Source organism: Paraburkholderia nemoris (genome assembly GCF_905221015.1).
Classification (GTDB): domain Bacteria; phylum Pseudomonadota; class Gammaproteobacteria; order Burkholderiales; family Burkholderiaceae; genus Paraburkholderia; species Paraburkholderia nemoris.
In genome coordinates this window covers 1-57,671 of record NZ_CAJNBO010000010.1, presented here as the reverse complement: position 1 = coordinate 57,671, position 57,671 = coordinate 1, and the positions used below count along the sequence as shown (strand labels likewise).

At 62.0% G+C, this 57,671-nt stretch carries 51 protein-coding genes (1 of these 51 running past the window's edge); 39 read left to right on the top strand and 12 right to left on the bottom strand.

Annotated elements, in window-relative coordinates:
- The 7 genes from KHO33_RS16995 to araD all read left to right on the top strand — a co-directional run.
- Nucleotides 1-126: the end of a dihydrodipicolinate synthase family protein gene (locus KHO33_RS16995; RefSeq protein ID WP_200565301.1), read on the top strand. 816 nt of this gene lie to the left of the window's left edge; 126 of the gene's 942 nt are visible here — the last part of the coding sequence; its start codon lies beyond the left edge, outside the window; its stop codon occupies nt 124-126.
- 107 nt (nt 127-233) lie between these two features.
- Nucleotides 234-1,178, top strand: a complete 945-nt coding sequence (locus KHO33_RS16990; protein WP_200565300.1) for an SMP-30/gluconolactonase/LRE family protein — start codon at nt 234-236, stop codon at nt 1,176-1,178.
- A 285-nt stretch (nt 1,179-1,463) separates the two neighbouring features.
- Nucleotides 1,464-2,633: an extracellular solute-binding protein gene (locus KHO33_RS16985; protein ID WP_054040657.1), complete on the top strand. Its 1,170-nt coding sequence runs from the start codon at nt 1,464-1,466 to the stop codon at nt 2,631-2,633.
- Between the two features lie 20 nt (nt 2,634-2,653).
- On the top strand, nt 2,654-3,733 hold the full coding sequence (locus KHO33_RS16980; protein ID WP_054040712.1) for an ABC transporter ATP-binding protein: 1,080 nt from the start codon (nt 2,654-2,656) through the stop codon (nt 3,731-3,733).
- A complete protein-coding gene (locus tag KHO33_RS16975; RefSeq protein WP_200565299.1) occupies nt 3,730-4,608 on the top strand; it encodes an ABC transporter permease in 879 nt (292 codons plus the stop codon). The genes KHO33_RS16980 and KHO33_RS16975 overlap by 4 nt, the downstream gene beginning before the upstream one ends.
- A 140-nt stretch (nt 4,609-4,748) precedes the next feature.
- Nucleotides 4,749-5,531, top strand: a complete 783-nt coding sequence (locus tag KHO33_RS16970) for an ABC transporter permease (RefSeq protein WP_407946179.1) — start codon at nt 4,749-4,751, stop codon at nt 5,529-5,531.
- Complete coding sequence (gene araD, locus KHO33_RS16965; protein ID WP_200565297.1) at nt 5,528-7,267, top strand: L-arabinonate dehydratase; 1,740 nt, start codon at nt 5,528-5,530, stop codon at nt 7,265-7,267. The genes KHO33_RS16970 and araD overlap by 4 nt, the downstream gene beginning before the upstream one ends.
- A 13-nt stretch (nt 7,268-7,280) precedes the next feature.
- Here the strand turns inward: araD and KHO33_RS16960 are convergent, their stop codons facing one another.
- Together KHO33_RS16960 and KHO33_RS16955 are read right to left on the bottom strand one after the other, a co-directional pair.
- Entirely contained in the window at nt 7,281-7,886 is a 606-nt protein-coding gene (locus tag KHO33_RS16960) for a short chain dehydrogenase (RefSeq protein ID WP_054040653.1), read from the bottom strand.
- A 207-nt stretch (nt 7,887-8,093) separates the two neighbouring features.
- Nucleotides 8,094-8,546: a DUF3005 domain-containing protein gene (locus KHO33_RS16955; protein ID WP_200565427.1), complete on the bottom strand. Its 453-nt coding sequence runs from the start codon at nt 8,544-8,546 to the stop codon at nt 8,094-8,096.
- Nucleotides 8,547-8,870: 324 nt separating this feature from the next.
- Here KHO33_RS16955 and KHO33_RS16950 point away from each other — a divergent pair, with 324 nt between their 5' ends.
- The 3 genes from KHO33_RS16950 to KHO33_RS16940 all read left to right on the top strand — a co-directional run bounded on the left by KHO33_RS16950 (nt 8,871) and on the right by KHO33_RS16940 (nt 11,145).
- Entirely contained in the window at nt 8,871-9,104 is a 234-nt protein-coding gene (locus KHO33_RS16950; protein ID WP_013590843.1) for a hypothetical protein, read from the top strand.
- A gap of 127 nt (nt 9,105-9,231) precedes the next feature.
- The gene (gene epsC, locus KHO33_RS16945; protein ID WP_054040651.1) at nt 9,232-10,167 is read left to right on the top strand and encodes a serine O-acetyltransferase EpsC; all 936 of its coding nucleotides are present in this window, start codon (nt 9,232-9,234) and stop codon (nt 10,165-10,167) included.
- A gap of 153 nt (nt 10,168-10,320) precedes the next feature.
- On the top strand, nt 10,321-11,145 hold the full coding sequence (locus tag KHO33_RS16940; RefSeq protein ID WP_200565296.1) for an AraC family transcriptional regulator: 825 nt from the start codon (nt 10,321-10,323) through the stop codon (nt 11,143-11,145).
- A 313-nt stretch (nt 11,146-11,458) separates the two neighbouring features.
- On the opposite strand, the gene KHO33_RS16935 is transcribed toward KHO33_RS16940, so the two are convergent.
- From KHO33_RS16935 to KHO33_RS16925, 3 genes are all read right to left on the bottom strand, one after another.
- Nucleotides 11,459-11,965 (bottom strand): metal-dependent hydrolase, encoded by a 507-nt coding sequence (locus KHO33_RS16935; protein ID WP_200565295.1) that lies wholly within the window; start codon nt 11,963-11,965, stop codon nt 11,459-11,461.
- 166 nt (nt 11,966-12,131) lie between these two features.
- Nucleotides 12,132-12,482, bottom strand: a complete 351-nt coding sequence (locus KHO33_RS16930) for a sugar ABC transporter ATPase (protein ID WP_200565294.1) — start codon at nt 12,480-12,482, stop codon at nt 12,132-12,134.
- A gap of 295 nt (nt 12,483-12,777) precedes the next feature.
- A complete protein-coding gene (locus KHO33_RS16925) occupies nt 12,778-13,929 on the bottom strand; it encodes a porin (protein WP_054040645.1) in 1,152 nt (383 codons plus the stop codon).
- A 628-nt stretch (nt 13,930-14,557) separates the two neighbouring features.
- Here KHO33_RS16925 and KHO33_RS16920 point away from each other — a divergent pair.
- Entirely contained in the window at nt 14,558-15,130 is a 573-nt protein-coding gene (locus tag KHO33_RS16920; protein ID WP_054040643.1) for a hypothetical protein, read from the top strand.
- A gap of 190 nt (nt 15,131-15,320) precedes the next feature.
- Nucleotides 15,321-17,279 (top strand): PhoX family protein, encoded by a 1,959-nt coding sequence (locus KHO33_RS16915; protein ID WP_200565293.1) that lies wholly within the window; start codon nt 15,321-15,323, stop codon nt 17,277-17,279.
- 30 nt (nt 17,280-17,309) lie between these two features.
- Here the strand turns inward: KHO33_RS16915 and KHO33_RS16910 are convergent, their stop codons facing one another.
- A complete protein-coding gene (locus tag KHO33_RS16910) occupies nt 17,310-17,744 on the bottom strand; it encodes a hypothetical protein (RefSeq protein ID WP_200565426.1) in 435 nt (144 codons plus the stop codon).
- Nucleotides 17,745-17,985: 241 nt separating this feature from the next.
- On the opposite strand from KHO33_RS16910, the gene KHO33_RS16905 reads away from it, so the two are divergent.
- The 6 genes from KHO33_RS16905 to ggt all read left to right on the top strand — a co-directional run bounded on the left by KHO33_RS16905 (nt 17,986) and on the right by ggt (nt 24,951).
- A complete protein-coding gene (locus KHO33_RS16905) occupies nt 17,986-18,681 on the top strand; it encodes a CDP-alcohol phosphatidyltransferase family protein (protein WP_054040636.1) in 696 nt (231 codons plus the stop codon).
- A complete protein-coding gene (locus tag KHO33_RS16900) occupies nt 18,678-19,514 on the top strand; it encodes a HalD/BesD family halogenase (protein ID WP_200565292.1) in 837 nt (278 codons plus the stop codon). Before KHO33_RS16905 ends, KHO33_RS16900 begins: the two co-directional genes overlap by 4 nt.
- Nucleotides 19,511-20,530 (top strand): flippase-like domain-containing protein, encoded by a 1,020-nt coding sequence (locus KHO33_RS16895; RefSeq protein ID WP_200565291.1) that lies wholly within the window; start codon nt 19,511-19,513, stop codon nt 20,528-20,530. Before KHO33_RS16900 ends, KHO33_RS16895 begins: the two co-directional genes overlap by 4 nt.
- Nucleotides 20,531-20,556: 26 nt before the next feature.
- A complete protein-coding gene (locus KHO33_RS16890; RefSeq protein WP_054040634.1) occupies nt 20,557-21,321 on the top strand; it encodes a phosphocholine cytidylyltransferase family protein in 765 nt (254 codons plus the stop codon).
- 259 nt (nt 21,322-21,580) lie between these two features.
- The gene (locus KHO33_RS16885; protein ID WP_200565425.1) at nt 21,581-22,984 is read left to right on the top strand and encodes an MFS transporter; all 1,404 of its coding nucleotides are present in this window, start codon (nt 21,581-21,583) and stop codon (nt 22,982-22,984) included.
- 233 nt (nt 22,985-23,217) lie between these two features.
- Complete coding sequence (ggt, locus tag KHO33_RS16880) at nt 23,218-24,951, top strand: gamma-glutamyltransferase (protein WP_200565290.1); 1,734 nt, start codon at nt 23,218-23,220, stop codon at nt 24,949-24,951.
- 142 nt (nt 24,952-25,093) lie between these two features.
- Here the strand turns inward: ggt and KHO33_RS16875 are convergent, their stop codons facing one another.
- Nucleotides 25,094-26,140 carry a S1C family serine protease gene (locus KHO33_RS16875; RefSeq protein WP_200565289.1) on the bottom strand — a complete coding sequence of 349 codons (1,047 nt, stop codon included), beginning with the start codon at nt 26,138-26,140 and terminating at the stop codon, nt 25,094-25,096.
- A gap of 117 nt (nt 26,141-26,257) precedes the next feature.
- Between KHO33_RS16875 and KHO33_RS16870 the strand changes: the two genes are divergently transcribed.
- Both KHO33_RS16870 and ppk2 read left to right on the top strand, forming a co-directional pair.
- Nucleotides 26,258-26,647: a VOC family protein gene (locus KHO33_RS16870; RefSeq protein WP_200565288.1), complete on the top strand. Its 390-nt coding sequence runs from the start codon at nt 26,258-26,260 to the stop codon at nt 26,645-26,647.
- A gap of 193 nt (nt 26,648-26,840) precedes the next feature.
- Nucleotides 26,841-27,767, top strand: a complete 927-nt coding sequence (gene ppk2 / locus KHO33_RS16865) for a polyphosphate kinase 2 (RefSeq protein ID WP_200565287.1) — start codon at nt 26,841-26,843, stop codon at nt 27,765-27,767.
- A gap of 104 nt (nt 27,768-27,871) precedes the next feature.
- On the opposite strand, the gene KHO33_RS16860 is transcribed toward ppk2, so the two are convergent.
- The gene (locus KHO33_RS16860) at nt 27,872-29,458 is read right to left on the bottom strand and encodes an inorganic phosphate transporter (protein ID WP_054040625.1); all 1,587 of its coding nucleotides are present in this window, start codon (nt 29,456-29,458) and stop codon (nt 27,872-27,874) included.
- A 415-nt stretch (nt 29,459-29,873) separates the two neighbouring features.
- Between KHO33_RS16860 and KHO33_RS16855 the strand changes: the two genes are divergently transcribed.
- Both KHO33_RS16855 and KHO33_RS16850 read left to right on the top strand, forming a co-directional pair.
- Nucleotides 29,874-30,743 (top strand): CHAD domain-containing protein, encoded by an 870-nt coding sequence (locus KHO33_RS16855; protein ID WP_200565286.1) that lies wholly within the window; start codon nt 29,874-29,876, stop codon nt 30,741-30,743.
- A gap of 113 nt (nt 30,744-30,856) precedes the next feature.
- Nucleotides 30,857-32,431, top strand: coding sequence for a sensor domain-containing diguanylate cyclase (locus KHO33_RS16850; RefSeq protein WP_200565285.1), 1,575 nt, complete (start codon nt 30,857-30,859; stop codon nt 32,429-32,431).
- Nucleotides 32,432-32,520: 89 nt separating this feature from the next.
- On the opposite strand, the gene KHO33_RS16845 is transcribed toward KHO33_RS16850, so the two are convergent.
- A complete protein-coding gene (locus KHO33_RS16845; RefSeq protein WP_054040623.1) occupies nt 32,521-33,555 on the bottom strand; it encodes a VTT domain-containing protein in 1,035 nt (344 codons plus the stop codon).
- A gap of 344 nt (nt 33,556-33,899) precedes the next feature.
- Between KHO33_RS16845 and KHO33_RS16840 the strand changes: the two genes are divergently transcribed.
- Nucleotides 33,900-34,805, top strand: a complete 906-nt coding sequence (locus tag KHO33_RS16840) for a DMT family transporter (protein WP_054040622.1) — start codon at nt 33,900-33,902, stop codon at nt 34,803-34,805.
- A gap of 48 nt (nt 34,806-34,853) precedes the next feature.
- Here the strand turns inward: KHO33_RS16840 and folE are convergent, their stop codons facing one another.
- Both folE and KHO33_RS16830 read right to left on the bottom strand, forming a co-directional pair.
- Nucleotides 34,854-35,492, bottom strand: coding sequence for a GTP cyclohydrolase I FolE (gene folE, locus KHO33_RS16835; RefSeq protein WP_054040621.1), 639 nt, complete (start codon nt 35,490-35,492; stop codon nt 34,854-34,856).
- Between the two features lie 124 nt (nt 35,493-35,616).
- Nucleotides 35,617-36,546 carry a LysR family transcriptional regulator gene (locus KHO33_RS16830; protein WP_054040619.1) on the bottom strand — a complete coding sequence of 310 codons (930 nt, stop codon included), beginning with the start codon at nt 36,544-36,546 and terminating at the stop codon, nt 35,617-35,619.
- A gap of 1,192 nt (nt 36,547-37,738) precedes the next feature.
- Here KHO33_RS16830 and KHO33_RS16825 point away from each other — a divergent pair.
- From KHO33_RS16825 to pcaC, 5 genes are all read left to right on the top strand, one after another.
- Nucleotides 37,739-38,443, top strand: coding sequence for a 3-oxoacid CoA-transferase subunit A (locus tag KHO33_RS16825; protein WP_054043283.1), 705 nt, complete (start codon nt 37,739-37,741; stop codon nt 38,441-38,443).
- Nucleotides 38,444-38,453: 10 nt separating this feature from the next.
- A complete protein-coding gene (locus tag KHO33_RS16820) occupies nt 38,454-39,113 on the top strand; it encodes a 3-oxoacid CoA-transferase subunit B (protein WP_093647594.1) in 660 nt (219 codons plus the stop codon).
- 397 nt (nt 39,114-39,510) lie between these two features.
- A complete protein-coding gene (locus tag KHO33_RS16815; RefSeq protein WP_200565284.1) occupies nt 39,511-40,890 on the top strand; it encodes a 3-carboxy-cis,cis-muconate cycloisomerase in 1,380 nt (459 codons plus the stop codon).
- Between the two features lie 5 nt (nt 40,891-40,895).
- The gene (pcaD, locus tag KHO33_RS16810; protein WP_200565283.1) at nt 40,896-41,687 is read left to right on the top strand and encodes a 3-oxoadipate enol-lactonase; all 792 of its coding nucleotides are present in this window, start codon (nt 40,896-40,898) and stop codon (nt 41,685-41,687) included.
- The gene (gene pcaC / locus KHO33_RS16805; protein WP_054043292.1) at nt 41,684-42,079 is read left to right on the top strand and encodes a 4-carboxymuconolactone decarboxylase; all 396 of its coding nucleotides are present in this window, start codon (nt 41,684-41,686) and stop codon (nt 42,077-42,079) included. The genes pcaD and pcaC overlap by 4 nt, the downstream gene beginning before the upstream one ends.
- Nucleotides 42,080-42,198: 119 nt before the next feature.
- Here pcaC and KHO33_RS16800 read toward each other — a convergent pair whose 3' ends face one another.
- Nucleotides 42,199-42,900: a TetR family transcriptional regulator gene (locus tag KHO33_RS16800; RefSeq protein ID WP_054043293.1), complete on the bottom strand. Its 702-nt coding sequence runs from the start codon at nt 42,898-42,900 to the stop codon at nt 42,199-42,201.
- Between the two features lie 402 nt (nt 42,901-43,302).
- Here KHO33_RS16800 and KHO33_RS16795 point away from each other — a divergent pair, with 402 nt between their 5' ends.
- The 11 genes from KHO33_RS16795 (at nt 43,303) to KHO33_RS16745 (ending at nt 57,439) form a co-directional block, all read left to right on the top strand.
- Nucleotides 43,303-44,910: a 6-hydroxynicotinate reductase gene (locus tag KHO33_RS16795; protein WP_200565282.1), complete on the top strand. Its 1,608-nt coding sequence runs from the start codon at nt 43,303-43,305 to the stop codon at nt 44,908-44,910.
- Nucleotides 44,911-44,959: 49 nt separating this feature from the next.
- On the top strand, nt 44,960-45,901 hold the full coding sequence (locus KHO33_RS16790) for a UPF0280 family protein (protein WP_200565281.1): 942 nt from the start codon (nt 44,960-44,962) through the stop codon (nt 45,899-45,901).
- Nucleotides 45,877-46,467 (top strand): amino acid synthesis family protein, encoded by a 591-nt coding sequence (locus KHO33_RS16785; RefSeq protein WP_200565280.1) that lies wholly within the window; start codon nt 45,877-45,879, stop codon nt 46,465-46,467. The genes KHO33_RS16790 and KHO33_RS16785 overlap by 25 nt, the downstream gene beginning before the upstream one ends.
- A gap of 132 nt (nt 46,468-46,599) precedes the next feature.
- Nucleotides 46,600-47,184, top strand: coding sequence for an amino acid synthesis family protein (locus KHO33_RS16780; protein WP_200565279.1), 585 nt, complete (start codon nt 46,600-46,602; stop codon nt 47,182-47,184).
- Between the two features lie 18 nt (nt 47,185-47,202).
- A complete protein-coding gene (locus KHO33_RS16775) occupies nt 47,203-49,143 on the top strand; it encodes an ABC transporter permease (RefSeq protein WP_200565278.1) in 1,941 nt (646 codons plus the stop codon).
- The gene (locus tag KHO33_RS16770) at nt 49,140-49,949 is read left to right on the top strand and encodes an ABC transporter ATP-binding protein (RefSeq protein WP_200565277.1); all 810 of its coding nucleotides are present in this window, start codon (nt 49,140-49,142) and stop codon (nt 49,947-49,949) included. The genes KHO33_RS16775 and KHO33_RS16770 overlap by 4 nt, the downstream gene beginning before the upstream one ends.
- Nucleotides 49,946-50,659 (top strand): ABC transporter ATP-binding protein, encoded by a 714-nt coding sequence (locus KHO33_RS16765; protein ID WP_054043304.1) that lies wholly within the window; start codon nt 49,946-49,948, stop codon nt 50,657-50,659. The genes KHO33_RS16770 and KHO33_RS16765 overlap by 4 nt, the downstream gene beginning before the upstream one ends.
- A gap of 73 nt (nt 50,660-50,732) precedes the next feature.
- Nucleotides 50,733-51,932, top strand: a complete 1,200-nt coding sequence (locus tag KHO33_RS16760; protein WP_054043306.1) for an amidohydrolase family protein — start codon at nt 50,733-50,735, stop codon at nt 51,930-51,932.
- A gap of 31 nt (nt 51,933-51,963) precedes the next feature.
- Nucleotides 51,964-52,470 (top strand): (2Fe-2S)-binding protein, encoded by a 507-nt coding sequence (locus KHO33_RS16755; protein ID WP_054043308.1) that lies wholly within the window; start codon nt 51,964-51,966, stop codon nt 52,468-52,470.
- Nucleotides 52,467-56,078 (top strand): molybdopterin cofactor-binding domain-containing protein, encoded by a 3,612-nt coding sequence (locus tag KHO33_RS16750; RefSeq protein ID WP_200565276.1) that lies wholly within the window; start codon nt 52,467-52,469, stop codon nt 56,076-56,078. Before KHO33_RS16755 ends, KHO33_RS16750 begins: the two co-directional genes overlap by 4 nt.
- 152 nt (nt 56,079-56,230) lie before the next feature.
- Complete coding sequence (locus KHO33_RS16745; protein WP_200565275.1) at nt 56,231-57,439, top strand: ABC transporter substrate-binding protein; 1,209 nt, start codon at nt 56,231-56,233, stop codon at nt 57,437-57,439.
- Nucleotides 57,440-57,671 lie beyond the last annotated feature (232 nt).

Sequence of the window (57,671 nt, the reverse complement as noted above, 5' to 3'; positions counted from 1 at the left end):
GACATGGGGCCAATCTTGCCGCTACTCAGTTCGACGCCGCCCGAACATCATGCGAAGATCGATCATGCGACGCAGATCCTGCTCGCGTTGGAGCGTCAGTTCGCGCAGAAGCCGGCGCCGCATTGACCGCGCGGCGGTGCCGATTGCTGGTGCGTGCGCGCCGCGCCGGCGTGCAGGACACAATGCGCTTCGACCCATTTTCCCCCTCAACTTCCATCGTCCAAAACCGACGCATGACCGACACCAGCCGACGCTATCCCGATCCCTCCATTCGCGTTCTCGATCCGCGCTTCAGGTCGCTGATCCTGGCGTCTGCTTCCGTCGAGTGTCTGTATCAGGGCGCGCGCTGGTCAGAAGGGCCGGTCTGGTTCGGCGACGGCCGTTATCTGCTGTGGAGCGACATCCCCAATGACCGTATCCTGCGCTGGGACGAAACCAGCGGCGCGGTGACCACGTTCCGCCAGTCGTCGAACAATGCGAACGGCCACACGCGCGACCGCCAGGGCCGCCTCGTGACCTGCGAGCACCTGACGCGCCGCGTTACGCGGACCGAGTACGACGGCTCGATTACCGTGCTCGCCGACCGTTACCTCGGCAAGCGTTTCAACTCGCCGAATGACGTGATCGTGAAGTCGGACGGTTCAATCTGGTTCAGCGATCCGACCTTCGGCATCGACGGTTTTTACGAGGGCGAACGGCAGGAGTCGGAACTGCCCGCGTGTGTGTACCGAATCGACGGCCAATCCGGCGAAGTGACGATGGTCGCCGACGACGTGCTGGGCCCGAACGGCCTCGCGTTTTCGCCGGACGAGTCGGTGCTGTACATCGTCGAATCGCGAGGCGTGCCGCGCAAGATTCGCGCTTTCGACGTCGACGGCGGCGGCGAGCGCGCCGTGCTGTCGAACAATCGCGTGCTGATCGACGCCGGCCCGGGCACACCGGACGGCTTTCGCGTCGATACGCAAGGCAATCTCTGGTGCGGCTGGGGCATGGGCACCGACGAACTCGACGGCGTGCGCGTCTTCACGCCGCAAGGCGAGCCGATCGGCCATATCGCGTTGCCGGAGCGCTGCTCGAACGTGTGCTTCGGTGGACGCCACCGCAACCGGTTGTTCATGGCGGCAAGCCACGGCTTGTATTCGTTGTATGTGAATACGCAAGGCGTCCAGGGCGGGTGAGGGCGCAAAGCGTGCGGGTAGCCTGAATGCGCAGTGCAAATTCTGGTTGCCTGACAACTAGTTGTGCCAAAAGCTCGCTGACTCCGGGTTTGCCCTTGGATAACACGCGCAAACCGTTGAACTACAAGGATTCCCCACAAAAAAAGCCAATTTTCCGGGTAAAACCCGGTGGCGAGTATTTGCTTGACATCGGCAGTTCCGCTTCGCTATGTTCCATTGGTAGAGAGACACCGCCAGCAGCACATCTGGCCGGCGGACTTCCATACCAAGAAGCGAGGAGACGCAATGACTGTTTCAGGCAGGTTGGCGCTCAGGCTGGTGTCCGTATGTCTCGTGGCAAGCGCCGCATTGGGATCCACCGCACATGCGGCCGATCCGGTAACGCTCAATATTGTCGACGTAGCCGGCGACCTTCAACTTACGCAGAAGGGTTTCGAAGCCTTCAAGGCGAAGTATCCGAATCTCGTCGCCAATCTCACGTTCACCAACGCGCCCGCGCCGCAATTGCCCGGCAAGATCAAGGCGATGCAGGCGGCGGGCCGCTCCGACATCGATCTCGTCCTGACGGGCACTGACGCACTGGCCGCCGGCATCGAACAGAATCTCTGGATGAAGCTATTGCCGGACAATGCGGCGGCTTTCCCCGGCGTGCTCGACAAATACGCGCCCGGTCCGCGCAAGATGCAGGACCTGGCACAAGGCTTCGGTCTCGAGGTCGCCTATATGCCGGCTGGTCCGTTGCTCGAATACAACCCGGCCAAGGTGACTGATCCACCGAAAACACCGGAGCAACTCCTGCAATGGTGCAAGGCGCATCCGGACAAGCTGATCTACGCGCGGCCGGCGAACTCCGGTCCGGGCCGCACGTTTCTGATGGGCCTGCCTTACGTGCTCGGCGACAAGGATCCGCAAGATCCGATTCACGGCTGGGACAAGACGTGGGCTTTCCTCAAGCAACTGAACGATTGCATTCCTTACTATCCCGGCGGCACCTCGGCGGTGATGAAGGAACTTGGCGAGGGGACGCGCGACATGACCGTGACGGTGACCGGCTGGGACATCAACCCGCGCGCGCTCGGCATCGTGCCGGCGGAATTCCGCGTGCAGGCATTCGACAACATGACGTGGGTGAACGACGCGCACTTCATGGTGATTCCGAAGGGCGTGCCGAAGGAAAAGCTCGACGTGATCTACAAGCTGATGAACTTCATGCTCGAACCGGCGCAGCAGGCCATGACCTATGACGACGGTTATTTCTATCCCGGTCCGGCGATCAAGGGCGTGAGCATCGAGCAGGCGCCTGCGCATAGCCAGGATGTGCTGAAGAAATACGGCCGGCCGGAGTACGCGAAGCTGCTGGCCGAACGTCCGCATGTTTTGCCGCTGAACGCCACCGCAATGGTCGCGGCTTTCAAGAAGTGGGACAGCGACGTTGGCGCGCAGAAGACCAAGTAGCCGCGTATCAGGAAACCGCCATGAAGCATCACTTTGAGCAGTTGCGGCTCGATTCGGTGAGCCGCAGTTTCACGAATGCGGAGGGCCAGGCGGTCGCGGCGCTGCAAGGACTCGATCTGAATATCCAGCGTGGCGAGTTCATTGCGTTACTCGGACCTTCGGGTTGCGGCAAATCGACGGCGCTCAATTGCATCGCCGGTTTGCAGCCCCTGAGCAGCGGCGGCATCTGGCTCGACGATAAACGCATCGACGTGCTGCCACCGGAAAAGCGCGGCTTCGGCATGGTGTTCCAGAACTACGCGCTGTTTCCGCATATGAGCGTGCTGGATAACGTCGGCTTCGGATTGAAGATGCGTGGCGTCGCGAAGAGCGAGGCCATGCGCCGGGCGCGCGAAGCATTGCAGCTCGTACAACTGGTCGGTCACGAACGTAAGCTGCCCGGACAACTGTCGGGCGGTCAGCAACAGCGCGTGGCGATTGCGCGGGCGATCGTGATCGAACCGCCACTGATTCTGATGGACGAACCGCTGTCGAATCTCGATACGAAGCTGCGCATCGAGATGCGTGCCGAGATTCGCCGCATCCATAGCCAGCTCGAACGTGCAACGCTCTACGTGACGCATGATCAAGACGAAGCGCTTTCCATGGCCGATCGCATCGTCGTGATGAAAGAGGGGGTGGTGCAGCAGGTCGGCACGCCGAAAGAGGTGTACACGCGGCCGCAAAATTTGCACGTCGCGCGTTTCATGGGCTATCGAAACGTAGCCGAATTCACGCTCGAAGGCACGCAAGGCGATGGGGTTGCAGTGAGCGCGAAGGGTGTCCGTCTGATCGGCACGCCGATGGCCGGTTTCAACAGCAAGCGCGTGAGCGTTGCGCTGCGCCCGGAGGATATGGAGCGAGCAGCACCTGGCGTGGAAAACGCCTTCGACGCGTTGGTGAACACCGTGGAGTACGGCGGCCACGATTCACTGCTGCGGGTAAAGACCGCGTTCGGTGACTTGTGGGTGCGCATCGCGGGCGAATTCGAAGAGGGCGAACGCATCAGTCTGCGTGTGTCGCCGTCGCGCACGCTCGTCTATGACGGAGAGGCTGCTTGAACACGCCCACGCTGTCGCCGCCGCTCGCACCGCGCGACGCCAAGGCGTGGCTGGTCGCGCCGGCTTTGATTTTCATCGTGGCGTTGTTCATCTATCCGTTTGCGTATGGTTTGGTGCTGTCGTTCCGGCCGATGAACGGCGGCGGCCTGTGGGCCAACTATCTGACGTTCTTCACTGACACGTCGATGTGGCCGACCATTCTCGTCACGCTCAAGCTCGCCGTGCCGGCGACGCTGATTAACGTGGGTGTGTCGGTTCCGGTGGCGTTCGCGCTGCGCCGCAATTCACCCTATCAGAAGCTGGTCACCACGCTGCTGGTGATTCCTGTCACGCTCGGCACCGTGCTGATTGCCGACGGCATGCTCACGTACTTTGGCCCGAATGGCTGGTTTCCGCAGGCATTGCACGGATTGCATCTGTACACGAATGAAGTGCGCCTCACGCATAACTTCTGGGGCGTGTTGATCTCGCTGATCGTGTCGGGTTTTCCGTTTGCGTTTCTGTTGACGCTCTCCTACGTGACCGGCATCGATCCGACGCTCGCGAGTGCTGCCGCCACGCTCGGCGCGAGTCCGTGGCAGCAGTTCCGCCGCATCTATTTGCCACTGCTGGTGCCTGGTTTAACGATGGCCGCCTGTTTATCGTTCGTGCAGGCGTTCTCGGTGTTTCCATCGGCAGTGCTGTTGGGCGCGCCCGCGGGCCCGACGCGCGTGATGTCGATCGCTGCGGCCGAAGCCGCGTTCGAAAGCTACGACTATTCGCTTGCCTCGGCGATCGCAATGGTGATGGGCTTCGTCCAACTGCTGGTGGTCGTCGCAATGCTCGGCGCGCGCCGCTTCTTCTATAGCGGTCCGGTGACGGGAGGCAAAGGCTGATGGCTAGCGATCACCACGCCGCGCATCCTTCGTGGTCCGCGTCGAAGGAAAACAACGACGGCGCCCAGCAACCCAGCAAGCGCGTGAAGCAGCGCGCCAGCGTGCCGGGCCGCATCTGGCAGGTGCTGGTGTGGGGCGCGATGGTGTTTTTTCTCGTCAACGTGGTGTTGCTGATTGCGACCGTCGCAGTGAATTCGCTGGCGACCCGCTGGTTTGGCACCTTGTTGCCGCAAGGTTTTACGCTGCATTGGTACGCGCAGGCGTGGAGCGATTTTCAACTGGCGAGCGTGTTGTGGGTCACCGTCGAGGTGGTCGGCGCGGTAGTGGTGTTGTCGGTTGTGCTCGGCGTGCCCGCCGCGTATGCGCTCGCCCGCGTGCAGTTTCGCGGCAAACGCATGGCGATGCTGATTTTCCTGTTGCCGCTGATGGTGCCGCCCGTGACATACGGCATTCCGATGGCAACCGTGATGTACAAGGTCGGTCTCGCTGGCACACTGGGTGGCGTGATTCTCGCGAATCTCGTGCCCGCACTGCCGTTCGTGATTCTGGTGATGACGCCGTTCATCGAGCAGATCGATCCCAATCTCGAAGCGGCGGCGCGCATTTTCGGCGCGAACACGTTTCGCTATTTCCGCTACGTGCTGCTGCCCCTGCTGGTGCCCGGCATGCTGGCGGCCGGGCTGCTCGTGCTGGTACGCACCATCGGCATGTTTGAACTGACCTTCTTTACAGCGGGCCCGGCGACGCAAACGCTCGTGGTCGCCTTGTACTACGCTGTATTTTCAACCGGCGTGCGCGCACCGCAATCGATCGACGCGATGGCGATGATCTACATGGCGATCACGTTGATCTGGGTGCTGATCGCGCTGCAATTCGTCAGCCCGACGCAGATCGTGTCGCGCGTGAAGGAGCAAAGACGTTGACGAAGAGAAAGCAACCTGAAGAACTGCGCAGCCACCGCTGGTACGGCTTGAACGATCTGCGCTCGTTCGGCCATCGCTCGCGTACCGCGCAAATGGGTTATAGCCGCGAGGAGTACGCGGGCAAGCCTGTGATCGCGATCCTCAACACATGGAGCGAGATCAATACTTGCCACACGCATTTCAAGCAACGTGTCGAGGAAGTGAAACGCGGCATCTGGCAGGCAGGCGGCTTTCCGGTCGAACTGCCCGTGCAGACGCTCGCCGAACCGTTCCAGAAGCCCACCACGATGCTCTATCGCAACTTCCTCGCCATGGAAGCCGAGGAGACGCTGCGCTCGTATCCCGCCGATGGCGTCGTGCTGATGGGCGGATGCGACAAGACCACGCCCGCCCTGCTGATGGGCGCGATCTCGATGGATCTGCCGGCGATCTTTCTGCCGGCCGGTCCGATGCTGCGCGGCAACTGGAACGGCGTGACGCTGGGCTCAGGATCGGACAGCTGGAAGTATTGGGCCGAGTTGCGCGCGGGCACGATCACCGAAGCGGACTGGCAAGGTATCGAAGGCGGCATTGCGCGCTCGCCAGGGCATTGCATGACGATGGGCACCGCGTCGACGATGACGAGCGCTGCTGAAGCGCTCGGCTTCACGTTGCCCGGATTTGCCTCTATTCCTGCAGTGGATTCGCGGCACGCTCAGATGGCGGCGAAAACCGGCATGCGTATCGTCGAGATGGTGTGGGAGGACCTGAAGCCGTCCGATCTGATCACCGCCGGTTCAATCGATAATGCCGTGACCACCTGCCTCGCGCTCTCTGGTTCGACCAACGCGATCGTGCATATGATCGCGCTCGCACGCCGCGCCGGTATCGAACTGACGCTCGATCGCTATGACGACATTTCGCGCCGCACGCCGGTGCTGGCGAACATTCGTCCGACCGGCGCGTATCTGATGGAGGACTTTTTCTACGCGGGCGGATTGCCGGCCATGCTCGCCGAACTGGGCGAGCTGATCGACGGCTCGCAGAAAACGGTGAATGGCCGCACGCTCGGCGAAAACCTCGAAGGCGCGACGATTTTCAACGACGAGGTGATCCGCCGCCGCAGCGCACCGCTCCTGCCCAATAACGGCCTCGCAGTGCTGCGCGGGAATCTCGCGCCCGACGGCGCCGTGATCAAACCTGGCGCCGCCGAGCCGCGTTTGCTCGTGCACACCGGCCGTGCCGTGGTGTTCAAGGACTACAACGACATGGCCGCGCGCATCGACGACGAAGCGCTCGACATCGACGAGACCTGCGTGATCGTGCTGCAGCACGCGGGCCCGGTGGGCGCGCCTGGCATGCCCGAGTGGGGGCAACTGCCGATCCCACGGAAACTGCTGCAAAAGGGCGTGCGCGATATGGTGCGTATCTCGGATGCGCGGATGAGCGGGACGAGCTACGGCGCGTGCGTGTTGCACGTCGCGCCGGAGTCGTTTGTCGGCGGCCCGCTTGCGCTAGTGCAGAGCGGCGATCTGATCGAACTGGACGTGCCGCGGCGCAAGCTCAACATGCTCGTAGCGGAGGAAGAACTGGCGCGCCGCAAGGCCGCCTGGGTCAGACCCGAGCCGCGGTTTACGCGCGGCTATGGCGCCTTGCATCAGGCGCACGTGCTGCAGGCAAACAAAGGTTGCGACTTCGATTTCCTGCAGCGCGGCGGCGCGCAGACGGATGCAAGCGGCGAGCCGGAGATTCACTGAGCGTGCTGAAGGCTCAATACCCCACGCGATACACACGGCCCGTTTGCGCGCCTTCCACGCTGCGCAGATAGGCCTGCGCGGCACGTTCGGCGGTGACCGGCTCGAAGCCGCGGAAGTAGGGCGCATAAGCACCCATCGCTTCGGTGAGCACGGTCGGGCTCACCACGTTGATGCGGATGCCGCGCGGCAATTCGATCGCGGCGCCGCGCACGAAACCTTCCAGGGCCAGATTGACCGTGGTTGCATTCGCGCCTTCGCGAATCGGCTCGTCGCCGACAATGCCGCTCGTCAGCGTGAACGAACCGCCGTCGTTCACGTATTGCTGGGCGCCCAGCACCACATTGATCTGACCCATCAGCTTGTCGCGCAGACCGACCCAGAACTGCTCGACGCTCATCTCCGGCAGCGGGCCGAAATGCAGCTTGCCGGTGGCGGTGACGATGCCGTCGACTTTTCCAATCTCGCTAAAGAGCCGCTCGATGCTGGCCGGGTCGGTGCTGTCCACGCGATACTGGCCGCGCGTCGCACCCACTTCGATGACTTCGTGGCGCGCTTTCAACGCCGTGCTCACTGCCTGGCCGATCGTGCCGGTTGCGCCTATTACGACAATCTTTTTCATCTGCTGCTCCGTTTGGTATTGGACGTGCAGTCGATTGTGTCGGCGTTTGACGGACGGAAAAAGCCCGTTCGGCTTGCAGGTCCTGCAACCCTGAGTTTCTAATCCGTAACGAAAGGCGCACCGTCATTCAAACGGTGCGCACTTTGGAATGGACTGATTAATCGGCGCTGGCGGCGTATTTCAAACAAATACGCCCCGCGCGAATAGTTATTTCGCCCGATGTAATTCAATCACCCGAGTGGGCCGCAGATGATTGAGGGCGAAATGCATGCGGCCACGTTCGCGGCGGCTGCGGATCGGGCGCGGGTCATCGAACAGATCGTCTTCCGAATCGACGCCTTGCGGCTCGACCATGCCTTTGTCGATGACCGTGCAGCCCGGCTCGAGCGCCAGCAGCAGATGATTGCCGCCAACCCGGCTGTCGAAGCCGGCCATGCCGTCGTGCGCCTCAGGCACGCTGTTGACCAGGGTCGCGTTGGTCGTCGTAATCTCGTCCGGCGAGATCGGGCTGTGGCCGGCTATGCGGGCGGCCTCGAGATTTTTGCCGTCAGTATCGACCGTGCTGTCGTGCGTGCGGTCGTTGTGCAGTTCCGTTGTGCTCGGGCCGGTGGTGCGCGGCTGTTTGCCGGCGTCTGCCGGCTTGTTGATATCGCTGTTCATCATGCATTCTCCGTTAAAGAGGACATGGTTGAAGTGCAGCAAAACCCGTTCCGCCTCGCACAACCTCTTTGTGCGTGTGAGGTGTACCGCAGTTGCCTCGCGGTTTATGTGCAATGACATATGCGGGCATTTCACGTGACGATTGCGTCCGCGATTCTTTTCGTTTTTTTAATGGACGCCTATTTTCTACAGAGTATGATCTTACTCCGACGAGCGAAGCGCGGTTAAATCGACGACATGCGTCCGGTTGTTTTTTACATGGCCGGCAACGAACAGACGCGCGCTACTCAAAACATCTTACGGGGCCGTCAGGGCGGGTGACACATGCATTTCGATGCTGCATTCACACATCGCGGCTACTTGTTGAATTGCGCGCCGGCGCGCGCGGGCGACGGCAGCTGGCAACCGTATGTGGTCATCTCCCGCTCGAGCGACGGCGAACTGGTCGCCAACCGTTTTTTCCCCACCGACTTGCGTTTTCCTGACGAAGCCACCGCCATCGCGCACGCACGCGACTGGGCCGTGCGCTGGATCGATGCGAGCAGCGTGACCATCTGAAGCGCATCCGCCACGCGCGGACCAGCATACCGGCCAGCAGCGCGACGTTACGCGAGCCGCGGCAAAACGCGGTAATCTCTTGGGACAATCACTCTGAACCGCGCCTATCGCGCGGCGCTGTCCTTTTATGCCTAATGTGCCTGCCCACAACTGGGGTCTCGAACAGATCGTCGCGGACTTGCGTGCGTCGCGTGAAGAATTGCATCGCACGCGGCACCCGCTTGGCATTCGCGAGCTGCCGTCGCGCGAAGCGGTGATCGGCATTGTCACCGGCTTGCGTGCGGCGCTGTTCCCCACGCACTACGGCGCCCCCGATCTAACTGACGAAACTGTCGACTACTACGTTGGCCACACGCTCGAAAGCACGTTGCGGTTGCTTGCCGAACAGATTCGCCGCGCCTTGCGCTTTCTGCCCGAGTTTGGCGAAACACCGGATGCGGATCTGAAGGAGCGCGCGTTCAACGTCGCGCGCGAGTTTGGCACGCAGTTGCCCGGTATTCGCGCGTTGCTGGTCAGTGATATTCAGGCCGCGTTCACCGGCGACCCGGCCGCGCAGCACATCACAGAAATTCTGCTGTGTTATCCGGGCGTGTGGGCGATGACGCACCATCGTCTTGCGCACGCGCTGCACCGTCTCGGCGTGCCTTTGCTCGCGCGCTTCATCAACGAGATCGCGCACTCGGCGACCGGCATCGACATTCACCCGGGCGCGACCATCGGCCCGAGTTTCTTTATCGACCACGGCACGGGCGTTGTGATCGGCGAGACCGCGATCATCGGCGAGCGCGTGCGTGTCTACCAGGCCGTGACGCTCGGCGCGAAGAGTTTCGCTGCGGATGTAGACGGCACGCTGGTCAAGGGCAACGCACGCCATCCGATTGTTGAAGACGACGTTGTGATTTACGCCGGCGCGACGATTCTCGGCCGCGTGACGATCGGGCGCGGCTCGGTGATTGGCGGCAATGTGTGGCTGACGCACAGCGTGCCCCCGGGCAGCAGCGTATCGCAAGGCAAGATCCGCGAGGGCGAGCGCACGGGCACGGACGAGGGGAGCGGTCGATGAGCGGGTTGGCTCACGTGTCGTCTCGCACTTTGCCTCGTGAACTGGCGCGCGGAGTGCTCTGGCGATCTGCATACGGCTCGCTGCGCGATTCAGCGTGCACACCGCCGCGCGTTGTGCCGCGCGAAGCGCTAGTTAACTTCTAAGCGGCGCCCCATGTCACGCGGCCGCGTTCACATGCCTCGCTGCGCGATTGCCGGCGTCGAAGCGACGGTGGCCGAAACGGCGCATTCGTTTCCGCGCCATTCGCACGACCGCTTCGGGGTAGGCGTGATTGTCACAGGCGGACACCGATCATCAAGCGGCCGCGGCGTAGTGGAAGCACGAGCGAACGACGCGATCATGGTGAACCCGGGGGAGGTACACGACGGCAGCCCGCTCGACGAGCGCGGCCGCGCATGGCGCATGCTGTATTTCGAGCCATCGATGCTAAGCGACGCCGCGATCGAGTTAGGTGGCATGACCACAAACGAGATTGAACTAACTCAACCGGTGGTACACGACCCGTTACTGAAGGTGCTATTCGAGCGCCTGTTCACGGTATCGGTGGAAGCGCAATCCGTGCCGGACGACTTGATCCGAGAGGAGACGATGCTCGAGTTGCTTGGGTATCTACTTCGGACTCACGCGACGACGCACACACGTCCGCGGTTGGCACAGACTTTGAGTCCGATTGCGCGAGCGAGGGCCAGGATCGACGACGACCCGTCATTACCGCTTACGTTGACCGACCTTGCCACGGACGCCGGCATGAGCCGCTTCCAGCTGCTACGGGGCTTTGCGCATGAGATGGGATTACCACCGCACGCGTACAGGATGCAGCGTCGGGTAATGCTTGCAAGACAACTGATCGCACGCGGCGTGACATTGGCAGACGCGGCAACCACAGCCGGCTTCGCCGACCAGAGCCACATGACCCGAGCATTCGTGCGCTTGATGGGCATGACCCCGGCCAACTACGCCGCCGCGAAGCGGCGATAGAGCACAACAAAGGGGGTTAAGAACAACGCTTCGGCGCGCGCAGCGCCGCCGGAAGAATGACGCCCTTGTCACTGGCGCCTGCAGGAGCACGAACACAGATTCCAGATGCACCACTACCCTGTGTGGGCTGCGGGACCCGCTTAGCAGGGGCTTCTAGCCGCTTTCTTTTGCCTACTTTTCTTTGCGGCATGCAAAGAAAAGTAGGTGCCGCCCCGCACAGGGGCAACGCTAATAGACCACTAGCAAATCAAGGAAAGGCCAACACCGCAAGCACGCGGACAACAAGCGCCACGCAGGCAAAAAACGCCAACCCCTACCCAACTCTAAAAAACCGCAAAACCGAAACCCCATGCAACCAGACATGCTCCCCAACAAACCACGCGGCGACCCAAGCCGCGCCCACAACAATCAAATCACACCGCCCACTATTCCAAAGATTCAAAGAATGCCGCGCAGCGACCCACGGCACTCCCAAAGGATTCGGCCAATCGGCTAACAAATGCATCACCCCGCCACAAGCAAACCCAAACGCCGCGGCAGCATAAACCGAATGCCCAAGCCAATGATAAGAACCCACGAGCAACGCGACCCACCCCACACCCCAGTGCGTCAACGTACGATGCGTAATCCACAGCCTTCGCGCGCGTGACCACCACGCCACCTCCAGCCAGTCCGGCGCCGTACTCCCCGCCACCCCGGCGATGAAACTCAACAGCACGCCGATATGAAACGAACCACCACCGCCGACGCGCGCGACAACCGCCGCCGCGATAACGCCGGCCGCAAACCCAGTCGCGTGATGTGCTTTGTTGGATGCCATCGAACCTCACGACGCAGCGCGCCGGATAAAAGCCAAGGGGCGGCTATGTTCGCAGATGAGCAGATAAAAAAATAGCCGACACGCGAGATAAAAAATCGCGCATCGGCGTGGCCTTCGGTGTGGTGCTCAGTGCTGTCCGCAACAACGCAGCCGCGTGACCCAAACCTCAGGTCGCACAGCGCGCAATATCGACGCGCATCTCCGGTTCAGGCGGATCGTCCGGCGCATTCGCGGGATGCATCACCTTGATGACCGAGCCCGCGTTGTACGGCGTCAGCGTGACGAAATACGAGTTGTTCGAATCGGAACCGACAGCGATCTCGGTCGCGTCGCCGACGCGCGACATTCGCACGCGTGACAGCTTGCTTTCGAGGCAATCGGCGATATATGCAGGGGCGCGCTGCGAAGACACGTACATCATCGGCTGGGACGCGTCGCGGGTGGGACCGCTGGAACCACAGGCAGCGAGAAAAGCAGTGAGGGCAGCAGCGGGAGCAAGCAGGAGAAGTCTTTTCATGGTCCGATCGTCGGCGTCCCCGATCGTGCACGGGAACTTGGGGCGCGGGCGAAGCGCAACGCGATTGAAGGCAACGTCATGCTTCGCGACGAAGCAGCCGTTCAACCGCAACGACGTTACGGCAAGGAAGGCAGCCGACCTCAGTATACCCACGGCATGCTTGCGCCGTCACTACCGCTACGTCGAAACGTAAGACCGTAAGCACCATGAAAAAAACCCGCGCGTGATCGTGCCACGTGCGGGTTCAGTTGCAGAGCGGCCTGGTACACCGCTCTGCACGTGCCATTGGAAAAACTTAGAAACGGTGACGCAGGCCGACGGCCGCAGCAACCTGGTTGCCAGTCGACGACGGCGCCAGCGTGTTGATCGCCGCCACGTTCGCACCGAAGTTGCCCAGTTCGCCCGTTGCGTGCTGATACACGCCTTCAACGTACACGTCGGTACGCTTGCTCAGCGAGTAGTCGCCTTGCAGCGATACCGTGTGCCACTTCGGATCGCCCGAGCCGTTCGAACCCGACATCTTGCCGTCGGTGAACGTGTACGAAGCGGCGAGGCTCAGTGCCGGCGTCAGTGCGTACTTGCCGTTCAACTCGTAGTTGTCCAGATGCAGGTTGGTGCCTGCCACACCCGGCAGCGTCGCGCCGCCGACGTCCACGCCCGTGATGCCGTCCAGTTGCGTATGCGTGTACACGAAGCCAGCCGTCGCCGGGCCGTAGGTGTAGTTGATGCCCGCACCGAACGTGCGTTGCAAGTTCGCCGCGACGGCCGCGGTGCCGTCGCCTTGCGAGACTGCGCCGCTCAGGTTCGAGCTACCTGAGTTGTTCAGTTGCAGGTAAGCAGCGGCTACGCTCAGCGGACCGTTGTCGTACGAAGCACCGGCGCTCCAGGCGCGGTTGTTCGAGAACTGACCGGCTGAATTGCTGAAGCCGTACAGGCCGCCGAATTTCAGGCCGGCGTAGTTCGCGCTCGTGTACTTCACGGCATTCTTGATCGAGAACGAGTTGTCCAGATTGTCGTTATCGAACGGGTGAGCGGCGAGATTGTTGCCGAAGCCCGCGCCCGCTTCGGACAGCGGCGCGAGGTAATCGACCACGGAGTCGTACTGACGGCCGAGCGTCAACGCACCGTATTGATCGCTCTGCAGACCGACGAACGCCTGACGATTGAACATCGTGCCGTTTTCCGAGTCCTGGCCGTTGTTCAGGTTGAAGCCGTTTTCCAACGTGAAGATGGCGTGCAGACCGCCGCCAAGGTCTTCGCTGCCGCGCAGGCCGAAGTAGGTGTTCGACACCGAACCGCTGCCTTGTTGCCAGTTGCTGTGGCCGCCCTGGTTGTTCGAGTAGACGAGACCGGCGTCCAGCGTGCCGTACAACGTAACGCTGCTTTGTGCGTGAGCGGTGATGGCGAACGCGCCCATGAGGCCTGCTGCGATGAGGGTTTTTTTCATGTTTAGATAACTCCGGGACAGTGCGTAGAGAATCGCATTCCAGTGCTAACAGTCGATTGCGCCGACTGCCTGACGATCCGCTGCGAAGTGTATGCCTGCTATTTATATCTTTAAGCGCGTATGGCGCAACAATGCATTTTATAATTCGAAATAACGGATTGAGAGTTGTGTAAGTGCGGATAAATAAAGAAAAAAATATTCGTGTGCGATGGCGTTGTAATTGTTCGTCAAACTATCGATGTTGCTCGATCGCGACGCTCCCGTAGTGTCATATTCAGTAAGGATTTGAGCGCGTCGTTGCCTGATTTTCGAATCATTCTGATTTCTGCAATGGACTCTTCCAATTCGTGTGCTCTATCCCGGCGAATTACAGTTCTACAATTCGTTTCACCCCCTGACCAGGGGTGTCTTTTTCATCTCTTTATACGCGGCTTTCGGGCCGCGTTTTTTTCGAACGCTTTATAATCGGTTTATAAGTTCCCACGAATAACGAAATGCACTATTTCGATTGACGAAGAGCGTGCCCTGGCTTGTCCGTTCGTCAGAGGGCCACGTCCGGCGGGTGTGGGGCGGGTAGAATCGCAGGCTCGAGTTGTGTTTCCGCCCCGCGAACGTGAGTAAACCAGTAATGACCAATTCCCCCCTTCCATCGTCCGACACCGCTGCTGACTCCCCGACGGAAGGCGCGTCCGAAATCCACGCAACCCCGCTCGACCATCTGGAAGAAGCGCTGCCCGAAACCCAGCACGAAGCGCGTCTGTGGCGCGACGACGGCTGGACCGCGCGCGTCATCAAGAACGAAGACGACGAAGGCTGGGCCGTCGCCATGATTAAAGACGGCGAAGCGGAACCGGCACTTGTCGGCCCGTGGACGATGGGGCGCAACAAGAAAGATCCGAAGCCGCTCGACACGTCGGCGTTCAACACGCTGGTGAAAACCGCATCTGAAGTGTTGCGCCGCCATGAGCAGCAACTGCGCGCCCAGTTGCACAAAGAAGTGCGCGTGGCCAGCGCGGACGGCAATGACGAACTCGACATCACGCTCGACATCGTTCCCGACGAAGACGAGCCGTACGCGCTGCTGACCGCGCTCGATACGTTCGGTGAACAGCTCGCGCAAGTACAGGTGGCGCCGAACTTCAAGCTGAGCAAGGCGAGCGCCGCTGCGTGGGTCGAAAACGAATTCCGCCGTCCGGGCTAGCTCGGCGGTGACGGGTTTCGGCTAACTAAAAGCTGAATTTAATATTACTAATGCATGTCAATATACTTTCACATTCACTTCATAGAATCCTCGCGTCATAGCGGCGCGAGCGTGAACCATGCGGTTTTGGGTCTGAGTGCGTGCCGGCTGTGCATCCACCCACGCTACCCAAACCCTGGATCACGACAACATGGCAGAGCCGTTCGACCTTTCCCGCCGCAAGGCCCTGAAACTCCTCGCCGGTGCGCCGATGCTGCCGCTAGGCGGCCTTGCAACGGCGTCGATGCTGACCGCGTGCGGCGGCGGAGGCGACGGGCTGGCGGCGACGCCGGTCAAGCCGGTGGCCAACTTCGTCTCCGCGGCATTCAGTGGCATGGCCGCGCCGACGCTGGCGGACCCCGCCGCGATGGCGAAAACCACGGTCGGCTCGACACTCTCGGTGCAACTGAGCGATGGCAGCAGCCGTACCTTCAAGCTCGCGTACCAGCCGTTTTTCGTGACCGGCGACATGGTGCCGAACATCAAGGGCGGCACGATTCTGGCCGGCGGCTACTTTGATATCAACAATCAGCCGATCGTCGATAAATCGGTGGCGGGCAAAGAGCGCCAGTTCTATTCGGACTGCCCGGACGGCAGTTCGCTGATTCGTCTCGACAAGCCCGCGGTGAAGGGCCTTAAGGGCAATGCAGTATTCGCCGTCGTGCAGTTCGAATACGCGACCCGCGATCAGAGTCTGAAGTCGATGTATGGCCAGTTGCCGTCGCCGATCGCCGTGCTCACGCTCGATCAGGACCCGGCCACGGGCAAGCTCACGCTGGTGGGCTATCACAACGTCGATACGTCGAAGGCGCATGGTTTGTGGATTACCTGCGGCGCGAGCCTGTCGCCGTGGAACACGCATCTGTCGAGCGAAGAGTACGAGCCGGACGCCACGACGATCACAAGCAACAGTCAGTTCAAGGGCTTCAGCCGCAGCCTTTACGGTGACGAAACCACCGCCAATCCCTATCACTATGGCCATTTGCCGGAAGTGACCGTCAATCCCGACGGCACCGGTACGATCAGGAAACACTACTGCCTCGGCCGCATCTCGCATGAACTGATTCAGGTGATGCCGGATAAGCGCACCGTATTGATGGGCGACGACGCGACCAACGGCGGCCTCTTCATGTTCATCGCCGATCGCGAGGCCGATCTGTCGGCGGGCACGCTGTATGTCGCAAAGTGGACGCAGGTGTCGTCGAGCGGGGCGGGCGCGGCAACGCTTTCCTGGATCAATCTGGGCCACGCGACCAGCGACGAAATCGAAGCGCTCGCCAACCAGCTGAGCGCGAGCGACATCATGGACGTCGCGACCAAGGACCCGGCCGACTCGACCTACACGAAGATCAACTACAACGGCACTTTCAACTGGGTGCGCGTCAAATCGGGCATGACGAAGGCGGCGACCTTCCTCGAAACGCATCGCTACGCAGCGTTGGCGGGCGGCAGCATGGGTTTTACGAAGCTCGAAGGCACGACGGTCAATATCAAAGACAAGGTGCTGTATTCGGCGATGTCACGCATCGAGAAATCGATGGTGCGCGGTCATGCGGCATCGACCGATGTCGCCGTCGACAAGGCGATCAACGCCGGTGCGGTTTACGCGCTGAACATGAAGGGCGGCCAGCGCGACCGCAGCGGCGGCGCGATCAACAGCGACTGGGTGCCGGTGGACATGGCCGCGCCCGCGGCGCTGGTCGGCGAGGATATGTCGTCCGCCGACGTGCTTGGCAATACGGCGAACCCGGAGCGCATCGCCAATCCGGACAACCTGAAATTTTCGGAGAAATTGCGCACGCTCTTTATCGGCGAAGACAGTGGCATGCACGTCAACAATTTTCTGTGGGCTTACAACGTCGATACGAAGACGCTCGCACGTGTGTTGTCGTGCCCGGCGGGCGCGGAGTCGACAGGCCTGCATGCGGTCGACGAAATCAACGGCTGGACGTACGTGATGAGCAACTTCCAGCATGTCGGCGATTGGGAAAGTCCGTTGCACGACAAGATCCAATCGACACTCGATCCGCTCGTGCGGGCCAACTATAAGGACCGCTTCGGCGCGACGGTGGGGTATCTGACGGCGGACCCGGCGGGGATCAAGTTGTAGGGGGCGAGTGAGGCGGCGCGACCCGCCGCCTCAACTCCGCTTGCAGAAAATCGCCGTCACGAGCGGTGCCACCCGATGCACGATCGCTGTGCTTCCGGCCTCGGTGAGCGCGGCCTGGACCTTGGATTCGCCGCCGAACACCACGACGCCATAGGCCGAGCGGGCCACGGGCTCACCGTCGCCGACGCGAAACATCGGGTCGTCTTTTTCGTAGCCGACCACCGCAAAAACGTGAAAGCCGAAGGCGGTCAGGTCGGCGCCCTTCACCGGCGAAAACGCATTGATCGAATTGCTTTCGACTCGCATAGGCTTCGGATCGATCAGTTGCTGCTGAGCGAGATCGGCAATGAACTGATGACCGCTCTCATTGCAGGTGAGCGGTGCGTCGAGAGCGGCAGCATGACTGCTGAGCGGCAGCGCGGCGGCAGCCAGCGCAAGGAGTACGGATGAAAAGAAGCGTTTCATATACGTGAATGGCGGCCCGCGTTCGATGTAGTGAGTTCGCAACGGGTGGCGGCGATGCGCCGCACCTCGAAAAGACATTGCGCATCGAAGTAATCGGGCGTGACAGGCGCAACTGGATTCGCACTTTAACGTGATTCGGCATATCTTGCCCGGCGTCTGACACGTATCGGCAACAATGAGCGCTTAAGAAAACGTTAAGGAAGGAAGCAAGCTTTTACGATCCCGTATATATTTCCGGGTTATGAATTCGCGACCATCAATTCCAATTAACGTTCCGGCCCCCAGAACATGGGATGCGAGGCTCGCCCGCCGACTAGTCACGCCGCTCGTCAACACGTGGGTCACGCCGAACCATCTGACTACGCTGCGCCTGCTGATCGGGCTTGCCGGCGCGCTCTGTCTCGCCCACGGAGGATTCGCCTGGGCCAATGCGGGCGCCTTTCTGATCGTGCTATCGAACTTTGTCGATCACACAGATGGCGAGCTCGCGCGCATCGGCGGAAAGTCGAGCCGGATCGGTCATTTTTACGATTTAGCGTGCGACGCGCTTGTGACCGTCATGTTGTTCGTCGGCATGGGCGTCGGTTCGACGCATGTCGGCTCATTGAAAGTTTCACCCGGCTGGCTGGGTGCGGTGGCGGGCGTCGCTGTCGCGCTGATTTTCTTCCTGCGCATGCGCATCGAGGAGATGGCGGGCAAGGCGGGGACCAAGCAGGCAACGGTCGGCGGTTTCGAAACCGAAGACGTGCTGTACCTGCTACCTATCGTCACGCTGACGAGCGTCGTCATGCCGTTCGTTGTTGTCGCGTCGATCGGTGCGCCGCTTTTTGCGGTCTGGGTGGTGGTCGATTACTGGCGCGTCGCGCGCCGCGCCGCACGCTCGGCGGTTGCCCCCGTCAAGGCGTCTGAAACCAGTCAAATGTGGGCCAGTGAATGAGTATGCACGCCGAAGACGACGTGATCGCACCAAATTCAGTTGAACGTTCGCCGGCCTCCTCGCTGGCATCGTCGGCCGCGGCTGCGCCTGCGCCGAATGCCGATCGCGCCGTAGCGAGCCGCACGCGCACGTTCGACACACGCCGTCTCTCAAAGGATTTCACCGATCAGGGCGCGTTCCTGTATCTGGAAGATTTTCTCGCGCCCGAAGTCACTGCCCAGCTCGTGCAGAGCGCGCGCGGTCTCCTCGACGAAGTGAACCGCAACTATCTGCCGGGCCATAAGCAGGGCGGCAGCGTCAGCCGTCATACGATCGACCGTCTCGCGCCGTTCATTGCCGAACTGTATCGCTCGAAGGAACTGATCGGCTGGCTTGAGCAACTCAGCGGCGACAAGCTGCAAGTGTCGCCTGCTGACGATCCGCACGCCTATGCGCTGTACTACTACACGCGGGCCGGCGACCACATCGGCTGGCACTACGATACTTCGTACTATGACGGCCGCCGTTATACGCTGCTGCTCGGTGTGATCGACGAATCGTCGTGCCGGCTCGATTACGAATTGCATACGCGCAATCCGGACGTGCCGGATCAACCCGGCTCGGTGCAGATTCCGCCGGGCGGACTGGTGTTCTTCGACGGCGACAAGCTGCGTCATCGCATCACGCCGGCCGGCGCAAACGAAATGCGCGTGTCGCTCACCTTCGAATACGTCACCGACCCGAACATGCGGCCGTGGCGCCGTTTCATCTCGAACATGAAGGACGCGATCGCGTACTTCGGTTTCCGCCAGGTTTTCCGTCAGATGACGAAACGCCGCAAGGACCCCGCATGACACGCGCGGCCCTGATTCTGCTGTCGATCGGGACGGCGCTCTTTGTCGGTCTGCTCGCGTGGCAGGGTTTCGGCTCCGTGGCCTCGGCGCTGGCCGCGGCCGGCTGGGGACTTGTGCTTGTCGCGGCATTTCACCTCGTGCCGCTGGTGCTCGACGCCGGCGCAATCTCGGTGCTGTTCCAGCGTCAGCATGACGGCGTGCATCACAACGCGACGGTGCGCGACGCATTGTTCGCACGCTGGATCGGCGAATCGGTGAATAGCCTGTTGCCGGCCGGCCAGATCGGCGGCCCGGTGGTGATGGTGCGGCAACTGTCCCAGCGCGGCATGCGCATGCGTGACGCGGCCGCCGCCGTCACGGTCAGCACCACGGCACAGGCGGTCGCGCAAATCGTCTTCGCGTTGCTCGGGCTGCTGCTGTTCGGCGCCTACGCCGCGCACGGTGCGCTTCACGATTTGCGAACCGCTACGCTGATTGCCACCGGCGTGCTGGGTGCGATGATCGCGGGCTTTTACTATGCCCAGCGGCACGGCCTGTTTGGCCGTTTGCTGGGCGTGGTGTCGAAGCTGTTCGGCAAGCGTGACTGGTCGTCGCTAATGACGCGCGCAGAGGCCGTCGACACCGCCGTGCAGGGCATCTACCGCGAGCGCGGCCGCGTCGCGGCAAGCTTCGCACTGAGTCTGGTGGGCTGGATCGTCGGCACGGTCGAGGTGTGGCTCGCGCTGCGCTTTCTCGGCCGTCCGGTCGACTGGGTCGACGCACTGCTGCTCGAAAGTCTCGGCCAGGCAATTCGTGGCGCGGCGTTCATGATCCCGGGCTCGCTCGGTGTGCAGGAAGGCGGCTATCTGTTGCTCGCGCCGCTCGTGGGTTTGCCGCCGGACGCGGCGCTGGCGTTGTCGCTCGCCAAGCGCGCACGTGAAATTCTGCTCGGTTTGCCTGGACTACTGGTGTTGCACTTCAGCGAACGAAGCTGGCAACGGCGGCGCGCCACGGGGCGCGTTCCGGCTGTCGATTAATCTCCGAATTCTTTAAAGGACTGTGCATGCGTGCCATCATCCTCGCAGCGGGCCTCGGCCTGCGTCTCCAGCAACCGCCGCAGGCACAGTTCCCGAAGTGCCTGTTGCAGTTCGACGGCATGAGCCTGCTCGAACGGCATCTGCAAATGCTGGAAACCGCCGGCGTGACCGACGTCGTGCTGGCGCTCGGTTTTCAGCCGGAATCGGTGCAGGCGGAACTGGAGCGGATCAATTGGCCGCATAAGGTGGAAACGGTCCTGAACTCGCGTTACGACCTGGGCAGCGTGTTGACGGTGCACACGGTGGCCGAGGCGCTGACGCGCGGCGGCGACGTGCTGCTGATGGACGCCGACGTGCTCTACGACGAGCGCATTCTGAACGCGCTGGTGAAGGGTGAGACGGTCAACCGCCTGTTGATCGACCGTGATTTCGAAGCCGGCGACGAACCCGTCAAGCTGTGCCTGAAAGACGGTGTGCCGGTCGAATTGCGCAAGCAACTCGCCGTCAATCTCGAGTACGACACCATCGGCGAATCGGTGGGCTTCTTCCGCTTCCGTCAGGAAACCGCGCAACGTTTTGCGGAGATCGTTGCGGGCTACGTGGATAGCGGCCGGGCCAACATGCCGCACGAAGAAGCGGTACGCGACCTCCTGCTGGAGCGCAGCCAGGTATTCGACACGGCCGACGTAACCGGCGCGCCGTGGATCGAGATCGACTTCCCGAACGACGTCGCTCGCGCAAGCACCGAGATTCTGCCGCAACTGCAACCGCTGGTCAGTGCATCGCGCTAAGTCTCGTCAAGTCTCGCGCTTCTGAATTGCCGCTGTATGGCATGGTGGGCCGGCTGTATGCCGGCTCACCATCGCGTCGATTTTCTCCCCTTCTGTTTTTCTTAATCTGCTCAGCTTCGTTGCGCGCTCAACTATTGGGCGGCGGATAGCAACGTCATCCGCGCGAGTACGAAAAGGCTTTGTTTAACAACATCTGTTGTCGATGCGATGCCATAATCGCAGCTTTACACCGACGGCCTTGCAACCCGTCGTCATGCCAATGCCTCTCGCTTTAGGCACTTTCATCGTTCCACTGATCGTCGCGTGTGCGATGTTCATGGAAAACGTGGACGGCACGGTCATCGTGACGTCGCTGCCTGTTCTGGCGCGCGATCTCGGCCAGGATCCCATCACCCTCAAGCTTGCCGTGACGGCTTATGTCATCGGCCTCGGCGTCTTCATTCCGATTTGCGGTTGGGTTGCTGACCGCTTCGGTTCGCGCACGGTGTTTCGTACGGCAATCGGCGTCTTCATGGCCGGCTCGCTGATGTGCGCGGCGTCCACGTCACTCGGCACCTTTGTGGTTGCGCGCTTCGTGCAAGGCCTCGGCGGCGCGATGATGGTGCCGGTGGGGCGCATCATCATTTTCCGCTCGGTGCCGAAGTCGGACTTCATTCGCGCGGTCAACTATCTGACGGTGCCCGCGTTGCTCGGGCCGGTAGTCGGGCCGCCGCTGGGCGGCTTCATCACGACCTATCTGCACTGGCGTCTGATCTTCTTCATCAACATTCCAATCGGCCTGCTGGGTATCTGGCTTGCCAACAAGCACATCGCCAACGTGCGTGAAGCGCATCCCGGCCGGCTCGACTGGACCGGCTTCGTGTTGTCGGCGAGCGGGGCGTCGCTGTTCATGCTGGGGCTCTCGCTGGTAGGCGGCGAACTGGTGTCCAACACGGTATCGGTCAGCATGTGCGTGATCGGCGTGCTGCTGCTGGTGGTGTACGTGCTGTACGCGAATCGCGTCGAATTGCCGGTGCTCGATTTGCGGCTATTGCGCATTCCGAGTTTTCACGCGAGCGTGGTGGGCGGTTCGCTGTTTCGCATTGGCCTCGGCGCGGTGCCGTTTTTGTTGCCGCTCGCATTGCAGGAAGGTCTGGGCATGACCGCGTTCAAGTCGGGGTCGATTACATGCGCGTCCGCATTCGGCTCGATCTTCATGAAAGCGGCTGCGTCGCGCATTCTCGAACGGTTCGGTTTTCGCACGGTGCTGATGTTCAATGCCGGTTGCGCGGGGCTCGCGATTGCCGTCTACGGTCTGTTCTTTCCCGGTACGCCGCATTGGTTGATCTGGTGTGTGGTGCTGTTCGGCGGCTTCTTCCCGTCCTTGCAATTCACCTCGTTGAATACGTTGGCGTATGCGGATATTCCAAGCCGCGACGTTGGCCGCGCGACGAGCGTCGCGAGTGTGATCCAGCAGATTTCATTGGGGCTCGGCGTGACGATTGCCGGCATCGTGCTGCAAATCTCGCATAACGTGCAGGGTCATTCGACGATCGTGTTCTCGGACTTCTGGCCGGCGTTCCTCGTGGTCGGCCTGTTCTCGTTCCTGTCGATTCCGGTGACCGCGCGCTTGCCGCAAGGCGCCGGCGACGAAATCGCACGCGGCAGCCGCGGTAGCGCCTGAGCGTTCAACTTACGGTGCGCCGTGCTTCGTGGTGCGGCGCACTGACTGCGTTCGATGCCGATTCGAGCACGGCTACTCGCGGCAATTAGCGTCGTTAGATAGGGTAATTTTTGTGTGCTGCAACATGCACCATATGCGTGCAACAGCTTCGCAATTGACGGACTGGCATGTTATAAGCCCAAGGCAGCTTTCGTTATCGTCAGATGAAAAAGTCGTCTTGGGGGATATATCCAATGAAGTTGTTTCACAACGCCAAGCCGTCCGTTAGCGGACTTGCGCTGGTCGCACTCATCTCCGTTTCGAGCGGTTTTCTCGAAGTTACTCCAGCCTTTGCCAAAGCGCCCGAGAAAGCGCAGCCGGCAGTTCTCACGGCGTCCGCCATTGCAGTGGCCGACAAGTACAGCGCCGACGCCGCGGAACAGATCTTCAAGGAAGGCGGTAACGCCGTCGACGCGGCAGTCGCGATTGCCTTCACGCTTGCCGTGACGTATCCGGAAGCGGGCAATATCGGCGGCGGCGGTTTCATGACGCTGTATGTCGACGGCAAGCCGTACTTCCTCGACTATCGCGAACGCGCCCCGCTGGCCGCGACCAAGAACATGTACCTCGACGACAAGGGCGAGGTCATCAAGGGCATGAGCCTGTTCGGTTATCGCGCGGTGGGCGTGCCGGGCACCGTCGACGGCATGTGGCAAGCGCAGCGCCGCTTCGGCAAGCTCAAATGGAAGCAGGTGCTCGCACCGGCCATTCATTACGCACGTGACGGCTTCGAAGTCAGCGAGCAATTGCAGCAACGCCGCGACGACGCCGCGAAAGACTTTGCCGGCAAGACCAACTTCGATACCTACTTCGGCAACCTGAAGCAGGGCGTCAACTTCAAGCAACCGGATCTCGCCGCCGTGCTGCAGCGCATTTCGGATCAGGGCGCGAAAGACTTCTACTCGGGCAAGACGGCAGATCTGATCGCGGCGTCCATGCGCGGCCACGGTCTGATTACGAAGGCCGATCTGCAACAGTACAAGGCCGTGTGGCGTCAGCCGATCCAGGCGGACTGGAACGGCTATCGCGTGATTACCGCGCCGCCCCCGAGCTCGGGCGGTATCGGTCTCGTGCAGTTGCTGAAGATGAAAGCCGACATTGCGCCCGATTTCAAGGATGTCACGCTGAACTCCGCGCAATACGTGCACCTGATCGCTGAGATCGAGAAGCGCGTGTTCGCCGATCGTGCGCAGTATCTCGGCGATCCGGATTTCTACAAGGTGCCGGTCGCGCAACTGACCGACGACGCATACATCGCCAAGCGTGCCGCGGAAGTGAACCCGAATACGCCGTCGGATACGAAGAGCGTGCAGCCGGGTCTGGGCACAACGATGCCGGAGAAAGCGGAAACCACGCACTTCTCGGTGATCGACAAGTGGGGTAACGCTGTGTCGAACACGTACACCATCAACGGCTACTTCGGCTCGGGTGTGGTGGCGGATCGCACGGGAATCGTGCTGAACGACGAGATGGACGACTTCTCCGCGAAGCCGGGTGTCGCGAACATGTTCGGCGTGGTGGGCAGCGACGCGAATTCGATCGAACCGAAGAAGCGCCCGTTGTCGTCGATGAGCCCGACGATTCTGACGAAGGACGGCAAGGTGTCGCTCGTGATCGGCACGCCGGGTGGCTCGCGTATCTTCACGTCGATCTTCCAGGTGATCAACAACATCTACGACTTCAACATGCCGTTGCCGGAAGCCGTGGGCGCGATGCGCTTCCATCACCAGCTGTTGCCGCCGAACACGATTTTCTGGGAGCCGTACAAGCCGATCGACGGCGAACTCGCCAAGCAGATCGAAGCCAAGGGCTACACGCTGAAGGGGCAGGATTTCAGCGGCGACATCCAGGCGATCAAGGTCAATGGCGATACGCCGGAAGCGGCAGCCGATCCGCGCGGCCGTGGTGTGACGCGGGTGATCCAGTAAGCGGTTGGCTTCAATCGCTTAGGTGCAGTTGAAAGTGCAGTTGAGCGGCGCGTCTTTGCTGATGCGCCGCATGCAGAAAAAAGCCTCGCGTTCAATTGAGCGCGAGGCTTTTTTTATTTCCCATCACAGGCCGTCGAGCGAATCAGCTCGTCTGCTCTACCGGCGTCAAGGTCAATTCGAGCCGTTGCGCGCCGCGTAACACGGTCACGTTAACCGGCCTGTCGATACGCGACACATCGAGCGTGCGTTGCAGGCTATCGACGTCTTGCACAGCAAGCGCGTCGATCGCGACGATCGTGTCGTCGGTGCGCAGACCGCCGAGCGCGGCCGGGCTGCCCTTGACGATCTCCATGACGTGCACGCCACTCTCCGAACTCAGGCCGAAATAGCGCTGCACGCGGCGCGACAGCGGCCTCGTGGTGCCGGCCACGCCGATGTACGCGCGCCGTACGCGGCCATGCGCGAAGATCTGCATGATGACCCACTTGGCCGTATCGATCGCGGTGGCGAAGCAGATCGCCTGCGCGCCGGGAATGATCGCGGTGTTCACGCCGATCACCTGGCCGGCCGAATTAATCAGCGGGCCGCCCGAATTGCCGGGATTGAGCGCGGCATCCGTCTGGATCACGTCGTAGATCATGCGGCCCGAATTCGAACGCAGCGAACGGCCAAGCGCCGAGACGACGCCGGTCGTCACGGTTTGCGCGAGGCCGAGCGGATTGCCGACCGCGATCGCGATCTGGCCGACGCGCAGCTTCGACGATTCACCGAGTTCGACGTGCGGCAAGGGCTCCGGCGAGCCGATGCGCAGCACGGCCAGATCGCTGCCGGGGTCGTCGCCGACCAGGTCGGCGTCGAATTTCGCGCCGTCGGCGAGCGTTACGGTGATGTGGGTGGCGCCGTGCACGACGTGGCTGTTGGTGAGCAGATAGCCGTCCGGCGTGAACAGAAAGCCCGAACCGGTGCCGCCGCGTGCGCCGCGGCTGTCACGCCCGGACGGCGCACCGGGCAGCCGGCGTTCGACAGAAATGAAGGCGACCGCCTGCTGAACGCGTTCCAGCGCGCCGATCACGGTGCGGGAATAGGCGTCGAGCAGGGCGTCGTCGGATAAAGCGGTGAGTGGATCGGACCCGGGGGCGTCGGATGCGGCGCGCGACAGGTCATCGATGAAGCGTGGGCGGCTTCCCATGGCGATGCTCCGGATAAACGGGAATCCAGATGCGGGGCGGCGGGCGGGTTTTTCAAGTACGGGCACACGCCATGCGAACCTGTCTGGCGCTACCATGCCAACAAGGAGATAGCCGCCATGAACTCGCCCGCAGCGTCGACAGAGCCACTCGAACCGCGCATCGAATCCCTCAGCGCCATCACGCTCGCCACCGGCAATATGCCCCGCGCGGTGCTGTTTTACGAAGCGCTTGGTTTTCCGATCAAATTCGGTGGTGCGCAGGAAGCGTTTACCTCGTTTGCATTCGGCGGTTCGTATCTGAACCTGATCGTCGATACGCGTGCGCCAGTCAACTGGTGGGGCCGCGTGATCATTTATGTCTCGGATGTCGACGCGCTCTACCGGAAGGCGCTGGCAGCGGGTTTAAAGCCGTCGCTCGAACCGTCCGATGCGCCGTGGGGCGAGCGCTATTTCCACATCACCGATCCCGACGGCCACGAACTCAGCTTCGCGAAACCGTTGCGTTAGCGCCGGGCGGCCGCGCTAAACTCGCTATCATGACTGAGCTATAAGGTGCGCAAACCGCCGGCGAGCACCCGTCGCCCCAAGGCGCGGCGGCCGCGCTGGTAACACGGTTGACACTTCGCGCTTCGATAATCGAACCCGTTCGCGACGCGTATGCGCCGCGCGCCTAACCATTTCCGTTGCCAGGAGAGTCGCAATGAAAGAGCTGGATCCGAGACCCGAGGCCGAAGTCATGGCAGAACGGCAGCGCCGTTTCGAGGAGGACCTCATCGATGCCTACGACGAGGAACTCGAAATGGAGGTCGACGACCGTATCATCGACGGCGCGGACGGCTTCACGCCCGAGCATCGCGAGGCGCGCAAGGTGTACTTCCGCGAGCTGTTCCGTTTGCAGGGCGAGCTTGTCAAACTGCAGGACTGGATCGTGCAGACCGGCCATAGGCTGGTGGTGATTTTCGAAGGACGCGACGCGGCGGGCAAGGGCGGCGCGATCAAACGCATCACGCAGCGGCTCAATCCGCGCGTGTGCCGCGTGGCGGCGTTGCCGGCGCCGAACAACCGTGAACGCACGCAATGGTATTTCCAGCGTTACGTGTCGCATCTGCCGGCGGGCGGCGAAATGGTGCTGTTCGACCGCAGCTGGTACAACCGCGCGGGCGTCGAGCGCGTGATGAATTTTTGCAGCGACGACGAGTACGAAGAGTTTTTCCGCTCGGTGCCGGAATTCGAAAAGATGCTGGCGCGAAGTGGCGTGCAGATTCTCAAATACTGGTTTTCGATTACGGACGAAGAACAGGAAATCCGCTTCCAGAACCGCATCCACGATCCGCTGAAGCAGTGGAAGCTAAGTCCGATGGATCTGGAAAGCCGGCGCCGCTGGGAAGCCTATACGCAGGCGAAAGAAGTCATGCTGCAGCGCTCGCATATTCCCGAGGCGCCGTGGTGGGTCGTGCAGGCGGTCGACAAGAAACGCGCGCGCCTGAACTGCATTCACCATCTGCTGAGCCAGGTGCCGTATCACGAGATCGAGCATTCGCGCGTCGAGTTGCCGGCGCGGGTCTATCACGACGAATACAGCCGCCAGCCGGTGCCGTCGTCGATGATCGTGCCTGAAATTTATTGATTGATCGTCGGCGCGGTGAAATGAAAAAAAGCGCGGCAATGACCGCGCTTTCTTTAACTTCGCCGTTGCCGGACTTGCATCCGGCACCAGCGATTTCAGCAGTTTCAGAATACCATCCGGAACAACCAGTACAAGGCGCCCGCCAGCGCGATCGAGACCGGCAGCGTCAGCACCCACGCGAGGATCAGGCTGCGCACGGTGCCCCATTGCAAGCCGGAACCGTTGGCCGCCATGGTGCCGGCCACGCCTGACGACAGCACGTGTGTCGTCGAGACCGGCAAGCCGTACATGTCGGCTGCGCCAATCGTCAGCATCGCCACCAGTTCAGCCGAGGCGCCCTGTCCATAGGTCAGATGCTGCTTGCCGATCTTCTCGCCAACGGTGACGACGATGCGCTTCCAGCCGACCATCGTGCCGAGACCCAGTGCGATGGCGACCGCGACCTTCACCCACGTCGGAATGAACTTGGTGGCGTGATCGGTCTGCGTCTTGAAGTTGTCGATCGCCTTGGCGTCTGCCGCTGAGAAAGCCGGCTGCTTGCTTTTCTCCATCAGACGAATCGCTTCGGACGCGACATACATGTTGTTGCGCACGTTATCGACGATGTTTTGCGGCACGGTTGCTATCGATCCCGACTCGCCGACCTGCTGACCGATCAGGTCGGTCAGTTGCTGCAAGGCCGGCACCGTGGCGGGCGTCAACTGGCGCGTGCGCACATACGCTTCGACATCGCCACGCGGATCGGCGGACGGCGCCACGCCTTGGGTGTACTTGGCGAGTGTGGCCGAAGCCTGGTGCGCGACCGCGAGATAGGTCTGCGTTTCCGCCGGTGTAACTGCCTTGTTCAGTGCGTACGCCGTTGGCACCGTACCGATCAGGATCAGCATGATGAGGCCCATGCCTTTTTGCCCGTCGTTCGAACCGTGCGCGAACGAAACGCCCGTGCAGGTCAGAATCAGCAGGCTGCGAATCCAGAACGGGGGCGGTTCCTTGCCTTTAGGCTCGGCATACAACGCCGGAACTCGCACCACCGCCTTCAGGATCAGCAGCAGCAGGCCGGCGGCGAGGAAGCCGACCAGCGGTGAAAACAGCAGCGACTTGCCGACGCCGAGCGCCTGATTCCAGTCCACACCACTCGTGCCGTTGGCGCCGTGCATCAACTGATTCATCAGGCCGACGCCGATGATCGAGCCGATCAGCGTATGCGAGCTCGACGACGGCAGTCCGAAGTACCACGTGCCCAGATTCCAGATGATCGCCGCGATCAGCAGCGCGAAGACCATCGCGAAGCCCGCGCTGCTGCCCACTTGCAGAATCAGTTCGACGGGCAGCAACTGCAGGATGCCGAATGCCACGGCGCCCGATGAAGTCAGCACACCGAGGAAATTCCATCCGCCGGACCAGACCACCGCAATGTTCGGCGCGAGCGAATGCGTGTAAATCACGGTGGCGACCGCGTTGGCCGTGTCATGAAAGCCGTTGACGAATTCGAAGCCGAGCGCAATTAGAAGCGCGAAGCCGAGCAGCAGATAGGGCAGGAACGAGGCCTCGCGAACCGGTTCTAGATCCGTTGCCAGATGCACGGCGCAATAAGCAGCGCCGATCGCAATCACGACGAGGAAAACGATGAGGCTGAGATGACGCCCTTTTCCAGGTGCGGCGCCCGATTGCGGGTACGAAAGTTCCGGCATGGCATGAGCCCTAAAGTTTGTCGCGGAACTGCCGATCCTGCGGTGCCTGTGTGTCGTAATGATGACAAAGGCGTGACCGTTATGCGGGACGGGCGTTCGCGCAAAGGTATATACAGATTGGCGCTACAGGAAAGGCTGCCGTCTGTGCGGCGCGGTAGAACGATAAGCGGTCCGAAAAGAACTATGCGCGAAGTGCGCTTCGGCGGCGGAACGGATTGTCCGGTTCAACTGTCGCCAGGGTCGCAAATGAACTCGTGCGACCTAAGTGTTCGCTACAAATGCGGCGCATTACGGTCCATGCAACGCGCATTTGCCTTGCGACCATCCTCGTGCAGTTTAGGCGACGCGTTGGCGGATATCCACCAGGACCTTTTTTTGCTAGGCTGACATCAAAGGGCCATCTGAAGGACATTCGATGAAGCGGGCGAGCCGGAAAATCGACAAACAGGCTGCGGACAGCAAGCCGGCCGGCGCGGAACCCTCAGCGGAGGCAGCCTTTGCGTCCTACGCGGCGCCCCTTGTCGATGACGCGATCGAACTCGCCAATGCAGTGCGCGAAGACGCGTCGCCGGAAGCGCTGCACAAACTGCGTGTGTCGCTGCGGCGTTTGCGTTCGTTGTGGTGGGCGTTCGAACCCCTGCTGGACAAAGGCGAGATTACGCGCCAACGGGCGATGTATAAGTATCTGGCGACTGCCGCCGGCAAGACGCGGGATTGGGACATTCTGATCGAACTGATTGCACGGGACGAGCGCGTTGCGCACGAGATGACGCCCACGCTCCAGGCAGCGCGCGGCGGCGCTTTGGCGACGAGCCGTGAAACGCTTTCGAACGCGGACGTCAAACATTTGCTGCAAGACGCCTTGAGCAGCGCGAATAAAGAATTGAACACCGCCCGTGAGCGTGTGCCGCTGCAAAAATTCGTCGACAAGCGGGTGAGCGCCTCCGAACGTTCGCTTAAGAAGCGTATAAAACGGGCGTCTCGAGCGAAGCGCTCCAACTACACTGCATTTCACGACGTCAGAAAGGCGGGCAAGAAAGTGCGCTATCTGCTCGAGTTTTTCGGGCCGGTTCTGAGCGGCAGCCACAAACGTATCCTGAAGCGGTTAAAGCAGATTCAGAAGCGTTTCGGCACGCTGAACGACATCGTCGCAAGCGAGATGCTGCTGCGCGACAATACGGACTTGCTGGTTGGGTCCGGCGACACCGATGCAGCGCTCGACTGGCTGAAGAAGGAGCGCAAACGCCGGATGCGCGCGGCGGCGGGGCTGTTGCGCAAACTGTGATGCGGCTTGAAGGGCGGTCGCACGCTCGAGCGGACCGGCCCGAATAATGACATCGGCGGTACGTCCGCACCTGGTCGGTCAGGCGGGTCTTTTGCGAAGGAGGCGATGCGCACGTGGCACATCAAACGCTTTCGCTGCGTCGACGGTTGCGCTTCATGTCGCGCGCCGGTGGGATCGGCGTGTCGCGTTACGTGGGCAACCACCCGTATTTCGCCGGCCTTGCCGGCACGGTGGTCGCCGTGGCGATGGCCGGTTTGACGCTGCTGACGCTGAGCAGCGGCCGCGCCGACGCGCTCAACCACGCGCGCGAAACCGCGCAAAACCTCGTCTCGATCGTTTCCTCCGATCTCGAACGAAATGTCGAGATCTACGATTTGTCCCTCGAGGCCATGGTGGACGGCGCGCGGGATCGCGCCACGTGGACGCTGCCTGCGGACTTGCAGCAAGCCGTGCTATTCGATCGCGCAACCACGGCAGCCTACCTCGGCGGCGCCTATGTGATCGCTGCGGACGGGCGGGTGATCGCTTCGCAGAACGGCGAGATCAATGCCGAAGTCCGCCTCGCAGACCGTGACTACTTTCTGGTGCATCAACGCAGTCCGGCCGTCGGGCTATATTTCTCCCATCCGTATCGCTCGCGGCTGCGCGACGGGAAGTTCTCGATCGGCCTCACGCGGCGCATCAACGAAGCCGATGGCACCTTCGGCGGCGTCGCGCTTCTGGCGATTCGTATCGAATACTTTCAGCATCTGCTGGATCGGATCAATACAGGCGATCTGGGTTCCGTATTCATCGTGATGGACGACGGCACCTTGCTCGCCCGCAAGCCGTTTTCCTCGCGTGATATCGGCACGAGCATCGCGAAGTCGCCGACCTTCGAGGTGATGGCCGCGCACAACTCGGGCTCGTATGTCGCGAAATCGGCGGTGGACGGCGTGCGCCGGATGTTCACCTATGCACGCGTGCCGGGTACGCCGCTGATCGCGGTGGTTGCACCGGCCGAGGACGAAGTGCTCGCGCCGTGGCGGCGTCGAAGCATGCTTGCCGGCACGCTGACGCTCGCTTTCGGCGCGGTATTCGTGATGGTCTCGTGGGTGCTTGCTTTCGTCTTGCGCGACAAGCTGCGCGCGCAAGCCGCGCTGGTGCGTCTCGCCGCGACGGACCCGCTTACCGGGCTCAGCAATCGCCGCGTACTCGATAACCGGCTCGACGAAGAGTGGCGGCGCGCGCGGCGCTCGGGGCAACCTTTATCGGCCTTGTTCATCGACATCGATCATTTCAAGCAATTCAACGACGTCTACGGCCACGCGAGTGGCGACGACGCGTTGACCGCCGTGGCCGAATGCATCTCCGCGACGGTGCTGCGCGCGGTGGATCTGGTGGCGCGATACGGCGGTGAAGAGTTTGCCGTGATCTTGCCGGACACCACGGCGGAGGGCGCGCTCAACCTCGCGGAGAAGATTCGCAGCAAGGTGCAGAGCCTGCGCGTCGCGCATCGCGATGGTGAAGCGATCACTATCACGGTGAGCATTGGTTGCGCGACCAGTGTGCCGGCGGCAGGGGCGAGCGCGCTCGACCTGCTGGCCGCTGCCGACCGGCAGCTATACGCCGCCAAGGCGGCGGGGCGCAACCGGGTCAGGTCGGCGACGTGGGCGGGGCAGTCGGTGGCGCAGGATGCGTCGTCGTGAAGGGTGGAGCGTGATGGCAACGGCTTGCGTGTGACCGATGCGGTTCCGACGTCCGGCCAGGCTATCACTTTGTGACTTGCCCAGGCGCGTCAGCCGCGCCGGGGGGCAAACCCGCGCAGCGTTACCGCGCCGCGAACGTCACCGTAGGGCTCTGGCTTGCGTTTGCGGGTGGTTTCGTCCGTCAGCGGCAGAGGTTCGACGGGAAACCCGCGCTTTTGCCAGGCGTCGAGGCCGCCTCTGAGTGCGCGGATCCGCGTGTACCCTTTCAGGCGCATCCGTTGCGTGATCTCGACCGCGGTCGCGCTGTCCGGGCAAATGCAATAAATCACCATGTCATAGACGAGCAGCGCGCCGTCGATCTGCTCAGACGAGTGCGGGTCGAGCGCCAGCACGCCGGGGATGGTGCGCAGCCCTTCACCAGATGAGGCGGCTGGGCGGGCGTCCAGGACCTTGGGCGGCGTGATGCGGCGCCATCCAGCGAGTGTCGCTTGCGACGCAGCCGCGGAGGCCGCGTCCGCGAGACGGCTTCGTTCGCGGCGTCGCTGCTGCAGGCGATACGCCAGATAGGCCAACGCTGCGGCCAGCAGGATGTCGAGTACCGTGCCGCCCCGTGCTTTGACGAACGCGAGCAGCATATGCAACTGTCTTTCCGCCGCGGCGCCGCCGAGTAGCCAGAAGGTGGCCCACACCAGGGCGCCGGCGAGATCCCACAAAGCGTAGATGCGGCTGTCCACCGCTGTCGTGCCCATGAGCGGCGGCGTGATGAGTCCTAGCCCGGGGACGAACTTCGAGATCGACACGAGCGCTACGCCAAAGCGCTCGAATAGCGAGCGGGCCTTGTCGACCCTGGAATCGATCGCTGGGGAGATCCGGCCCAGGGCGGCGATCAGTTTGCGGCCGTAGATGCGGCCGGCGGCGAACCACGCACCGTCGCCGATGAGCGCGCCAAGCACCGCGGCGAACAGGATCGGCCAGAAAGACAGCGTGCCGGCGGCAATCGCCGAGCCCGCGAAGAGCAGCGCGGGGACCGCGGGGATCGGCAGGCCGAGCCGTGTCAACAGGACGTTCACAAAAACGAACACGCCGCCCCAGGTTGACACCGCCGACGACGGAAACTCTACCAATTGCGGAACTCCTGTTGTGACGGTTGGGCCGCGCTGCGGCGGGAGCTTGTTTCGCCGGGCTGCAAAGTGCGTTCCTGAGAGCGTTTATCTATGCGCGCGTTCGGTTCGTGTCCGGGGTGGGATTCTATTTCGATCAGGATACTCGATGAGCCTGGGTACAGCGCCGGGCTGTCCTGCCTGAGCGTAAGCCGAATTCGCGCCGGTGTTTCGTGCGGACGGACGCCTGTTCGACCTGACCGCGCTCCTTGTTTCTTTGGCGGACGGCTACTCTGCAATTTCGTTCAAGACCGCGCGTGTCCGCCGCCGCTAATGTGGCTGCTCGTTCAACGGAACAGGACAGTAGCATGAGCTCACGGTACGTCGGATACCTGTTTTGCGCGCTGGCGATGATCGGCGTCGGCAGCACGGTGGTCGTCAGCAAATCGATCGCAAGCGGACTGCCGCCGTTCAGCGCGACCGCACTGCGCTTTGCCATCGCGTTTCCCCTGTTTGTGCTGGTGATGCGCTGGCGTGGTGTACGCTGGCCGCGTCTCGATCGACACGATACGTTGCTCGTGATCGCCCAGGCGGGGGCGGGCAGCGTCGGGTATACGGTGTTGCTCATCAGTGGCATGAAGCTCGCCTCCGCCGCCGACGCCGGTGTGATTGCCGGCACCCTGCCGGCTGTGTCGGCCGTGGTCGCCATGCTCGCGCTGGGTGAGCGCCCCGCGCCTGCGTTGATCGGTGCGATTGGCCTCGCCACCCTGGGTGTGCTGGTGTGCACCGTGCGTATCGACGATTTCACCACGCCGCACGCCGCCAGTTCGCTGACAGGTAACGCGCTGGTGTTTGCGGCGATCGTGTGCGAGGCGCTTTTTATCCTGCTCAATCGCAGGTTGCACACGCCGGTCGCGGCGCTGCCGCTATCGACGTTGATGTGCGGCATCGGTTTCGCGGTGGCGCTCGGGCCGGCATGCTTCGAACGGCCCTGGAGTATGCCGTTCAATGCGAGCGCCCTGAACGGCGTGCTGTACTACGCGCTCGTGCCGACCGTGGCTGGCTTTGTGCTCTGGTATGCGGGGGCGGCGCGCATCAGCGGCGCGGAAGCTGGGCTCATGACCGCGCTCGTGCCGGTGAGCGCGGTGGCGTTGGCTGCTGTCGTGTTGCGGGAGCCTGTGAGTGCGGCGCAACTTGCGGGAGTTGCATGCGTGCTTGGCGCGGTGTTGCTGGCCACCTTCGGCCAGATGCGTACCGCGCACAGCACGGCGTGAGGCGGCGGACGATGCCGCAGCGTGATTCGCGGTGCGACCGAACCGCTATCAGGTATTGGCGACCGCCACCACGCCTGGATTGCCCACGATAGACAAAAACTCGCGACGGGTCGACGGATCGGTACGGAACGTGCCCAGCATGCGCGAAGTGACCATCGTGACACCGGCCTTGTGCACGCCCCGGGTGGACATGCACTGATGCGCGGCTTCGAGAATCACGCCGACGCCTGCCGGTTGCAGCACTTCGTTCAACGTATCGGCGATTTGCACCGTCATCTTTTCCTGAATCTGCAGGCGCTTGGCGAATGCATCGACGAGGCGCGCCAGCTTCGAAATGCCGACCACCCGATGTTCGGGCAGATAGGCGACGTGCGCCCGCCCGATGATCGGCACCATGTGGTGTTCGCAATAGCTTTCGAAGCGGATGTCTTTCAGCACGATCATTTCGTCGTAGCCGTCCACTTCGGAAAACGTGCGGGCGAGGATCTCACGCGGATCGATCTGATAACCCGCGTAGAACTCCTCATAAGAGCGCACCACGCGAGACGGCGTATCGATCAGGCCTTCGCGCTCGGGATTGTCGCCGGCCCAACGCAGCAACACGCGTACCGCTGCTTCAGCTTCTTCGCGGCTGGGGCGGTCTACTGCGGCCGCGGGTTTGGTTTTCTTCGCTTTGCTGCTGGCCATCCGTCGCTCCTCTGGGATTGCGCGTCGACGCTGAACGGAGCGCGCGGGTTCAATGAGTGCGGCCATTGTTCCATGTTTTAGGTCGCATCGTGTCGATGCCCCCTCTCGCGGTCGGGGCGTGTGCTTACTTTGGCCACTCGTCCATGTCGTCGTTGAAGAGTTCGGCGACGATACCGCGCAGCCAGCTTGCCCGCGGATCGTTATGAAACTTGCGATGCCAGTGCTGCCGCAGATCGAAGCGCGGCAACGGAAGCGGCGGCTCGACCAGGGTGATCGACGCATGCTCCGACACGTACGCGAAGCCGATGGCGTGCGGCACTGTGGCGAGCAGATCGGTGCGCGCGAGGATGAACGGCAGGCTCATGAAGTGCGGCGTTTCGAGGACGGCGCGGCGCTTGATGCGCTTCTTTTCCAGGTAATGTTCGAGGACTTCCTGGCTGCGTCCTTCGGCACGTACGACCGCGTGACCCGACGCCACGTACTGCGCCAGTGTGAGGGGCGCCTTCGCAAGGGGGTGTCCCGTGCGCATCAGGCAGATGAACCGATGGGTGAAGAGCCTTTGCTGGAAGAAGTTATTGCCTGACAGATCGGGGAAATAGCCTACGGCAAGATCGACGTCGCCCGATTCGAGTCCACGTTCCACGTGCGAGGGCGAGAGCGACACCGAGCGCAGATTCGCATGCGGCGCGCGTTCGGCGAAGAGTTGCAGCAGCCGCGGCAGGAAGACGATTTCGCCGACGTCGGAGAGTGCGAGGGAGAAGGTATGGGTGCTGGTGGCCGGATCGAAGTCCTGCACGTCGAGCATGCCTTTCTCGATGCGCAGGAGCGCATCGCGGGCGGCGGGGAGGATGGCGAGCGCGCGGGGTGTGGGTTCCATGCCTTTGGATGTCCGCACGAAGAGCGGATCGTCGAAGTATTCCCGCAGGCGGCCTAACGCGGTGCTGACGCGGGGTTGGCTGACGCCGAGTTGCTCCGCTGCGCGGCTGACGTTGCGGGTGTCTTCCATTGCTACCAGGTAGGGGATTAGGTTTAGGTCCAGGGTTGTGTCGGACATGCTGGTTTTTTGCCTGCGGCGCTGAGGTTTGGATATTCGCTGTGTAGATAGAGGGTAGTGTAATCATCTTGATTTGGGATAGTGGGTTTTCTGCCTGCTCGGCGGTTTTGTCTGTGTTCTGGCTTTTGTGCCTTTCCTTGCGTTGTTAGTGGTCTATTAGCGTTGCCCCTGTGCGGGGCGGCACTTACTTTCTTTGCCGCCGCAAAGAAAGTAAGCAAAGAAAGCGGCTAGAAGCCCCTGCTAAGTGGGCACCGTGGACTGCTACGGGTAGTGGTGCGACTGGAATCCGTGCTCTCGCACATTCCACGTTAGTGACAAAGGAATCATCAGCTCCCACTCCGCACTGCGTGCGTCGCGGACGGGTCTGCAGGGGAAACCACGGGCTTCGGTTGAGGTTTGTGGGGGCCGTCGGCTTCGCCTCGGCGACGTGCCACTGCACTCACCCGGGAACCCCTCCCTTCAAATTATTTGCCGGTGTCCCGCAATCACGGTCACGGCGCGGGTGCGGTTGCAGGTGCCGTTGCCGTTCCAATCACAATTGCGGTGACGCGCAATGACGAGGCCACGGTTCGTTGGCGAAACGCGAACAGCTAAAACGCAGCGATCGGTTTTATGAACGGCTCTTCGGCGCGCGCAGCGCCGCCGGAAGTATGACGCCCTTGTCACAAGCTTATGCATGGGCACGAACACAGATTCCAGATGCACCACTACCCTGAGCGAGCTGCGGGACCCGCTTAGCAGGGGCTTCTAGCCGCTTTCTTTGCTTACTTTCTTTGCGGCGGCAAAGAAAGTAAGTGCCGCCCCGCACAGGGGCAACGCTAATAGACCACTAACAATTCAAGGAAAGGCACGAAAGCCAGAACAAGGAAAGGCCAACGCCCTAAGAACACGGCCAACAAGCGCCGCGAAGGCAAACACACCAACAAACAGCCAACGCCCAAAAAAGCAAAAGCAACCCCGCCGGGCAGGCCAAAACCTATGATTAAGGGGAATCCCCTGCCTTGACAACCAACCCAAACCGCAACCATAATCGCCCTGAACGTTCGCTAACCGAATCCATGTTCATACATCGAACAAATCGGCGGCGAACAAACGCAAGAGCAAGCCCCGGCCCGGAGACCGTCCCGCACAAGCCCCTGCCTGCAAAGGCAAAAAGCCCAGCGATACGCAGCGCCCCAAAAGGAAATTCGACATGATCAACAAGATTTTCGAGTCACTTCAGTCGGCGGTCGCCGATGTCCACGACGGCGCGACCGTCATGATCGGCGGCTTCGGCACGGCCGGCATGCCGTCCGAGCTGATCGACGCGCTCATCGAACAGGGCGCGCGCGAACTCACCATCGTCAACAACAACGCCGGTAACGGCGACATCGGCCTCGCGGCGCTGCTCAACGCCAAACGCGTGCGCAAGATCATCTGCTCGTTCCCGCGCCAAAGCGATTCGTATGTGTTCGACGCGCTCTATCGCGCCGGCGAAATCGAGCTCGAACTGGTGCCGCAAGGCAACCTCGCGGAACGTATTCGCGCAGCAGGCGCGGGCATCGGCGGGTTCTTCACGCCCACTGGTTATGGCACCAAACTCGCTGAAGGCAAGGAAACTCGTCTGATCGACGGCAAGCATTACGTGCTGGAGTCGCCGCTGCATGCGGACTTCGCGCTGATCAAAGCGTTCAAGGGCGACCGCTGGGGCAATCTGGTCTATCGCAAGACTGCGCGCAACTTCGGTCCGATCATGGCGAGCGCGGCGAAAACGGCCATCGTGCAAGTGTCGAAAGTGGTGCCGCTCGGCGAGCTCGATCCGGAAAACATCATCACGCCAGGCATCTTCGTGCAACGCGTGATCGAAGTGCCGCAAGCTGCGCATCAAGCCGAACTTGCATCCGCGAACGCCGCCTGAGGAGACCGACATGAAAAAACTGACCCGCGATGAAATGGCCAAGCGCGTTGCCCAGGATATCCCTGAAGGCGCTTACGTGAACCTCGGCATCGGCGTGCCGACTTTGGTGGCCAACCACCTTGGCGCCGACAAGGAAATCTTCCTGCACAGCGAAAACGGCCTGCTCGGCATGGGCCCGGCGCCCGCGAAGGGTGAGGAAGACGACGAACTGATCAACGCCGGCAAGCAGCACGTCACGCTGCTTACGGGCGGTGCCTACTTCCATCACTCGGATTCGTTCGCGATGATGCGCGGCGGCCATCTGGATTTCTGCGTGCTCGGCGCGTTCCAGGTGTCGGCGAAGGGCGACCTGGCGAACTGGCACACCGGTGCGCCCGACGCGATTCCGGCGGTCGGCGGCGCCATGGACCTCGCAATCGGCGCGAAGCAGGTCTACGTCATGATGGAGCATTTGACCAAACAGGGCGAAAGCAAGATCGCAGCGGAATGCACGTACCCGGTCACGGGCGTGAACTGCGTCGACCGCATCTATACGGACCTGGCGATGATCGACGTCACCGACAAGGGCCTCGTCGTGCGCGAAATCTTCTCGGACATCGACTTCGATGCGCTGCACAAACTGACCGGCGTGCCGCTGATCGACGGCACTCAGGCGGCTCGCGCGGCCTAAGCACGGGCGCGGCAGTCGTCCGCACGAAAGGCCTGTGGCGAAGTCAGACCGCTGGCTGGGCGATGACAATGCGCATGCCGCGCATCGTGCTGTCACCAACGTGCGCGTCCGCAACGTGCTGTCGTCGATGCGCACGCCGTGCAGCATCCAATACGCGGGCCGCGCAAACCGTACAGCCGCCAACGTCCGGAGCGCGCATGAGGCAAGCTTCATGCGCGTGAACAGATCTCACGAGGTCACGTTGTTACAGCGATTCGTCGCGTCAGCACACGAAGCAGAATGCACCGCATCGCCGTGTGCGGTACGCTCTCGATAGAAAGCACCAGGCGCGCGCCTCGCAGCACGCCCAGATCGCCGCGGCGAAACCTTCACTTCCGACACCCTCATCGACGCCATCATGCTCGACTCCAGCGCCCGTCTGACCGGCCTTCTTTGCGGCACACAGCCGATGAACGACATCTGGTCGCCGCGTGCCACGCTGCAACGAATGCTCGATGTCGAAGCAGCGCTCGCGCGCGCTTCGGCTGCCCATAACGTGATTCCGCGCAGCGCCGTGGCCGCGATCGAGGGCGCTTGCCAGGCCGATCAACTCGACGCCGATGCACTCGCGCGCGACGCAGCGCTCGGCGGCAACCTCGCGATTCCGCTCGTCAAACAACTCACAGCGCGTGTCAAAGCGGCGGACCCCGAAGCGTCGAAGTACGTCCATTGGGGCGCCACAAGCCAGGACATCATCGATACGGCAACGGTGCTGCAACTGCGCGACACCTTTGATCTGCTCGACAGCGGCTTGCAATCCACATGCGATGCCGTAGCGAAACTCGCGGCCACCCATCGCGCGACGCCGATGATCGGCCGCACCTGGTTGCAGCAGGCGCTGCCCATCACGCTCGGCTTGAAGTTCGCGCAATGGCTCGACGCGTTGCTGCGTCATCGCGAGCGGCTCGATGCATTGCGCGCGCGCGTGCTGGTGCTGCAATTCGGCGGCGCGGCGGGCACGTTGGCGAGTCTGCGTGACGCGGCGCCGCAAGTGACGCAATCATTGGCGCAAGAACTCAAGCTCGCTGTGCCCACCTTGCCGTGGCACACGCAGCGTGATCGCATCGCTGAAACAGCGGCGCTGTTCGGCATGCTGATCGGCACGCTCGGCAAAATCGCGCGCGATATCTCGCTGCAGATGCAAACCGAAATCGATGAACTGGCCGAGCCCGCCGCGGCAGGCAAGGGCGGTTCGTCGACGATGCCGCACAAGCGCAACCCGGTCGGCTGCGCCGCAGTGCTGACGGCGGCGACGCGCGCGCCGGGTCTGGTGGCCACGGTGTTCGCCGGCATGGTGCAGGAGCACGAGCGCGCGCTCGGCGGCTGGCAAGCCGAGTGGGACGCGTTGCCGGACCTCGCGCGCCTTGCAGGCGGCGCGCTCGCCAACATCGAGCAGATCGCCGCGGGTCTCAACGTGAATGTCCCGCGCCTTGCCGCCAATCTCAACGTCACGCACGGATTGATTCTCGGCGAAGCCGTGATGCTAGCGCTTGGCGACAGTATCGGCCGGCTCGATGCGCATCATCTGGTTGAGCGCGCATCGAAAGCCGCAATCGCCGAGCGCAAGACGCTCTTCGACGTGCTCTCGGCAGACCCCGCCGTGACCGAACATCTTTCGCTCGAGCGCCTCACGCAACTGCTCGATCCCGCTCAATACGTCGGCCAGGCCCACGCTTATGTGGACGCCGCGCTGGCCCTTCATCACGCGCGCGCGAGGCGCGCTACTTCCAAGGAGTAACCGGCATGCCCTACGCCGCAGTCAACGGTACCGAGCTGCACTATCGAATCGACGGTGACCGTCACGGCAATGCACCGTGGATCGTGTTGTCGAATTCGCTCGGCAGCGATCTGTCGATGTGGACGCCGCAAGTCGCGGCGCTGTCCAAACACTTCCGCGTGCTGCGCTACGACACGCGCGGTCATGGTCACTCGGAAGCGCCGAAGGGTCCGTACACGACCGAACAACTGACCGGCGACGTGCTCGGCCTGATGGATACGCTGAAGATCGCGCGCGCGAATTTCTGCGGTCTGTCGATGGGCGGCCTCACCGGCGTCGCGTTGGCCGCGCGTCACGCGAATCGGCTCGAACGCGTCGTGCTGTGCAATACGGCGGCACGCATCGGCTCGCCGGAAGTGTGGGTGCCGCGCGCTGCGAAAGCTCGCACTGAAGGCATGCTCGCGCTGGCCGACGCGGTATTGCCACGCTGGTTCACCGCAGACTACATCGAACGTGAGCCGGTGGTTCTGGCAATGATCCGCGACGTGTTCGTGCATACCGACAAGGAAGGCTATGCATCGAATTGCGACGCGATCGACGCAGCCGATCTGCGCCCCGAAGCACCCGGCATCAAGGTGCCCGCGCTCGTGATCAGCGGTACGCACGATCTGGCCGCAACGCCGGCACAAGGCCGCGAACTGGCGCAAGCGATTCCGGGCGCGCGTTACGTCGAACTGGATGCCTCGCATATTTCCAACATCGAGCAGGTCGAGGCCTTCACGAAAACTGTGCTCGACTTCCTGACGGAGCAGAAATGAACGACGAAGACCGTTACGAAGCCGGACTCGGAGTGCGCCGCGCGGTGCTGGGCAGCGCGCACGTCGACCGGTCGCTTGCGAACCGCACCGAGTTGACGGAGGAGTTCCAGAACTTTATTACCCGCTATGCGTGGGGCGAAATCTGGACGCGTGAAGGCTTGCCGCGCCACACGCGCAGCCTGCTGACCATCGCGATGATGGTTGCGCTCAATCGCAGCGAAGAACTCGCATTGCATTTGCGCGCCGCGAAGAACAACGGCGTGACGCGCGAGCAGATCAAGGAAGTGCTGCTGCAAACCGCAATCTATTGCGGCGTGCCGGCGGCCAATTCGGCCTTCCACCTGGCCGATAAACTGTTCCGCGAAGACGACGCCGCAGCGGCAAAGCCGTAACGGCGTTCGGCTACGGGTGCGGCGTGTAACCACGCCGTCCCGCGAATCCTGCCTACGCCGGAACGAAGCAGCTCAAAACGAGACGCGGAGCCTGAAGCGCACGTCAGACGAAACGCGCTTCAGGCCGTGCTGCTTAAATCCATCACTACCGTGTCCACCGGCGACTGCAAGCGCACGGCGCGCAACACCGTGTCCTTGATGACCTCGCGCCAATGCGCGAGTGCGGCCTTGTCCATCAGCGGCTCACCGAGAAATGCTCCTAGCGTGTACTGATTGGCGTTATAGAAATAACCGAGCGACGCGATGATCAGGTACACGTCACGCGCTTTGACGTCGTCACGAAAGACATTTTTCGCCTTGCCCGCGTCCAGCAACTTCTGCACGACAGAAATCGCATAGCCCGAAATCTCTTTCAGCTTTGACGATTTCTTCGCGTGCTTGCCCTGATGCAGATTCTCGCTCGACAGCAGGGTGACGAACTCGGGGTGATCGAGGTAATACTGCCAGACGAATTCGACCATCTGCTCGAGTCCGTGCACGGGATCGTCCAGATCGAGATCGAGCTTGCTTTCGGCCTCGTTGAACTGCGTGTAGATCGTCTCCAGCACTTCGACAAACAATTGTTCCTTGCTGCCGAAGTAGTAATAGATCATCCGGTCGTGCGAACGCGCGGCCTTCGAAATACTTTCGACCCGGCCGCTTGCATAGCCTTGCTTTGCAAAGACCTTGATTGCCGCTTTGAGAATCTTGGCGCGCGTGTCTTGCGCCTGCTTCGCTCGGATGCCGATAGCGCCCGGCTTGCGGGCAGCAGTGGGACTCATGGCGGTCTCGGATCTCTTTGTTAGCGTCAGGTTGAACGGCATGCGCCGCAGCCGCTTGGTGCGCTCAGGTATGGCGCGCCTTCATCATACAGCCCATATCACGCGCGACGAAATGCCCTGCAAGGTCGTGTGCTTCGGCGTAGATTGATTCGTAATTCCTGCGGGGATGCCGCGCCGCAGCATTCAGACGGGTACCGGGAAACTGCGGGCAAACCACCGGGAAACTCGTTGCGCAGTCTATTTTGATCGAGTAGATTTCAAGCAAGTTTGGTGTAGTGGATGCTACACGAACGGTGAGTGACCGCAACATGAAAAAAGCGGGTCATGCAAAAGTGCCTTTAAACAGGGACTATTTGTCAGCCGGGCAGGACCGATTGTAATGTCGTCGTATGGAACCCCACCATGACAGAACATACGAAGGTCGATTTCGGTGCGGAGAGCGTCGACGGCGAAACTGCCTCGACGCCGGGTCCGACCGTGCTCGAGAAAGCGGCGCCGCGCAGCGAGCGGATGGCGTCGAACAAGATCGAATGCAATGCATGCCCGGTGTTGTGCCAGATTTCCGAAGGCCGCACCGGCGCATGCGATCGTTATGCGAATGCCGACGGGCGGTTAATTCGCGTCGACCCTGTGGTGTTTCTTTCGCGCGCCGCAGTTTCGCCTGAAGCGATCACTAGCAATGCGGATACCACGGTCGAATTTGGTGCATCGTCCGAGGCGCACGATCCTGTCGCGGAACAGGCGCTGTTTGTTACCGGCGTTGGCGCATCGTCCACGTATCCCGACTACAAGCCCGCGCCTTTCATCGTTTCCTCGAAGCTCGACGACGTCGACATGGTCACCGTCGTTACCGAGGGCATTTTCAGCTATTGCAGTTTCAAGGTGAAGATCGATACCGACCGCTTTCTCGGGCCGGAGCAATCGAACGTGCGTTGCCATGGCGAGATCGTCGGCCATGTGACCACAGCGGAATACGGCTCGCAGATGCTGAGCCTCGGTGGTGTTCACCATCTGACTGGCGGCAGCAAGAAAGAAGGCCGTGTGACGTGCGACATGATGCTTGCGCTCGGCAACAAGGAAGCGGTGGAGTTGACCATCGACGGCGGTGCGAGTCTGGTGATTCGTGCGGGTGCGGCGCCGATTGTCGATGGCGTCGAAGAACAGCGCATGCGGGTGGGTTGTGGATCGGCCACCATCGGTATCTTTGCGAAACAATGGTTCGGTCACGCAGACGAAGTGGTGGTGGTCGACGATCACATCACTGGCGTACTTACCGAACACCAGGCGGGCCGCTGTCTCGGCATGACGCCCTCAGGTCTGAAGATTCGCGGACGCAAATCGACGCCTGGCCGTTATTTCCAGGTGGCGAATCCTGGCACCGGTTGGGGTGGCACCGACATTCAGGATCCGCTGGCGATTGTCGAAAGCTTCGATCCCGCGGTGGCGAAACCGGGCATGCGCTTACTTATGGTGTCGACCACCGGCGAACACGCGCAGTGGTATGAACTCGATCAGAATCTCGTGCCGCGCATCGCTGCTATGCCTGACGCCGTGCGCAGCACGGTCGAACGAATCGGCGAGAACTGCGAGCCGTCGCTTGCAACGGTGCTGTTTCTCGGCGGCGCGGGCGGCAGCTTGCGAGCGGGGGCAACGGAGAACCCGGTCCTGCTCACACGCGCGATCAAACAGAGGCTGGTGAACGTAACATGTGGTGGCGCGCCAACCTATGTGTGGCCGGGTGGCGGCATCACCGTAATGGTGGATGTCTCGCGCACGCCCGATCGATCGTTCGGCACGGTGCCCACGCCCGCGATCGTCGCGCCGATCGAATTCACCATGACGTATGACGCGTATCGCGATCTCGGCGGCCATCTCGACGCGGTGCGTTCATTGGAAAGCGTGCTGGCGAATGGACCGGAACATACGGAAGGGGCGCCGCTCGCGCGCAGGACTATCACGCGCCATCCCGACAACCCGTGGCCGCCGGCCATGCCGCCAATGCCAGGCTAACGGCGGCGCCACCACCGGCACAATCGACACGACGAACGCGACGCACACGATGAACCCAACCCGAACCCGGCTCGACGCGGCCCGCTGGCATTGGCAGCACGGCCCGATCGATCTGATCCTCAGCGCGGACGGCGAGCCTTCGGCAGTGCAGGCTGCGTACGAGGCGTGCTGGGCGCGTTTTGTGGACGTATTGCCCGAGTTGGTCGGTGAGTTGAAGCTGCTTCGTCAGCCCGTGCCGGGCGACGCGGCGCATAGCGATTGCACGTTGAAGGGCGCCGTGGCCCGGCGCATGTGGAGCGCGTGTTATCCGCACCGCGTGCGCTATATCACGCCGATGGCGGCTGTTGCAGGCAGCGTCGCGGACGAATTGATCACGGCGTTTGCACGCGAAGGCATTGCGCGCGCGTTCATCAACAACGGCGGCGATATCGCACTCTATTTGACTGAAGGGCAGCAGTACCGCGTGGGCGTGTTCGCCGATCTGGCGGCGTTCTCCGGTGAGAAGGCCACAGGCGATCTGGCTTTGGACGCCAACCTGACGCTCGACGCCGCCATGCCGATTCGCGGCGTCGCGACAAGCGGCTGGCGCGGCCGCAGCTTCAGCTTGGGGATCGCCGACAGCGTGACCGTGCTCGCCCGCAACGCCGCCACCGCCGATGCCGCCGCCACGATGATCGCCAATGCCGTCGATCTGGAGCATGCGGGCATCGTGCGCAGGCCGGCTTCCTCGTTGAAGGACGATAGCGATCTCGGTGACCTGCTCGTGACCGTCGACGTGCCGTCCTTGCCGCAACCATTAATCGATTTTGCGCTGGCACGCGGTGTCGACGCCGCGCAGCGCTTGCACGAACAAGGTTTGATCGAAGGCGCCGCGCTGTTCCTGCAAGGGCGGGCGCGCGTGACCGGTGGTACCTATGAGAATGGCGCGTTATTTACGCAGCGCGCCCGGATAACAACGGAGGCTCCGTGTTCGAAATACGCCGCGTGCTGACGCACGTCGAAGACATTTTCCACGAGTTCGGTCCAGCGCCTGCGCAGCCGCTCAGGCGCGGCGCAATCGCCGCGGTGATGACGAATCCGTTCGCCGGACGCTACGAAGCCAGAATCGAACACGCCATGGAAGCGCTCAAGCCGATCGGCCTCGACATGGCGCAACGGCTGCTGGCGGCGATGGCCGTGCCGCACGCGGCGATCGAAAGCTACGGCAAGGGCGCGATCATCGGCTCGCGCGGTGAACTCGAGCATGGCGCGCTGTGGCACGTCCCCGGCGGCTATGCGATGCGCGAACTGCTGGAGAAGAACGGCGTGCCGACCAACGCGATCGTGCCGTCGACGAAGAAAGTCGGCGCGCCTTCCACCGCGCTCGACGTGCCGCTGACGCATGTCAACGCGAGCTATGTGCGCAGCCATTTCGATGCGATCGAAGTGCGTGTGCCCGGTGCACCCGCCGCGGATGAACTGGTGTATATCCTCGTGATGAGCACGGGGCAGCGCGTGCATGCGCGCGTCGGCGGCCTGGCGAAAGAGGCGATTGTGGGCAAGGACGGCTTGCGCTGAGCGGCGCGTGATCCACGCAATGCACTGAAGCATGGCAATGAAACAATGAGTCGAAGCGCCGAGCTGAAGCAATGCGCTGCGACGAGTAAGTAAAACACCAAGCAGAACACGCATCGAAACCCGGAGATCGAAATGGCAATCAAGCTTCGCAAGCTGGTCGTGCTGGTCGATGAAACACGCATTGAAATGGGGCAGGCCATCGAGCCGCCGACACGCCGTGCAGTCGCGATTGCGGTGATCGATAATCCTTACGCGGGTCGCTATGAGGCCAAGCTCGACGCACTGATCGAAGCCGGTGAGGAATTGGGAGCGTTGCTCGGCAACAAGTGCGTCGAAGCCTTGGGTATCAAACCGGGTGACGCGCAAAGCTACGGCAAAGCGGCGATTGTCGGCGAAGCAGGTGAACTCGAGCATGCGGCGGCGATTCTGCACCCCAAGCTCGGTGCTCCACTGCGGGTAGCAGTCGAGAAGGGCGCGGCGCTGGTGCCGTCGGCGAAAAAAATGGGTACGCTTGGCACCGCGATCGACGTGCCGCTGGGTCACAAGGATGCGGCCTTCGTGCGCAGTCATTTCGATGCAATCGAAGCGCGCGTGTCGGACGCGCCGCGCGCCAACGAAATTGTCGTGGCGGTTGCGGTGACGGCTTCGGGCCGGCCGCTACCGCGTATCGGCGGCTTGCAGGCGAGTGAGATCAAAGGCGAAGACGGTTTGCGCTGAGTTACTTTAAGGGTCGCGATGCTTTCGAATTTGCTGGTACAGCTGGTCAACGGACTCGCCGACGCGTCGACGCTATTTCTCGTCGCCGCCGGTTTGTCGCTGATCTTCGGCGTGACGCGTATCGTCAACTTCGCGCACGGCTCGTTCTATATGTTCGGCATCTATGTCGCGTATAGCATCGCGAGCCGCTTCGGCCATACGGCGGGCGGGTTCTGGCTGTCGGTTCTGGCTGCGGCGCTGGTAGTTGCGGTGCTTGGCGCGCTGGTCGAAATGATCGTGTTACGGCGCATCTACCAGGCCCCCGAGTTGTTCCATCTACTGGCGACATTCGCGCTGGTGCTGATCTTCCGCGACGCCGCGCTGTGGCTGTGGGGCCCGGAAGACCTGTTCGGACCGCGTGCGCCGCATCTGGCTGGCGCAGTTAATTTTCTCGGCCATCCGCTGCCGACCTACGATATCGCGCTGATTGTGATCGGGCCGGTGGTGTTGCTGCTGCTCTGGTATGCGTTGACGCGTACCCGTTGGGGCACGCTGGTGCGCGCCGCGACGCAGGATCGCGAGATGCTCGGCGCACTCGGCATCAATCAGGCGTGGCTGTTCACCGGTGTGTTTTTTGTCGGCGCGTTTCTCGCTGGGCTGGGTGGTGCGCTGCAAGGGCCGCGGATGTCGGCGAATCTGTCGTTGGATCTGGAGACTATCGGCAATGCGTTTGTCGTCGTGGTGGTCGGCGGCATGGGCTCGATTCCGGGCGCATTCGTCGCGGCCTTGCTGATTGCCGAGATCAAGGCGCTTTGTATCGGCATCGGCCATGTTTCGGTGTTCGGTATCGATCTGTCGTTGAGCCGCTTTACGCTGGTTGCGGAATTTGTCGTGATGGCAGTGGTGCTGGTGGTGCGGCCTTGGGGTTTGCTAGGGAAGGCGAGCGCTGCAGTGCGTGGCATGGCCGCGCCTGAAGCGCCATTGCGGCCTGCAGGCAAGCGCCTGAAGTGGCTGGCGGCAATCGCGTTGTTGGCGCTGGTGCTCGCGCCGCTTGCTGCTAATGCGTTTCCCTACATGCCTGTGCTGCTGGTTGAGATCCTGATCGCCGTATTGTTCGCGACGAGTCTTCATTTCATCATGGGCCCCGGCGGCATGCATTCTTTCGGCCACGCGGCGTACTTCGGTTTGGGCGCATACGGCGCCGCGCTGTTTCTCAAAGTTTTGAATCTACCGATGGAAGCGGCGTTGCTGCTCGGCCCCTTGCTTGCCGTGGCAGGCGCGCTCGTGTTCGGCTGGTTCTGCGTACGCCTCTCAGGCGTCTACCTCGCGATGCTGACGCTCGCATTCGCGCAGATCGTCTGGTCGGTCGTGTTCCAGTGGGACGACGTGACGGGCGGCAGTAACGGCATTCTCGGCTTGTGGCCGTCAAACTGGTTGGCGTCGCCGGTCGCCTTTTACTATCTGACGCTCGTCTGTGCTGTGATCGGTGTGTGGCTGTTGCGCAAGATGCTGTTCTCGCCGCTTGGCTACGCGATGCGGGCGTCGCGCGATTCTGTGCTGCGCGCCGAGGCGATCGGCATCGACGTGAAACGTGTGCAGTGGGCGGCCTTCGTCGTCGCGTCGTTATTTTGCGGCCTCGCCGGATCGCTTTATGCCTTCTCCAAGGGGACGATTTCGCCGGAGGTGATCAGCGTCAGCCGTTCAGTAGATGGCCTCGTGATGGTGTTGCTCGGCGGCTTGCAGACGTTGACTGGCCCGATCGTCGGCGCGGCCGTGTTCACGTGGCTACAGGACACCGTCGCGCGGCAAACCGATTATTGGCAGGCATTGCTGGGCTTCACAATCCTGCTGCTAGTGATTGCGTTTCCGCAGGGCATCGTCGGTTTCGTTCGCGAGCGTTTTGGTGACGATACGGTGGATAAAGCTGAGGAACGCGCAACCTCGCCATCGCAGGGTACGGCGATCAAGGAGGGGCTATGAGCTTGCTGCGCGTCTCCGGCCTCTCCAAATCGTTCGGCGGTCTGAAAGCGGTCGACGATGTTTCCTTCGATCTCGAAGCCGGCCAACTATTGGCGCTGCTGGGTCCGAACGGAGCGGGCAAGTCGACCTGCTTCAACATGGTCAATGGGCAACTACAACCATCGTCCGGATCGATTCGTCTCGACGATCATGAACTGGTCGGCATGCGGCCACGCGATATCTGGCGGCTGGGCGTCGGCCGTACGTTCCAGATTGCCGCGACCTTCAATTCGATGACCGTGCTCGAGAATGTGCAGATGGCGCTGGTCTCGCGTGAACGAAAGACTTTCGGCCTCTGGAAACCCGCAGGCTCGCGCTATGCCGATGAAGCCATGACGCTGCTCGAACAGGTCGGCATGGGCGCCGATGCGAACCGCGCCTGCGGCGTGCTCGCATACGGCGACGTCAAACGCGTTGAACTTGCTATCGCATTGGCAAACCGTCCGAAGCTCCTACTAATGGATGAACCCACTGCCGGCATGGCGCCAAAGGAGCGCAACGAACTGATGGCGCTCACCAAGCGACTCGTCACCGAGCACCAAATCGGCGTGCTGTTTACCGAGCACAGCATGGACGTCGTATTCGCGTACGCCGATCGCATGATCGTGCTCGCGCGCGGCAAGTTGATCGCCGAGGGCGACGCCGAATCGATCCGCAACGACGCACGCGTGCAGGAAGTCTATTTCGGCACCGGCAAGACCTTCCAGCCACGCGCGCCGCTGCATGAAGCGGCAGGCGGCCATCAAGGACAAGGAGCGCTGCAATGAGCGAGCCGATGCTGAAAGTCGCCGGCCTCAACGCGTTCTATGGCCGCGCGCACATTCTGTTCGACGTCGGCCTCGAAGTCGGCCGCGGCGAAGTGGTCGCGCTGATGGGGCGCAACGGCGCCGGCAAATCGACGACGATGAAAGCGGTGATGGGCTTGCTTCCGCGACGTCAGGGAGAGGTCCGTTTTCGCGGACAAAACATCGCGGCGTTGCCGCCGTATCGGATCGCACGCATGGGCATGGGTTTCGTCCCTGAAGATCGCCGTGTGTTCTCCGATCTGACCGTGATGGAGAACCTCGATACAGGCCGTCAGCCGCCACGCGAAGGCGCGCCGGAGTGGACGCCGGAAAAGCTGTTCCGCCTGTTCCCCAATCTTGGCGAGATGCCGAAACGCCCCGGCGGCCAGATGAGCGGCGGCGAGCAACAGATGCTTACCGTCTCGCGCACGCTGATGGGCAATCCGTATCTGGTGCTGCTCGACGAACCGTCCGAGGGCGTCGCGCCCGTGATCGTCGAGCAGATGGCCAACATGATTCTCGAACTCAAGCGCGAAGGGCTGTCGATTCTATTGTCGGAGCAGAATCTGCATTTCGCCGAGCTGGTCAGCGACCGCGCGTACGTCCTCGAAAAAGGGCAGATCCGCTTCAGCGGCACGATCGGCGAACTCGCAAAGAACGAAACGGTCAGGCGCGCTTATCTGAGCGTGTGATTCCATTGGCGCCGCATGCGTGCAGGGTGTGCACGCATGCGACGCCGGGCAGTCGGTGCGAAAGGAGAAGCAGATGGCAGCAGAGACGTTGACAGGCTTGTCGGGCAAGGTCGCGGTAACGAACATTGGTTTGCTGTTATCCGGCGACATCGACCAGCCGATTCTCGACGCGGACACGCTGGTGATCGACGACGGCGTGATCGTCGCGATTGGCCGCGAGAAAGATTGCGACCTCGAAGGCGCGCGGACCACCGTCGACTGTAAAGGCACCACAGTCGCTCCAGGCCTGATCGATTCGCACGTGCATCCGGTGTTCGGCGATTGGACGCCGCGCCAGAATCAGATGGGCTGGATCGAATCGAATCTGAACGGCGGCGTGACGACGATGATTTCCGCCGGTGAAGTGCATTTGCCCGGCCGTCCGAAAGACGTTGTCGGCGTCAAGGCGCTTGCCATTACCGCTCAACGTTCATTCGAAGGGATGCGTGGCGCAGGTGTCGGCGGTGGTGTGAAAGTCATGGCGGGTGCGCCGGTGATCGAGAAGGGCATGGTCGAGGAGGACTTCAAGGAGCTCTCGGAAGCGGGCGTGAAGCTGCTCGGCGAAGTGGGACTCGGCAGCGTGAAAGGTGGCGAGGAAGCGGCGCAGATGGTCGCCTGGGCCCGCAAGTACGGCATTCAAAGCACGATTCACACGGGCGGTCCGTCGATTCCGGGCTCGGGCCTGATCGATCGCGACGTGGTGCTCGCCGCTGACGCGGACGTGATCGGTCACATCAATGGCGGCCATACGTCGCTTTCCTATCGGCACGTATGCGATCTGTGCGAGCAATCGACCCGCGCGCTGGAGATCGTTCACAACGGCAACGAACGAATCGCGCTGCTTACCGCACGTCATGCGATCGAGTTGAAGTGTCCGCATCGGATCATTCTCGGCACCGATAGTCCGGCGGGTTCCGGCGTGCAGCCGCTCGGCATTCTGCGGATGATCGCGCTGATCTCGAGTCTCGCCGACGTCCCCGCGGAAATCGCCTTCTGTTTCGCGACCGGCAATACCGCCCGGCAACGCAATCTGCGGCAAGGGTTGATCGAAGTAGGCCGTCCCGCCGACCTCGTCTTCATGGACCGCGCGCAGCACACGGCCGCCGATACGCTGCTTGAGAGCGTGCAGCTCGGCGATATTCCGGGTGTCGGCATGGTGATGATCGATGGCTTGATCCGCTGCCGGCGCAGCCGCAATACGCCACCGGCGACCGAAGTGCCGGTGGTGCTTTGAACGCGCGCCGCACGGCGTGGCCGGCATTGTCATGAACCGCCCGGCGCCTCTTGCGCTGCACGTGAACGGCGTGACGCATCTCGTCAACGCCGCTGTGGACACGCCGTTGCTTTATCTGCTGCGTAACGACCTCGAGCTGAACGGTCCAAAATTCGGCTGCGGACTTGGTGAGTGTGGTGCGTGTACGGTCCTGCTCGACGGCATGCCGACGCGTTCGTGCGTGACGACCGCGAAGGTTGCCTTGGGGCGTGAGATCACCACGCTCGAAGGACTGGGCACGCGTGTCGCACTGCATCCGGTGCAGCAGGCGTTTATCGAAGAACAGGCCGCGCAGTGCGGCTATTGCCTGAACGGCATGATCATGACCGCCAAAGCGTTGCTCGATCGCGATCCGCATCCGAGCGTCGAGACGATCCGGCGGGAGTTGTCGCGCAACCTCTGCCGGTGCGGCACGCATGTCGAGATCGTGCGCGCGGTGCAGCGCGCGGCCGAACTGCTCGCTGAGCAAACCTCCGTGCGTGAAGGAGTGCGCGCATGACAGGGCCGGATTTCAGCGTCGATCGACGTTCCGCGCCGCTGTCACGACGACAGCTCTATGACGCGCAGAGTGTGCTCATCATCACGCGGCCGCCGCAGGCGCCAGTGAAGCCTGCGATCGGTCAGCCGGGGTCGCGCTCGTCGTTCGTGCCGACCGAGGCGGACATGTTTCTCGTGGTGCGCGACGACGGGAGCGTCGTGGCGTTCAACGGTCACGTCGATCTCGGCACCGGCATCGGCACCGCGCTCGCGCAGATCGTCGCGGAAGAACTGGACGTGCCGTTGACGCGTGTGTCGGTTGTACTCGGTCATACGAGCGAGGCGCCGAATCAGGGGCCGACGATTGCCAGCGCGACGATCCAGATATCGGCGGTGCCACTCAGGCATGCAGCGGCCCAAGCGCGTCAGTTCCTGCTGGCGGAAGCAGCCGCGCGCTTGAACGTCACCACTGAGCAACTCGACGTGCGAGACGGTGTGATTTTCACGCGCGACGGTGGCACGGAAAAGAGCATTGGCTACGGCGAATTGATCACCGGGCGGCGCATCGAATTGGACCTTGCCACCGATGCGCCTTTGAAATCGCCGGACGTATACAAGATCGTCGGCAAGAGCACGCCGCGCGTCGATATTCCGGCGAAGGCAACCGGTGAATTGAGTTTCGTGCATGACGTGCGTGTGCCTGGCATGCTGCATGGGCGCGTTGTCCGTCCACCCTATGCCGGTGTCGCGCAGGGCGACTTCATGGGCAACAGTCTGTTGCATGTCGATGAAGCTTCGGTCAGCGATTTGCCGGGCATCGTCAAGGTCGTGGTGATCCGCGATTTTGTCGGCATCGTGGCTGAGCGCGAAGAGGTCGCGCAGCAGGCGGTGAAGCGCTTGCATGTGCAGTGGAAAGCGGTAGAGGGTTTGCCTGCGCTCGAAACCAGTGAGGAAGTGGAAGCTGCGCTAAGAGCGAATCCGGCGAAACGGCGCGATCTGGTGATCGAAGGTGATGTCGACGCAGCACTCGCGCAAGACCCTGCCCGAACGCTGGAACGCACTTACGTATGGCCGTTTCAGATGCATGCGTCGATTGGACCGTCGTGTGCGGTGGCCGACTACCGGGATGCGAAGCTGAAAGTCTGGTCGGGCACGCAGAACCCACATTCGTTGCGTGCCGATCTCGCCTTGCTGATGGCGCTCGACGAAGCGCACATCGAAATCGTGCGCATGGACGCGGCAGGTTGCTACGGCCGCAATTGCGCGGACGATGTCGCCGCCGACGCCGCGCTGCTATCGCGCGCAACCGGCAGCCCGGTACGCGTGCAACTATCGCGCGAAGACGAGCATGCATGGGAGCCCAAAGGCGCAGCGCAATTGATGGACGTGCGCGGCGCTTTAGATGCCGAAGGCGAGCTCGCGGCGTACGACTTCGCGACGCGCTATCCATCGAACGACGCCCCCACGTTGGCGTTGCTGCTTACTGGAACAATCTCCGCACAGCCACAGGTATTCGAAATGGGCGACCGCACGTCCGTGCCGCCTTACGACTACCGGACCATGCGCATTGTTTGCGACGACACGCCGCCGATCGTGCGCGCGTCCTGGCTGCGGGGCGTGTCGGCCTTGCCGAACACCTTCGCGCATGAATCCTTTATCGACGAACTCGCGGCTGAGGCGGGCGTAGATCCGGTCGAGTTTCGTTTGAAGCATCTGACCGATCCGCGTGCGATCGATCTCGTGAAGGCCGTGGCCGAGAAAGCTGGCTGGCAGCCTCGTAACGTCGCCTTGAAAGATGATCAGGAAGAGGGCGACATTGCGCGCGGCCGAGGCTTTGCCTACGCCCGCTACGTGCACAGCAAATTCCCGGGCTTTGGCGCGGCATGGTCCGCGTGGGTCGCCGACATCGAAGTCAATCGCAAGAGCGGCGAGCTCGCCGTGACGCGCGTGGTGGTCGGCCAGGACACCGGCACCATGGTGAATCCTGACGGCGTGCGTCATCAGATACACGGCAACGTGATTCAGGCGACCAGCCGTGCGCTGAAAGAGCGCGTGACGTTTGGTGATAACGCGGTCACGAGCCAGGAATGGGGCGCGTATCCGATTCTGACGTTCCGCGAAGTGCCGGTGATCGACGTCGTGATGATGCCGCGCCACGGCGAGCCACCGATGGGCACGGGCGAGTCAGCGTCGCTGCCTGGCGCCGCGGCGATCGCCAACGCGCTGTACGACGCGACAGGTGTGCGTTTTCGCAGGCCGCCGTTCACGCCGGAGACGATCCGCGCCGCGCTCGCCGATGCGCAAGCGGACGAAGCGGCGGCGCGTAAAAAGAAGCGCTGGCGGCTCGGTTTTCTCGGCGCAATTGCCGCGGGGGCTGCCGGCTGGCTAGGTGCATTGGCTTTGACGCCACAAGTCATGGCGCCGATTACGCCGCCGCTCGCGAGCGCGTTTGCGCCGGAACTGGTGGCGCGCGGCAAACTGCTGGCGGCGCTGGGCAATTGCGCGGTTTGCCATACCGCGCACAACGGTGTGCCGAATGCCGGCGGCAAGCCGCTCGATACGCCATTCGGCACCATCTACAGCACCAACATCACGCCTGATGGACAGACGGGGATCGGCACATGGTCGCTCGACGCATTCGTGCGGGCGATGCGGCAAGGCATCAGCCGCGACGGCCATCATTTGTATCCCGCGTTCCCGTACACGTCGTTCAGGAACACGTCCGACGACGATCTGAAAGCGCTCTACGCGTACCTCATGGCACAAACGCCGGTGCGCTCCAGGCCGCCGGAAACGAAGCTGGCCTTTCCATTCAGCGTGCGCCCGTTGATGGCTGCATGGAACGGGCTCTTCCTCGGGCGCAATACGTTTGCCGCCAGCACGACGCAAAGTGCGCAATGGAATCGCGGGGCGTATCTCGTGAACAGCCTCGGCCACTGCAGCGCATGCCATACCCCGCGTAATGCATTCGGTGCCGAGAAAACCGGCGCCGCGTTCATGGGCGGCGGCATGGCGGAAGGCTGGGAGGCGCCCGCGCTATCGACGCTGTCCAACGCGCCCGTACCCTGGAGCGAAGACGAACTGTTCAGCTATCTGCGCTACGGTCATGCGCCGCTGCATGGCGTCGCGGCCGGGCCGATGGCGCCGGTCGTCAACGATCTGGCGGCGTTGCCCGACAGCGATATTCGCGCGATGGCCACATATCTCGCGTCTTTGAATCCTCTCGAGCCCAATGCGGATCCTGCGGCGATGGCGCGTCAATACGAGCAGGCCAGCACGATTACGGGCGCGGCAGCAGGTCTTGGTGCACGTCTCTTCGACGGCGCGTGCGCAGCCTGTCATCACACTGGCAGTGGGCCGCAATTGTTCGGTGCGCATCCGTCGCTGGCGCTTAACACGAATCTGCATAGCACGACGCCTGATAATCTGATTCGCGTGATTCTCGATGGTATCGGCTCGCCTGCACGGCCCGAACTCGGTACGATGCCGGCTTACCGCGACAGTTTCAACGATGCCCAGGTCGCCGAACTGGTGACCTACCTGCGTCAGCAATTCGCCGGCGGCAAACCGGCATGGCAGGACGTCACAGCGAGCGTTGCGAGAATTCGCGCGATGCCGCAGGCAGAGTGAAATCGCCAAACGTTTTGCATTACTCGCAGCATCGCTCGTAGCACCACTGGCAGCACAATTCGCAATACGGTTCGCCGAACGAATCGCCAGACGCTTCAACGCTTGATAAAAACGACCGCATTCCCGCAATCCTTTTGATAACGGAGAAACGCATGACCACGCGCGCAGGATGGATCTCTCGCCTCACGGTTTCAACGGTTCTATCGCTCGCGGCCGTTGGCGCGAGTGCACAGCAGACCATCAAGGTCGGCGAAATCAACAGCTACAAGGCGCAGCCGGCCTTTCTCGGGCCTTACAAGAACGGCTGGAATCTCGCGCTCGAGCAGGTGAACGCGGCGGGCGGTGTACTCGGCAAACAGCTTGAAGTGGTGTCGCGCGACGACAACGGCAATCCGGGCGACACCATCCGCGTCGCGCAGGAGTTGATTGCACGCGAGCAGGTGCAATTGCTGTTCGGCGGCTTCCTGTCGAACACCGGTCTCGCGCTGACCGACTTCGCGAAGCAGAAGAAGATTTTCTTCCTCGCGGCCGAGCCGTTGACGGACAAGATCGTTTGGGCCGACGGCAACAAATACACGTACCGTCTGCGTCCTTCGACGTATATGCAGGTGGCGATGCTGGTGCCCGAGGCGGTGAAGCTGAAGAAGAAGCGTTGGGCGCTTGTGTATCCGAACTACGAGTACGGGCAATCGGCGGTGGCGACGTTCAAGAAGCTGATGACGGCGGCGCAGCCGGATGTGGAGTTTGTCGCCGAGCAGGCGACGCCGCTGGGCAATGTCGATGCGGGAGCGGTGTCGCAGGCGATTGCCGACGCGAAGCCGGATGCGATTTTCAACGTGCTGTTTGGCGCCGATCTCGGCAAGTTTGTGCGTGAGGGCAATACGCGCGGCTTGTTCAAGGATCGCAGCGTGGTGTCGTTGTTGACGGGTGAGCCGGACTATCTCGATCCGTTGGGAGCGGAGGCGCCGACGGGCTGGATCGTGACGGGGTACCCGTGGTATTCGATTGATACGGCGGCGAACAAGAAGTTCGTCGATGCGTATCAGGCGAAGTATCACGATTATCCGCGACTGGGGTCAGTCGTCGGGTATTCGGCGTTGATGTCGATCGCGGCGGGGATCAAGAAGGCTGGGTCTACCGATCCGGATAAGCTCGCTGCCGCGTTCAAGGGGCTAGGGGTGGAGACGCCCTTCGGGCCGATTACTTATCGGGGGCAGGATAATCAGTCGACCATGGGGGCGTTTGTTGGGGTTACCGGTCTTAAGGACGGTAAGGGGGTGATGACTTCTTATCGTTACATCGATGGGGGGAGTGTGCAGCCTTCGGATGCTGAGGTTAAGAAGTTGCGGGCGGCTGAATAGTGGGGTTTTTTGCCTTTTGCGGCGGCATTTGGCCGTGTTCTTCGGGCTTTGGCCTTTCCTTGTTTTGTTAGTGGTCTATTAGCGTTCCCCCTGTGCGGGGGGCACCTACTTTTCTTTGCCGCCCTCCATGTCAGGCTAGTTGTCGCCTCACCCGAACCGATTGATGTAAAGATGGGGGGCGGACAGCGAGTGGAAGATGAAACGCTATTCAGCGGAAACCCGGGAATGGGCA

Excerpts from the sequence above, each read along its gene's own strand:
- ggt (WP_200565290.1), top strand. The coding sequence starts at position 23,218 with ATGAAGTTGTTTCACAACGCCAAGCCGTCCGTTAGCGGACTTGCGCTG.
- KHO33_RS16885 (WP_200565425.1), top strand. The coding sequence starts at position 21,581 with ATGCCTCTCGCTTTAGGCACTTTCATCGTTCCACTGATCGTCGCGTGT.
- KHO33_RS16985 (WP_054040657.1), top strand. The coding sequence starts at position 1,464 with ATGACTGTTTCAGGCAGGTTGGCGCTCAGGCTGGTGTCCGTATGTCTC.
- KHO33_RS16890 (WP_054040634.1), top strand. The coding sequence starts at position 20,557 with ATGCGTGCCATCATCCTCGCAGCGGGCCTCGGCCTGCGTCTCCAGCAA.
- ppk2 (WP_200565287.1), top strand. The coding sequence starts at position 26,841 with ATGAAAGAGCTGGATCCGAGACCCGAGGCCGAAGTCATGGCAGAACGG.
- KHO33_RS16940 (WP_200565296.1), top strand. The coding sequence starts at position 10,321 with ATGTCACGCGGCCGCGTTCACATGCCTCGCTGCGCGATTGCCGGCGTC.
- KHO33_RS16765 (WP_054043304.1), top strand. The coding sequence starts at position 49,946 with ATGAGCGAGCCGATGCTGAAAGTCGCCGGCCTCAACGCGTTCTATGGC.
- pcaC (WP_054043292.1), top strand. The coding sequence starts at position 41,684 with ATGAACGACGAAGACCGTTACGAAGCCGGACTCGGAGTGCGCCGCGCG.
- KHO33_RS16820 (WP_093647594.1), top strand. The coding sequence starts at position 38,454 with ATGAAAAAACTGACCCGCGATGAAATGGCCAAGCGCGTTGCCCAGGAT.
- KHO33_RS16930 (WP_200565294.1), bottom strand. The coding sequence starts at position 12,482 with ATGAAAAGACTTCTCCTGCTTGCTCCCGCTGCTGCCCTCACTGCTTTT.
- pcaD (WP_200565283.1), top strand. The coding sequence starts at position 40,896 with ATGCCCTACGCCGCAGTCAACGGTACCGAGCTGCACTATCGAATCGAC.
- KHO33_RS16970 (WP_407946179.1), top strand. The coding sequence starts at position 4,749 with ATGGTGTTTTTTCTCGTCAACGTGGTGTTGCTGATTGCGACCGTCGCA.
- KHO33_RS16895 (WP_200565291.1), top strand. The coding sequence starts at position 19,511 with ATGACACGCGCGGCCCTGATTCTGCTGTCGATCGGGACGGCGCTCTTT.
- KHO33_RS16760 (WP_054043306.1), top strand. The coding sequence starts at position 50,733 with ATGGCAGCAGAGACGTTGACAGGCTTGTCGGGCAAGGTCGCGGTAACG.
- KHO33_RS16960 (WP_054040653.1), bottom strand. The coding sequence starts at position 7,886 with ATGAAAAAGATTGTCGTAATAGGCGCAACCGGCACGATCGGCCAGGCA.
- KHO33_RS16750 (WP_200565276.1), top strand. The coding sequence starts at position 52,467 with ATGACAGGGCCGGATTTCAGCGTCGATCGACGTTCCGCGCCGCTGTCA.
- KHO33_RS16935 (WP_200565295.1), bottom strand. The coding sequence starts at position 11,965 with ATGGCATCCAACAAAGCACATCACGCGACTGGGTTTGCGGCCGGCGTT.
- KHO33_RS16840 (WP_054040622.1), top strand. The coding sequence starts at position 33,900 with ATGAGCTCACGGTACGTCGGATACCTGTTTTGCGCGCTGGCGATGATC.
- KHO33_RS16800 (WP_054043293.1), bottom strand. The coding sequence starts at position 42,900 with ATGAGTCCCACTGCTGCCCGCAAGCCGGGCGCTATCGGCATCCGAGCG.
- KHO33_RS16955 (WP_200565427.1), bottom strand. The coding sequence starts at position 8,546 with ATGAACAGCGATATCAACAAGCCGGCAGACGCCGGCAAACAGCCGCGC.
- KHO33_RS16870 (WP_200565288.1), top strand. The coding sequence starts at position 26,258 with ATGAACTCGCCCGCAGCGTCGACAGAGCCACTCGAACCGCGCATCGAA.
- KHO33_RS16980 (WP_054040712.1), top strand. The coding sequence starts at position 2,654 with ATGAAGCATCACTTTGAGCAGTTGCGGCTCGATTCGGTGAGCCGCAGT.
- KHO33_RS16745 (WP_200565275.1), top strand. The coding sequence starts at position 56,231 with ATGACCACGCGCGCAGGATGGATCTCTCGCCTCACGGTTTCAACGGTT.
- KHO33_RS16815 (WP_200565284.1), top strand. The coding sequence starts at position 39,511 with ATGCTCGACTCCAGCGCCCGTCTGACCGGCCTTCTTTGCGGCACACAG.
- KHO33_RS16825 (WP_054043283.1), top strand. The coding sequence starts at position 37,739 with ATGATCAACAAGATTTTCGAGTCACTTCAGTCGGCGGTCGCCGATGTC.
- KHO33_RS16860 (WP_054040625.1), bottom strand. The coding sequence starts at position 29,458 with ATGCCGGAACTTTCGTACCCGCAATCGGGCGCCGCACCTGGAAAAGGG.
- KHO33_RS16790 (WP_200565281.1), top strand. The coding sequence starts at position 44,960 with ATGAACCCAACCCGAACCCGGCTCGACGCGGCCCGCTGGCATTGGCAG.
- KHO33_RS16755 (WP_054043308.1), top strand. The coding sequence starts at position 51,964 with ATGAACCGCCCGGCGCCTCTTGCGCTGCACGTGAACGGCGTGACGCAT.
- KHO33_RS16915 (WP_200565293.1), top strand. The coding sequence starts at position 15,321 with ATGGCAGAGCCGTTCGACCTTTCCCGCCGCAAGGCCCTGAAACTCCTC.
- KHO33_RS16795 (WP_200565282.1), top strand. The coding sequence starts at position 43,303 with ATGACAGAACATACGAAGGTCGATTTCGGTGCGGAGAGCGTCGACGGC.
- KHO33_RS16780 (WP_200565279.1), top strand. The coding sequence starts at position 46,600 with ATGGCAATCAAGCTTCGCAAGCTGGTCGTGCTGGTCGATGAAACACGC.
- folE (WP_054040621.1), bottom strand. The coding sequence starts at position 35,492 with ATGGCCAGCAGCAAAGCGAAGAAAACCAAACCCGCGGCCGCAGTAGAC.
- KHO33_RS16770 (WP_200565277.1), top strand. The coding sequence starts at position 49,140 with ATGAGCTTGCTGCGCGTCTCCGGCCTCTCCAAATCGTTCGGCGGTCTG.
- KHO33_RS16905 (WP_054040636.1), top strand. The coding sequence starts at position 17,986 with ATGAATTCGCGACCATCAATTCCAATTAACGTTCCGGCCCCCAGAACA.
- KHO33_RS16910 (WP_200565426.1), bottom strand. The coding sequence starts at position 17,744 with ATGAAACGCTTCTTTTCATCCGTACTCCTTGCGCTGGCTGCCGCCGCG.
- KHO33_RS16950 (WP_013590843.1), top strand. The coding sequence starts at position 8,871 with ATGCATTTCGATGCTGCATTCACACATCGCGGCTACTTGTTGAATTGC.
- KHO33_RS16830 (WP_054040619.1), bottom strand. The coding sequence starts at position 36,546 with ATGTCCGACACAACCCTGGACCTAAACCTAATCCCCTACCTGGTAGCA.
- epsC (WP_054040651.1), top strand. The coding sequence starts at position 9,232 with ATGCCTAATGTGCCTGCCCACAACTGGGGTCTCGAACAGATCGTCGCG.
- KHO33_RS16925 (WP_054040645.1), bottom strand. The coding sequence starts at position 13,929 with ATGAAAAAAACCCTCATCGCAGCAGGCCTCATGGGCGCGTTCGCCATC.
- KHO33_RS16875 (WP_200565289.1), bottom strand. The coding sequence starts at position 26,140 with ATGGGAAGCCGCCCACGCTTCATCGATGACCTGTCGCGCGCCGCATCC.
- KHO33_RS16855 (WP_200565286.1), top strand. The coding sequence starts at position 29,874 with ATGAAGCGGGCGAGCCGGAAAATCGACAAACAGGCTGCGGACAGCAAG.
- KHO33_RS16775 (WP_200565278.1), top strand. The coding sequence starts at position 47,203 with ATGCTTTCGAATTTGCTGGTACAGCTGGTCAACGGACTCGCCGACGCG.
- KHO33_RS16990 (WP_200565300.1), top strand. The coding sequence starts at position 234 with ATGACCGACACCAGCCGACGCTATCCCGATCCCTCCATTCGCGTTCTC.
- KHO33_RS16920 (WP_054040643.1), top strand. The coding sequence starts at position 14,558 with ATGACCAATTCCCCCCTTCCATCGTCCGACACCGCTGCTGACTCCCCG.
- KHO33_RS16900 (WP_200565292.1), top strand. The coding sequence starts at position 18,678 with ATGAGTATGCACGCCGAAGACGACGTGATCGCACCAAATTCAGTTGAA.